At 72.2% G+C, this 55,041-nt stretch carries 53 protein-coding genes and 2 pseudogenes (1 of these 55 running past the window's edge); 13 read left to right on the forward strand and 42 right to left on the reverse strand.

What is annotated here, in order from left to right; all coding sequences use genetic code 11:
* A partial coding sequence (locus ACZ4VL_RS19130) for a TerD family protein (RefSeq protein ID WP_468201072.1) occupies window positions 1-797 on the reverse strand: 797 nt, incomplete at its 3' end.
* Between the two features lie 270 nt (window positions 798-1,067).
* On the opposite strand from ACZ4VL_RS19130, the gene ACZ4VL_RS19135 reads away from it, so the two are divergent.
* Entirely contained in the window at window positions 1,068-1,253 is a 186-nt protein-coding gene (locus tag ACZ4VL_RS19135; protein WP_360634216.1) for a hypothetical protein, read from the forward strand.
* A gap of 19 nt (window positions 1,254-1,272) precedes the next feature.
* A pseudogene (locus ACZ4VL_RS19140) lies at window positions 1,273-1,491 on the forward strand (GNAT family N-acetyltransferase); the annotation flags it as partial.
* A gap of 52 nt (window positions 1,492-1,543) precedes the next feature.
* Here the strand turns inward: ACZ4VL_RS19140 and ACZ4VL_RS19145 are convergent.
* The gene (locus ACZ4VL_RS19145) at window positions 1,544-2,347 is read right to left on the reverse strand and encodes a site-2 protease family protein (protein ID WP_468201075.1); all 804 of its coding nucleotides are present in this window, start codon (window positions 2,345-2,347) and stop codon (window positions 1,544-1,546) included.
* Between ACZ4VL_RS19145 and ACZ4VL_RS19150 the strand changes: the two genes are divergently transcribed.
* Entirely contained in the window at window positions 2,339-5,908 is a 3,570-nt protein-coding gene (locus ACZ4VL_RS19150) for an AfsR/SARP family transcriptional regulator (protein ID WP_468201077.1), read from the forward strand. The two genes, ACZ4VL_RS19145 and ACZ4VL_RS19150, sit on opposite strands and share 9 nt — an antisense overlap.
* A gap of 58 nt (window positions 5,909-5,966) precedes the next feature.
* Here ACZ4VL_RS19150 and ACZ4VL_RS19155 read toward each other — a convergent pair whose 3' ends face one another.
* From ACZ4VL_RS19155 to panB, 3 genes are all read right to left on the reverse strand, one after another.
* Window positions 5,967-6,818, reverse strand: a complete 852-nt coding sequence (locus tag ACZ4VL_RS19155; protein ID WP_468201080.1) for an ABC transporter permease — start codon at window positions 6,816-6,818, stop codon at window positions 5,967-5,969.
* Window positions 6,815-7,834, reverse strand: coding sequence for an ATP-binding cassette domain-containing protein (locus tag ACZ4VL_RS19160; protein WP_468201082.1), 1,020 nt, complete (start codon window positions 7,832-7,834; stop codon window positions 6,815-6,817). The genes ACZ4VL_RS19155 and ACZ4VL_RS19160 overlap by 4 nt, the downstream gene beginning before the upstream one ends.
* A gap of 190 nt (window positions 7,835-8,024) precedes the next feature.
* Window positions 8,025-8,885: a 3-methyl-2-oxobutanoate hydroxymethyltransferase gene (gene panB / locus ACZ4VL_RS19165; RefSeq protein WP_468201085.1), complete on the reverse strand. Its 861-nt coding sequence runs from the start codon at window positions 8,883-8,885 to the stop codon at window positions 8,025-8,027.
* Between the two features lie 315 nt (window positions 8,886-9,200).
* Between panB and ACZ4VL_RS19170 the strand changes: the two genes are divergently transcribed.
* Window positions 9,201-10,229 (forward strand): endonuclease/exonuclease/phosphatase family protein, encoded by a 1,029-nt coding sequence (locus tag ACZ4VL_RS19170; RefSeq protein WP_468201087.1) that lies wholly within the window; start codon window positions 9,201-9,203, stop codon window positions 10,227-10,229.
* A gap of 74 nt (window positions 10,230-10,303) precedes the next feature.
* On the opposite strand, the gene ACZ4VL_RS19175 is transcribed toward ACZ4VL_RS19170, so the two are convergent.
* The 3 genes from ACZ4VL_RS19175 to ACZ4VL_RS19185 all read right to left on the reverse strand — a co-directional run bounded on the left by ACZ4VL_RS19175 (window position 10,304) and on the right by ACZ4VL_RS19185 (window position 14,548).
* Entirely contained in the window at window positions 10,304-12,058 is a 1,755-nt protein-coding gene (locus tag ACZ4VL_RS19175; RefSeq protein WP_468201090.1) for an NAD+ synthase, read from the reverse strand.
* Window positions 12,059-12,155: 97 nt separating this feature from the next.
* On the reverse strand, window positions 12,156-13,529 hold the full coding sequence (locus tag ACZ4VL_RS19180) for a DUF4190 domain-containing protein (protein ID WP_468201093.1): 1,374 nt from the start codon (window positions 13,527-13,529) through the stop codon (window positions 12,156-12,158).
* A 143-nt stretch (window positions 13,530-13,672) separates the two neighbouring features.
* Window positions 13,673-14,548 carry a GyrI-like domain-containing protein gene (locus tag ACZ4VL_RS19185; RefSeq protein ID WP_468201095.1) on the reverse strand — a complete coding sequence of 292 codons (876 nt, stop codon included), beginning with the start codon at window positions 14,546-14,548 and terminating at the stop codon, window positions 13,673-13,675.
* Window positions 14,549-15,118: 570 nt separating this feature from the next.
* Here ACZ4VL_RS19185 and ACZ4VL_RS19190 point away from each other — a divergent pair.
* On the forward strand, window positions 15,119-15,733 hold the full coding sequence (locus ACZ4VL_RS19190) for a DUF998 domain-containing protein (protein ID WP_468201098.1): 615 nt from the start codon (window positions 15,119-15,121) through the stop codon (window positions 15,731-15,733).
* Window positions 15,730-16,656 carry an alpha/beta fold hydrolase gene (locus tag ACZ4VL_RS19195; RefSeq protein ID WP_468201101.1) on the forward strand — a complete coding sequence of 309 codons (927 nt, stop codon included), beginning with the start codon at window positions 15,730-15,732 and terminating at the stop codon, window positions 16,654-16,656. The genes ACZ4VL_RS19190 and ACZ4VL_RS19195 overlap by 4 nt, the downstream gene beginning before the upstream one ends.
* Here ACZ4VL_RS19195 and ACZ4VL_RS19200 read toward each other — a convergent pair.
* The 4 genes from ACZ4VL_RS19200 to ACZ4VL_RS19215 all read right to left on the reverse strand — a co-directional run bounded on the left by ACZ4VL_RS19200 (window position 16,641) and on the right by ACZ4VL_RS19215 (window position 19,086).
* Entirely contained in the window at window positions 16,641-17,060 is a 420-nt protein-coding gene (locus ACZ4VL_RS19200) for a CBS domain-containing protein (protein WP_361096856.1), read from the reverse strand. The two genes, ACZ4VL_RS19195 and ACZ4VL_RS19200, sit on opposite strands and share 16 nt — an antisense overlap.
* Window positions 17,061-17,190: 130 nt before the next feature.
* The gene (locus tag ACZ4VL_RS19205) at window positions 17,191-17,910 is read right to left on the reverse strand and encodes a DUF305 domain-containing protein (protein ID WP_468201103.1); all 720 of its coding nucleotides are present in this window, start codon (window positions 17,908-17,910) and stop codon (window positions 17,191-17,193) included.
* Window positions 17,907-18,572: a DUF3105 domain-containing protein gene (locus ACZ4VL_RS19210; RefSeq protein ID WP_468201105.1), complete on the reverse strand. Its 666-nt coding sequence runs from the start codon at window positions 18,570-18,572 to the stop codon at window positions 17,907-17,909. The genes ACZ4VL_RS19205 and ACZ4VL_RS19210 overlap by 4 nt, the downstream gene beginning before the upstream one ends.
* A 76-nt stretch (window positions 18,573-18,648) precedes the next feature.
* The gene (locus tag ACZ4VL_RS19215) at window positions 18,649-19,086 is read right to left on the reverse strand and encodes a hypothetical protein (RefSeq protein ID WP_468201107.1); all 438 of its coding nucleotides are present in this window, start codon (window positions 19,084-19,086) and stop codon (window positions 18,649-18,651) included.
* Window positions 19,087-19,257: 171 nt separating this feature from the next.
* Here ACZ4VL_RS19215 and ACZ4VL_RS19220 point away from each other — a divergent pair, with 171 nt between their 5' ends.
* Entirely contained in the window at window positions 19,258-20,619 is a 1,362-nt protein-coding gene (locus ACZ4VL_RS19220) for a glutamine synthetase family protein (RefSeq protein WP_179177751.1), read from the forward strand.
* 75 nt (window positions 20,620-20,694) lie between these two features.
* Here the strand turns inward: ACZ4VL_RS19220 and ACZ4VL_RS19225 are convergent, their stop codons facing one another.
* From ACZ4VL_RS19225 to ACZ4VL_RS19310, 18 genes are all read right to left on the reverse strand, one after another.
* The gene (locus ACZ4VL_RS19225; RefSeq protein ID WP_468201110.1) at window positions 20,695-21,960 is read right to left on the reverse strand and encodes a tyrosine-type recombinase/integrase; all 1,266 of its coding nucleotides are present in this window, start codon (window positions 21,958-21,960) and stop codon (window positions 20,695-20,697) included.
* Window positions 21,961-22,030: 70 nt separating this feature from the next.
* Complete coding sequence (locus ACZ4VL_RS19230) at window positions 22,031-22,234, reverse strand: helix-turn-helix transcriptional regulator (RefSeq protein WP_468201232.1); 204 nt, start codon at window positions 22,232-22,234, stop codon at window positions 22,031-22,033.
* A gap of 253 nt (window positions 22,235-22,487) precedes the next feature.
* On the reverse strand, window positions 22,488-23,624 hold the full coding sequence (locus tag ACZ4VL_RS19235) for a DUF3631 domain-containing protein (protein ID WP_468201112.1): 1,137 nt from the start codon (window positions 23,622-23,624) through the stop codon (window positions 22,488-22,490).
* The gene (locus ACZ4VL_RS19240; protein WP_468201115.1) at window positions 23,621-23,977 is read right to left on the reverse strand and encodes a hypothetical protein; all 357 of its coding nucleotides are present in this window, start codon (window positions 23,975-23,977) and stop codon (window positions 23,621-23,623) included. Before ACZ4VL_RS19240 ends, ACZ4VL_RS19235 begins: the two co-directional genes overlap by 4 nt.
* Window positions 23,974-24,894 carry a bifunctional DNA primase/polymerase gene (locus ACZ4VL_RS19245; RefSeq protein ID WP_468201118.1) on the reverse strand — a complete coding sequence of 307 codons (921 nt, stop codon included), beginning with the start codon at window positions 24,892-24,894 and terminating at the stop codon, window positions 23,974-23,976. Before ACZ4VL_RS19245 ends, ACZ4VL_RS19240 begins: the two co-directional genes overlap by 4 nt.
* A 91-nt stretch (window positions 24,895-24,985) precedes the next feature.
* A complete protein-coding gene (locus ACZ4VL_RS19250) occupies window positions 24,986-25,138 on the reverse strand; it encodes a hypothetical protein (protein WP_468201121.1) in 153 nt (50 codons plus the stop codon).
* A 76-nt stretch (window positions 25,139-25,214) separates the two neighbouring features.
* Entirely contained in the window at window positions 25,215-25,730 is a 516-nt protein-coding gene (locus ACZ4VL_RS19255; RefSeq protein ID WP_468201124.1) for a hypothetical protein, read from the reverse strand.
* 10 nt (window positions 25,731-25,740) lie between these two features.
* Window positions 25,741-25,929: a hypothetical protein gene (locus ACZ4VL_RS19260; protein WP_468201127.1), complete on the reverse strand. Its 189-nt coding sequence runs from the start codon at window positions 25,927-25,929 to the stop codon at window positions 25,741-25,743.
* A gap of 152 nt (window positions 25,930-26,081) precedes the next feature.
* Complete coding sequence (locus ACZ4VL_RS19265) at window positions 26,082-26,324, reverse strand: hypothetical protein (RefSeq protein ID WP_468201130.1); 243 nt, start codon at window positions 26,322-26,324, stop codon at window positions 26,082-26,084.
* Between the two features lie 165 nt (window positions 26,325-26,489).
* Window positions 26,490-28,559 carry a cell division protein FtsK gene (locus ACZ4VL_RS19270; protein WP_468201132.1) on the reverse strand — a complete coding sequence of 690 codons (2,070 nt, stop codon included), beginning with the start codon at window positions 28,557-28,559 and terminating at the stop codon, window positions 26,490-26,492.
* A gap of 88 nt (window positions 28,560-28,647) precedes the next feature.
* A complete protein-coding gene (locus ACZ4VL_RS19275; RefSeq protein WP_468201135.1) occupies window positions 28,648-28,860 on the reverse strand; it encodes a DUF6257 family protein in 213 nt (70 codons plus the stop codon).
* A 250-nt stretch (window positions 28,861-29,110) separates the two neighbouring features.
* Window positions 29,111-29,302, reverse strand: a complete 192-nt coding sequence (locus tag ACZ4VL_RS19280; RefSeq protein ID WP_468201137.1) for a hypothetical protein — start codon at window positions 29,300-29,302, stop codon at window positions 29,111-29,113.
* A 1-nt stretch (window position 29,303) separates the two neighbouring features.
* Window positions 29,304-29,687: a DUF6251 family protein gene (locus ACZ4VL_RS19285; RefSeq protein WP_468201140.1), complete on the reverse strand. Its 384-nt coding sequence runs from the start codon at window positions 29,685-29,687 to the stop codon at window positions 29,304-29,306.
* A 23-nt stretch (window positions 29,688-29,710) separates the two neighbouring features.
* A complete protein-coding gene (locus ACZ4VL_RS19290) occupies window positions 29,711-30,109 on the reverse strand; it encodes a DUF3307 domain-containing protein (protein ID WP_468201143.1) in 399 nt (132 codons plus the stop codon).
* Window positions 30,110-30,133: 24 nt separating this feature from the next.
* Window positions 30,134-30,478, reverse strand: coding sequence for an RRQRL motif-containing zinc-binding protein (locus ACZ4VL_RS19295; RefSeq protein ID WP_468201145.1), 345 nt, complete (start codon window positions 30,476-30,478; stop codon window positions 30,134-30,136).
* Window positions 30,475-31,308 (reverse strand): DUF2637 domain-containing protein, encoded by an 834-nt coding sequence (locus tag ACZ4VL_RS19300; RefSeq protein WP_468201146.1) that lies wholly within the window; start codon window positions 31,306-31,308, stop codon window positions 30,475-30,477. Before ACZ4VL_RS19300 ends, ACZ4VL_RS19295 begins: the two co-directional genes overlap by 4 nt.
* Window positions 31,305-31,475 carry a hypothetical protein gene (locus ACZ4VL_RS19305; protein WP_468201149.1) on the reverse strand — a complete coding sequence of 57 codons (171 nt, stop codon included), beginning with the start codon at window positions 31,473-31,475 and terminating at the stop codon, window positions 31,305-31,307. The genes ACZ4VL_RS19300 and ACZ4VL_RS19305 overlap by 4 nt, the downstream gene beginning before the upstream one ends.
* Window positions 31,472-31,741, reverse strand: a complete 270-nt coding sequence (locus ACZ4VL_RS19310) for a DUF6284 family protein (RefSeq protein WP_468201151.1) — start codon at window positions 31,739-31,741, stop codon at window positions 31,472-31,474. The genes ACZ4VL_RS19305 and ACZ4VL_RS19310 overlap by 4 nt, the downstream gene beginning before the upstream one ends.
* A gap of 592 nt (window positions 31,742-32,333) precedes the next feature.
* On the opposite strand from ACZ4VL_RS19310, the gene ACZ4VL_RS19315 reads away from it, so the two are divergent.
* Window positions 32,334-33,092: a helix-turn-helix domain-containing protein gene (locus ACZ4VL_RS19315; RefSeq protein ID WP_468201153.1), complete on the forward strand. Its 759-nt coding sequence runs from the start codon at window positions 32,334-32,336 to the stop codon at window positions 33,090-33,092.
* A gap of 2 nt (window positions 33,093-33,094) precedes the next feature.
* Window positions 33,095-33,568 carry an NUDIX domain-containing protein gene (locus ACZ4VL_RS19320; RefSeq protein ID WP_468201155.1) on the forward strand — a complete coding sequence of 158 codons (474 nt, stop codon included), beginning with the start codon at window positions 33,095-33,097 and terminating at the stop codon, window positions 33,566-33,568.
* On the opposite strand, the gene ACZ4VL_RS19325 is transcribed toward ACZ4VL_RS19320, so the two are convergent.
* Together ACZ4VL_RS19325 and ACZ4VL_RS19330 are read right to left on the reverse strand one after the other, a co-directional pair.
* Window positions 33,556-34,134 (reverse strand): HD domain-containing protein, encoded by a 579-nt coding sequence (locus ACZ4VL_RS19325; RefSeq protein WP_468201157.1) that lies wholly within the window; start codon window positions 34,132-34,134, stop codon window positions 33,556-33,558. The two genes, ACZ4VL_RS19320 and ACZ4VL_RS19325, sit on opposite strands and share 13 nt — an antisense overlap.
* A gap of 14 nt (window positions 34,135-34,148) precedes the next feature.
* Window positions 34,149-34,598 carry a GntR family transcriptional regulator gene (locus tag ACZ4VL_RS19330; protein ID WP_468201160.1) on the reverse strand — a complete coding sequence of 150 codons (450 nt, stop codon included), beginning with the start codon at window positions 34,596-34,598 and terminating at the stop codon, window positions 34,149-34,151.
* Window positions 34,599-34,789: 191 nt separating this feature from the next.
* On the opposite strand from ACZ4VL_RS19330, the pseudogene ACZ4VL_RS19335 reads away from it, so the two are divergent.
* Window positions 34,790-34,876 (forward strand): annotated as a pseudogene (locus tag ACZ4VL_RS19335) (glutamine synthetase); the annotation flags it as partial.
* Window positions 34,877-34,993: 117 nt separating this feature from the next.
* Here the strand turns inward: ACZ4VL_RS19335 and ACZ4VL_RS19340 are convergent.
* Window positions 34,994-36,193 carry a DNA sulfur modification protein DndB gene (locus ACZ4VL_RS19340; RefSeq protein ID WP_468201162.1) on the reverse strand — a complete coding sequence of 400 codons (1,200 nt, stop codon included), beginning with the start codon at window positions 36,191-36,193 and terminating at the stop codon, window positions 34,994-34,996.
* A gap of 379 nt (window positions 36,194-36,572) precedes the next feature.
* Between ACZ4VL_RS19340 and ACZ4VL_RS19345 the strand changes: the two genes are divergently transcribed.
* Window positions 36,573-37,220, forward strand: a complete 648-nt coding sequence (locus ACZ4VL_RS19345; protein ID WP_468201164.1) for a restriction endonuclease — start codon at window positions 36,573-36,575, stop codon at window positions 37,218-37,220.
* A 13-nt stretch (window positions 37,221-37,233) separates the two neighbouring features.
* Here ACZ4VL_RS19345 and ACZ4VL_RS19350 read toward each other — a convergent pair whose 3' ends face one another.
* Together ACZ4VL_RS19350 and ACZ4VL_RS19355 are read right to left on the reverse strand one after the other, a co-directional pair.
* A complete protein-coding gene (locus ACZ4VL_RS19350) occupies window positions 37,234-39,342 on the reverse strand; it encodes a PIG-L family deacetylase (protein ID WP_468201167.1) in 2,109 nt (702 codons plus the stop codon).
* 156 nt (window positions 39,343-39,498) lie between these two features.
* Window positions 39,499-42,621 carry a PIG-L family deacetylase gene (locus tag ACZ4VL_RS19355; RefSeq protein WP_468201170.1) on the reverse strand — a complete coding sequence of 1,041 codons (3,123 nt, stop codon included), beginning with the start codon at window positions 42,619-42,621 and terminating at the stop codon, window positions 39,499-39,501.
* Window positions 42,622-42,891: 270 nt separating this feature from the next.
* Between ACZ4VL_RS19355 and ACZ4VL_RS19360 the strand changes: the two genes are divergently transcribed.
* Window positions 42,892-45,990 (forward strand): bifunctional [glutamine synthetase] adenylyltransferase/[glutamine synthetase]-adenylyl-L-tyrosine phosphorylase, encoded by a 3,099-nt coding sequence (locus ACZ4VL_RS19360; RefSeq protein WP_468201173.1) that lies wholly within the window; start codon window positions 42,892-42,894, stop codon window positions 45,988-45,990.
* 221 nt (window positions 45,991-46,211) lie between these two features.
* Here ACZ4VL_RS19360 and ACZ4VL_RS19365 read toward each other — a convergent pair whose 3' ends face one another.
* The 7 genes from ACZ4VL_RS19365 to ACZ4VL_RS19395 all read right to left on the reverse strand — a co-directional run bounded on the left by ACZ4VL_RS19365 (window position 46,212) and on the right by ACZ4VL_RS19395 (window position 54,564).
* On the reverse strand, window positions 46,212-46,550 hold the full coding sequence (locus tag ACZ4VL_RS19365) for a hypothetical protein (RefSeq protein ID WP_468201176.1): 339 nt from the start codon (window positions 46,548-46,550) through the stop codon (window positions 46,212-46,214).
* A gap of 72 nt (window positions 46,551-46,622) precedes the next feature.
* Window positions 46,623-47,303: a hypothetical protein gene (locus ACZ4VL_RS19370; protein ID WP_468201178.1), complete on the reverse strand. Its 681-nt coding sequence runs from the start codon at window positions 47,301-47,303 to the stop codon at window positions 46,623-46,625.
* 107 nt (window positions 47,304-47,410) lie between these two features.
* Window positions 47,411-47,707 carry a hypothetical protein gene (locus ACZ4VL_RS19375; RefSeq protein WP_468201181.1) on the reverse strand — a complete coding sequence of 99 codons (297 nt, stop codon included), beginning with the start codon at window positions 47,705-47,707 and terminating at the stop codon, window positions 47,411-47,413.
* 23 nt (window positions 47,708-47,730) lie between these two features.
* Window positions 47,731-52,305, reverse strand: a complete 4,575-nt coding sequence (locus ACZ4VL_RS19380; RefSeq protein WP_468201183.1) for a putative T7SS-secreted protein — start codon at window positions 52,303-52,305, stop codon at window positions 47,731-47,733.
* The gene (locus tag ACZ4VL_RS19385) at window positions 52,305-52,943 is read right to left on the reverse strand and encodes a hypothetical protein (RefSeq protein ID WP_468201186.1); all 639 of its coding nucleotides are present in this window, start codon (window positions 52,941-52,943) and stop codon (window positions 52,305-52,307) included. The genes ACZ4VL_RS19380 and ACZ4VL_RS19385 overlap by 1 nt, the downstream gene beginning before the upstream one ends.
* The gene (locus ACZ4VL_RS19390) at window positions 52,940-53,482 is read right to left on the reverse strand and encodes a hypothetical protein (protein ID WP_468201189.1); all 543 of its coding nucleotides are present in this window, start codon (window positions 53,480-53,482) and stop codon (window positions 52,940-52,942) included. Before ACZ4VL_RS19390 ends, ACZ4VL_RS19385 begins: the two co-directional genes overlap by 4 nt.
* A 68-nt stretch (window positions 53,483-53,550) precedes the next feature.
* Complete coding sequence (locus ACZ4VL_RS19395; RefSeq protein WP_468201192.1) at window positions 53,551-54,564, reverse strand: hypothetical protein; 1,014 nt, start codon at window positions 54,562-54,564, stop codon at window positions 53,551-53,553.
* A 48-nt stretch (window positions 54,565-54,612) separates the two neighbouring features.
* On the opposite strand from ACZ4VL_RS19395, the gene ACZ4VL_RS19400 reads away from it, so the two are divergent.
* Window positions 54,613-55,041: the 5' portion of an SMI1/KNR4 family protein gene (locus ACZ4VL_RS19400; protein ID WP_468201195.1), read on the forward strand. It continues 165 nt past the right edge of the window; the window shows 429 of its 594 coding nt (coding positions 1-429); it begins with the start codon at window positions 54,613-54,615; its stop codon lies beyond the right edge, outside the window.

Consider the following 55,041-nt stretch of genomic DNA (forward strand, 5'->3'; position numbering starts at 1 on the left):
ACCTTGGAAGGGGTACCTTTCTTTTTTGTGTTCCGCCCCCCCCGTCCCACCGGGGGGACCGGGACGGTGGCGCCTGGTGCGCCCCCCGGGCCTCCCCCGGCGCCCGCACCCGATCCGGTGGATCCGCTGGGGGCTGAGGCCGCGGCGCCGTCTCCCGTTCCGGCGGCGGGCTGCACCGACCCGGTGGCCGGCCCGGCAGCGGCCGGTTCGGTCGGTCCCCGGTCCCCGTCCGCCGCTGCACCCGGTTCGGTCTCGTCGAGCACTTCGATGCCGAAGTCGGTGGCCAGACCCGCCAGGCCGCTCTCGTACCCCTGACCGACGGCCCGGAACTTCCATTCCTCGCCCCGCCGGTACAGCTCGCCGAAGATGAAGGCCGTCTCCGCGCCCGCGTCCTCGATGGAGAAGCCGACCAGCGGCTCGCCGGACCGGTCCGAGACGGTCATCCGCAGGTCGTCGAGGTCGCCGAAGCGGGCGCTGCCGTACTGGCTGGCGGTCACCACGATCCGGGCGACGTCCTCCGGGATCGCGGTGAGGTCGACGCTGATCCGGTCCTCGTCGCCGTTGCCCGTGGGTGTCTTCCCCAGCAGCTGCACACTGCCGTCGGCCGCGGCCGGGTTGTTGTAGAAGTAGAAGTCGTTCTCGCCGCGGACCTTGCCGTCCGCGCCCACGAGGAGGACGGAGACGTCGGCGTCACCCGAGCCCGACGCACTGCTCCAACCCAGGCTCACCACCACGGATCCGGCGTCCTCGCCGAGCGCGGTCAGGCTGACGTTGGCGCCCTTGGTGATCTCTTGCATGCGGTACCCCCACTCGCCCGGCCGGGGCGGCGGCGGACCGTGCAGGCCGGACTGGTCGTTCTGCTGCGGTGCTCGTGCTCGTGCGCGGGCCGTGCGGCACGCTTGCGGCGCACGATAGCGGCGCACCGTGCGCAAGATCAGCCGAACGGGAAAACGGGCCGCCGGACCGGGGCGGACGCCTCGGCCGGGTGCCTTTACGGGGGGACTGCGGGGCATGGGGGACACTGGAGGGGCTTGACACCCCTTTCGCTCGCCGAGGAGCCGTACCCCATGCCCCGCCTTGCCGTCTTCGCCACCGTTGTCTGCGTCCTGTCCGTGGCGGCGGCCGTGGTCGCCTTCGTCGAGGGCAGCTTCCTGGGGATCGTGTGGGTGCTGCTCGCCGGCCTCACGTCCAACATGGCCTGGTACTACGTGCGCAAGGACAAGGCCCGCAAGGCCTCCGGCTCCGCCGGCTAGTGCGGTACGGCAGGCGCGCGTGAGCTACCGCACCCCGGTCCTGCGGCTGGAGCCCCGGTCCGAGGGGGACGCGGGACTGCTGCGGGCCCTGAACGCGCCGGAGCTGGTGCCATACCTGGGCGGTCCGGAGACCGAGGAGCAGCTCGACCGGCGCCACCGGCGGTACGTCGACCTGAGCGCCGACCGCACGGGCCGGGGGCGCATGTTCCGGATCGTGCTGCTGCCCGAGGAGGGGGTCCCGACTGGCGGCTCGACCTGCGCGGGGACGCGGAGCCGGGCCGGTCGGCCCGCTAGTCGGCCTGGGGGACGGTGCAGAGGCCGTCCGTCTCCTGCCAGAAGCGGTACAGGCTGTGGCCGCAGTACGTCTCCACGTCCGAGACGCCCAGCCCGGCCAGTACGCCCTCGACCGCGCCGAAGAAAGCCGCGTTGACCGCCGGCACCCACAGCAGCGCGAACACGGCGATCAGGCCGAACGGCGCCAGCGGCGCCACCTCGCGGCGCACCCGGTACGACAGCCAGGGCTCGATGATGCCGTAGCCGTCCAGGCCCGGCACCGGCAGGAAGTTCAGGATCGCCGCGGAGACCTGGAGCAGCGCGAGGAAGGCCAGCGCGAAGCGGAAGGCGAGCGGGACGCCGTCGACGGCGCCCAGCCAGAACGGGGCGGTGCACACCGCCGCGAACGCCACGTTCGTCAGCGGGCCGGCGGCCGAGATCAGGCTGTGCTTCCAGCGGCCCTGCACCCGGTCCCGCTCGATGTACACCGCCCCGCCGGGCAGGCCCAGGCCGCCCAGGATCACGAAGATCACGGGCAGGACGATGCTCAGCAGCGCGTGCGTGTACTTGAGGGGGTTCAGCGTCAGGTAGCCCTTGGCGCCGACGGTCAGGTCGCCGCCGTGCAGGGCGGTGCGGGCGTGCGCGTACTCGTGCAGGCAGAGCGAGACGATCCACGCCGACGTGACGAAGAGGAAGACGGCCAGGCCCGCGCTCGCCGAGTAACCCGTCCACACCGCCCAGCCGGTGACGGCCATGACCGCCACGATGCCGAGGAAGACGGAACTGACCTGCCGGTCGCTGCGCGTGCTCTGATGACCCATGCGGCGAAACCTACCCGGGTAGGGGCCCGCCCGGGATACCGGTCCGGGGACAATGGGCCGGTGCGCTACGCGATTCTCGGCACCGCCCAGGCCATCCGCGGCGACGGCACCACCGTCGCCGTCGGCGGCGCGCGCCTGCGCGCCCTGCTCACCGCGCTCGCGCTGCGGCCGGGGCGGGTGGTGCCGGCCGACCTGCTCGTGGCCGAGGTGTGGGACGGCGGCCGGCCGGCCGACGCGTACGCCGCCCTCCAGGCGCTCGTCGCCCGGCTGCGCAGGGCCGTCGGCCACGAGGCCGTGCGGTCGGCGGGGGGCGGGTACCTGCTCGCCGCCGGGCGCGAGGACGTCGACCTGTACCGCTTCGAGCGGCTGGCCCGGTCCGCCGCGGACGCCGCGGACGCCGACCCCGCGCAGGCGGCCGCCCGGTACGACGAGGCCCTCGCCCTGTGGCGCGGCCCCGCGCTCGCCGACCTCCCCGACCCGGGGCCGGAGGCCGCGCGCTGGGAGGCCGTACGCAGGGACGCGCACCGCGGGCGGCTCGCCGCGGCCCTCGGCCTCGGCGAGGCGGCCCGCGTGCTGCCGGAGCTCGCCGCGCTGTGCGCGCAGCACCCGCTGGACGAGCCGCTGCAGGTGCTCCGGATCCGGGCGCTGCGGGACTGCGGGCGCGCGGCCGAGGCCCTGGCCGCCTACGAGGAGGTCCGGCAGGACCTCGCCGACCGGCTGGGCGCCGACCCGGGCCCCGCCCTGCGCACCCTGCACGCCGCCCTGCTGTCTCCGCCCGACGTCCGGCCCGATGTCCCGCACTCCTCTGCCGGGACCGCCGCGGCTGCCGCGCCCGTCGATGCCGATGCCGAGGCCCCCGGAGCCTCGTCCGTCGTCCCGCCCGCCGGTCCCACCGCGGGGCCCTCCCGGGGTCCCGGTGCCGGCTCCGCCCCGGTGCCCCCCGACGCGCCGGCGCCCCCCTCCCACCCGAACCACCCGAACCACCCGAACTACCAGGCCCACCCGCCGCAGCAGCACCACGCCGGGCCGGCCCGGGGCCGGGGGAACCTGCGGGCGCGGCTGACCACCTTCGTCGGGCGGGAGGACGACATCCGGGCCATCGGCGGGGACCTGGCGCAGGCGCGGCTGGTCACCCTGCTCGGGCCCGGCGGGGCCGGCAAGACCCGGCTGTCGCAGGAGGCCGCCGAGGCCCACGCCCCGGCGGACTGGCCCGACGGCGTGTGGCTCGCCGAGCTGGCCCCCGTGGACGACCCGGAGGACGTCGCCGAGGCCGTGCTCACCGCCCTCGGGGCCCGCGAGACCAAGCTGCGCGGCGCCTCCACCGAGGAACTGCGGGCGCTGACCGAACGCGCCGGCGACCACCCGCTGGACCGGCTCACCGAGCACTGCGCCCGGCTGCGGCTCCTGCTGATCCTGGACAACTGCGAGCACGTCGTCGGCGCCGCCGCCGAGCTCGCCGAGCGGCTCCTCACCCACTGCCCCGGCGTACGGATCCTGGCCACCAGCCGCGAACCGCTCGGCGTGCCCGGAGAGTTCCTGCGCCCCGTGGACCCGCTGCCCGACCCGGTGGCGCTGCGGCTGCTCGGCGACCGCGGCGCCGCCGCCCGGCCCGGCTTCACCACGGACGACGACCCCGAGGCGGCCGCCGAGATCTGCCGCCGCCTCGACGGGCTGCCGCTCGCCATCGAGCTGGCCGCGGCGCGGCTGCGGCTGCTCACGCCCCGCCAGATCGCCGACCGGCTCGACGACCGCTTCCGGCTGCTGACCAGCGGCGCCCGTACCGTCCTGCCCCGCCAGCAGACCCTGCGCGCGGTCGTCGACTGGTCCTGGGACCTGCTCGACGCCCCCGAGCGGACCGTCCTCGCCCGGCTGTCCGTCTTCGCCGGCGGCTGCGACCTGGCAGCCGCCGAGGCCGTCTGCGCCGACACCCCGCGGGACGGCGCCGACGTCGCGTTCCTCCTCGGCTCCCTCGTCGACAAGTCCCTCGTCACCGCCGCCCCCACCCCCGACGGCATGCGCTACCGGCTCCTGGAGACCGTGGCCGAGTACGCCGGCGAACGGCTGGACGAGGCCCCCGGCGACCGGACCGCCACCGAGCGGCGCCACCTCGTCCACTACCGGGAGCTCGCCCGCACCACCGAGCCGCTGCTCCGCGGCCACGGCCAGCGCGCCGCCGCCGAACGCCTCGCCACCGAGTACGAGAACGTCCGTACCGCCCTGCGCCGCGCCGTCGCCGCCCGCGACACCGACGAGGTGCTGTGCCTGGTGCACTCCCTCGTCTGGTACTGGCAGATGCACGACCTGCGCTCCGAGTCCCGGCACTGGGCGAACGCCGCCGGCGCCCTCGGCCCGGACCCCTTCCGCACCCCCGTCACCCCCGCGGAGCCCGTGTACGAGCGCCTCGTCGACACGCCCCCGCCGTACGGCGGGGAGCTGCTCACCGAGGCCTGGCGCGGCATCCGCCTGGCCCAGCTCGCCGCCCGCGACCACGAGAACGAGAGCTGGACGTCCCCGGAGGTCCGGCACCAGATCGAGGGGATCGTCGCCGCCTACCGGCCCGGTCTGCCGCAGACCTGTCACGTCCCCGGCTCGCTGTGGGTCTACGCCGCGATGCTCTCCGGGGACCCGGACCTGCTCCAGCGGGTCGTCGACGCCACCGTCGACACCGCCCGCGCCCTGGACTACCGCTGGGAGCTGGCGGGCGCCCTCCAGCTGCGCGCCAACATCCTGGCCAACCGCGCCTCCTGGGCCGGCGACGCCGCCCGCGACGCCGACGAGAGCCTCGGCCTGTTCACCGAACTGGGCGACGACTGGGGGTGCGCGGAGGCCCTGTCCGCGCGCGCCGAGTCCCACGAGAAGCGCGGCCGGTACGAGCTCGCCGCCGCGGACTTCCGCTCCGCCATCGAGTACGCCGAGCGGCTCGGCGCGTCCTCCCAGGTCACGGTCCTGCGCGTGCGGATGGCCGGGGTCCTGATCGAGAGCGGCCGGGCCGCCGAGGCCGAGGAACTGCTCACCGAGGTCCTGCGCACCCACCAGGCGTACGGCAACGAGGCCCTGCCGGCCGCCCGCATGTTCCTGGCCTCCTGCTACGGGCGCAGCGGCCGCATCCCGGAGGGCCGGGCGCAGCTCCAGCGGCTGCGCGAGGAGTTCGCCTTCGGCGCGTTCGCCATCTTCGACGGGTTCCTGCTCGGCACCCAGGCCTGGCTGGAGAACCAGGACGGCCGGCCCGAGGAGGCGCTGGTGCTGCTCCGGCAGGCCGTGCCCACCGCCGGGGAACCCCTCGCCCTGATGGTCGCCCCCCAACTGCCCGCCGTGTACCTGATGATGGCGGCCCGCTCCCGGGCGACCCTCGGCGGGCCCGCGCAGGCGTACGACGCGGCGCGGCTGCTCGGTGCGTACCGGGCCCTGCTGCCCACGGGGCACTTCCCGGTCAGCACCGAACGCGAGGACTTCGCCCTGGCCGAGGAGCTGTCCCGCGCGGTGCTCGGCGACGCCGCGTACGAGGCGGCGTACGCCGAGGGCGGCGGCCTCACCCTGGAGGAGGCCACCGCCCTCGTCTGACCCGGCCCCCGCGCGGGGCCCGTCCGGGACGCGATCCGGAGCGGACCGTCCGCCCGGATCAGGTCTTGTCGCGGAACTTGCGGACCGCGAGCGGCATCGTGACCACCGTGATGGCCAGCGACCAGCCGAGGACCATCCACACCGAGTGGGCGACGGGACCGCCGTTGATCAGGCCGCGTGCCGCGTCGGCCAGGTTGGACAGCGGGTTCCAGTCGGTGAAGGCCCGCAGCCAGTCCGGCATCGTCGACGGCGGGGCGAAGACCGAGCTGCCGAACTCGAGCGGCATGAGCACCAGCATCGCGATGCCCTGGACGGCCTGCGCGGTCGGCAGGGTGAGCCCGAGCAGCATGAAGATCCACATCAGCGAGGCGCCGAAGACGGCGGACAGGCCGACGGCCATGAGCAGGTGCAGCACCGAGGTCTTGATGGACAGACCCAGCAGGAAGCCCACGGCGAGCAGGATCGCGATGGCGACCATCATGCGACCGAGCTCGACGATGATCTTCGCGAGGAGTACGGACGACCGGGCGATCGGCATGGACCGGAAGCGGTCCATCACGCCCTTCTTGAAGTCGTCGTTGACGCCGCTGCCGACCCCCATGGCGATGTTCATGCCCATCATCGCCATCAGGCCGGGTATCACGTAGTTGACGTACACGTCCTGGTTGCCCTTGCCGGAGATCGCGCCGCCGAAGACGAACACGAACAGCAGCGCGAAGATGATCGGCATGAGGAGCACGTCGAACATCGACTCGGGGTCGGCCTTGATCTGCAGGACGTTGCGGCGCGACAGCGCGCCGATGTGCCGCAGGTTGGCCCGCAGGCCGATCCGGCCCTCGCCGGCCGGCACCGCGGCGGCGGCCGGCGCGGGCGCCGTGGCGGCGGGCTTCTTCGTGGTGACGGTGCTCATGCCGCGACCTCCTCGGTCCGCTGGGGCAGGTCGTGGTCGAGGGTGGGCTTCTGGCCCGTGATGGCGAGGAACACCTCGTCCAGGCTGGGCAGGTACGTGCCGATGTCCGCGATGGCGTACCCGCGGGCGGCCAGCAGGCCGACCACGGCCGTCAGCTGGTCGTCACTCAGGATCGGCACCAGCAGCACGCCCTCGTCCGGCACGGCCTGCGAACCGGCGACCCCGTCGAGTCCGGCCTCGGCCAGCGCGCGGGCCATGCCCGGCAGGTCGGCGGCGGACACGGGGCGGACCCGCAGCGTCCGCCCGCCGACGCGGGCCTTCAGCTCGTCGACCTCGCCCCTGGCGATGACCCGGCCCTTGTCGACGACCGTCAGCTCGTGGGCGAGCTGCTCGGCCTCCTCCATGTACTGGGTGGTGAGGAGGACGGTGGCGCCCTCGGCGACCATCCGCTGGACCTCGTCCCACACCTCGTTGCGGGTACGGGGGTCCAGGCCGGTGGTCGGCTCGTCCAGGTAGAGCACGGCCGGGCGGCCGATCATGGAGGCGGCCAGGTCGAGGCGGCGCCGCATGCCGCCGGAGTAGTGGGTCGCGGCCTTCTTCGCGGCCTCGGTGAGGGAGAACCGCTCCAGCAGCTCGTCGGCGCGGGACCGGGCGTCCTTGCGGGACAGGTCCAGCAGCCGGCCGATCATGTACAGGTTCTCCCAGCCGGACAGCTTCTCGTCGACCGAGGCGTACTGGCCGGTGAGGCCTATGGTGCGGCGCAGCTGCCGCGGCTGGCGGACCACGTCGTAGCCGGCGACCACGGCCGTGCCGGCGTCCGGCACGAGGAGGGTGGACAGGCAGCGCACCAGGGTGGTCTTGCCGGCGCCGTTGGGGCCGAGGACGCCGAGGACCGTGCCCTCGCGGACGTCCAGGTCGACCCCGTCGAGGGCCTTGGTCGAGCCGAAGTGCTTGACCAGTCCCCGTACCTCCACGGCGTTCCCGCCGTTCCGGGGATTCTTGTCGTTTCGCGTCATGTCCCCATGGGACCAGCCGTCACCGACAAAGCACCGACAGCCGACCGACAGCCCGCCGACGAGCGGGTGGCCGCACCGACAACCGGCCGACGGCGGCCCGCCGGCCCGGACGGGGCCGACGGGCCGCCGGTTCGGACGGCGCCGAGCCGAGGGGGTCAGGTGGCAGGGGCCGGGGCCCGGCGGGCGGGGATCAGTGGAAGGAGTGCTGCTCCTGCGGGAACGTTCCGCCGACCACGTCCTCGGCGAACGCCTTCGCCGCGTCCGTCATGGTCGCGCGCAGGTTCGCGTACTGCTTCACGAACTTCGGCATCTTGCCGCCGGTCAGGCCCATCATGTCGGTCCACACCAGCACCTGCGCGTCGCAGTCCGCGCCCGCGCCGATGCCGACCGTCGGGATGTGCAGCGACCGGGTGACCTCGGCGGCCAGCTCGGCCGGTACGAGTTCCAGCACCACCGCGAAGGCCCCCGCGTCCTGCGCCGCCTTCGCGTCGCGGAGCAGCTGGTGCGCGGCCTCGTCGCCGCGGCCCTGGACCCGGTAGCCCATGGCGTTGACGGACTGCGGGGTCAGGCCCAGGTGGGACATGACGGGGATGCCGGACTGCACGATCAGCTCGGTCTGGCGCAGCGAACGCTCGCCGCCCTCCAGCTTCACGGCGCCGACGCCGGCCTCCTTGACGAGCCGGGTGGCACTGCGCAGCGCCTGGACGGCGCCTTCCTGGTAGGAGCCGAACGGCAGGTCACCGACGACCATCGCGCGCCGGGTGCCGCGCACCACGGCCGCCGACAGCAGCGTCATCTCGTCCATCGTCACCGGCACGGTGTTCTCGTAGCCGAGGTGACAGTTGCCCATCGAGTCGCCGACGAGGACGACCGGGATGCCGGCCTCGTCGAAGACGGACGCGGTCATCGCGTCGTAGGCGGTGAGCATGGGCCACTTCTCGCCGCGCTCCTTGGCGAGCGTCAGGTCGCGGACGGTGATCCGCCGGGTGCCCGTGCCTCCGTACAGGGTGGGGGAGGCGGCTTCGCGGGCAGGCGAAACGGCATGCGTCATTGCAACTGCTCCTTGATGTCATCTCGAGGCGCCCTCACGGCGTCCCCGGACTCACCCCCATGGTGGCACCTGCCCCGCCGGCCGCGAAAGTGGAGGGGGCGACCGTCCGGTCACACTTCGCGGCGGCTCCGCGCCGGCTCCAGGAATCCTCTGGTTCCTGACCGAATGTGCGCGTTTCGTGACAACCGGAACCTGGGCCGTATGGCCGTTCGTCCTCCCGGACGTACGGCCGGAACAACGGCACGGAAGGCTGCGTCCATCGCCTAGGGTCATGGTGGGGGGACGGAGCGCGAGCACGGCAGCGAGGGCAGTGGCATGGCACAGGCGTACATGGCGGAGACGGGGCACGGCGGCTCGGAGCCCGAGCCCCGGGGATCCCGACTCCGGCACCGCCTGGCCGGGCTGCGGCACGACCCGGGGATCTGGCGGCGGGGGGTCGTGATCGCGGCGGTCGCCCTGCTGCTCGCACTCGTCATGATCTTCCACGCCGAGCTGCCCAACAGCGTGGGCAACCTGGGCAGCCTCACCGAGACGTTCCTGCCCTGGCTGGGGTTGTTCGTCCCGGCCCTGCTCGTCGCCGCGGTGGTCCGCAAGTCCGCGACCGCGCTGGTCGCGATACTGCTGACGGCCGTCGTGTGGGCGAACCTCTTCGGCGGCCTGGTCACCGACAAGTCGGGCTCCGGCGGCAACCTGGTGGTCGCCGCCCACAACGTCGACGCCGACAACCCCGACCCGCGCGGCACCGCCCGGTCGGTGGCCGGCGCCGGGGCCGACGTCCTGGCCCTGACCGAGCTCAAGGGCAGCGCCGTCCCCGTCTACGAGCAGGCGCTGGCGGCCACGTACAAGTACCACGCCGTGGAGGGGACCGTCGGCGTGTGGAGCAAGTACCCGCTCAGCTCCAGCCGGCCCGTCGACATCAGGCTGGGCTGGACCCGCGCCATGCGCACCACCGTCGACACCCCGCAGGGGCAGGTCGCCGTGTTCGTGGCCCACCTGCCGTCCGTCCGGGTCAAGCTGAACGCCGGCTTCACCGCCAACCAGCGCGACAAGAGCGCGGACGCGCTGGGCGGCGCGCTCGCCGCCGAGCCGCTGCGGAAGGTCATCCTGCTCGGTGACCTCAACGGCACGATGAACGACCGCTCCCTGTCCGAGGTCACCTCGCAGATGCGCTCCACCCAGGGCGCGGCGGGCGACGGCTTCGGCTTCAGCTGGCCGGCGCCGTTCCCGATGGCCCGGATCGACCAGATCATGGTCCGCGGGATGAAGCCGGAGGCCTCCTGGACCCTGCCGCAGACCGGCAGCGACCACCTGCCGGTCGCGGCCCGGGTGACCGTGACGAAGTAGCCGCTGCCGTTGCCCTCCCCGCGGGTGCCGGGTGCCGGGTGCCGGGTGCCGAGTGCCGAGTGCCGGTGTCCGCGTTAGCCGCGTTCGCGCCAGCCGTTCGTGATGGGGAGCCGGCGGTCCTTGCCGAAGCCCTTCGCGGAGATCTTCGTGCCGGGCGGGTACTGGCGGCGCTTGTACTCGGCGGTGTCCACCATCCGCAGGGTCCTGGCCACGAGCTCCCGGTCGAAGCCGGCGGCGACGATGGCCTCGATGCCCTGGTCGCGGTCCACGTACAGCGCCAGGATCGCGTCCAGCACCGGGTAGTCCGGCAGCGAGTCCGTGTCCACCTGGCCCGGCCGCAGTTCGGCGCTGGGCGGCTTCGCGATGGAGTTCTCCGGGATGGGCGGGGTCTCCCCGCGCTCGGCCGCGGCCCGGTTGCGGTAGCGGGCGAGCCGGAAGACGTCCGTCTTGTACACGTCCTTGATCGGGCCGTACGCGCCGACCGAGTCGCCGTACAGGGTGGAGTAGCCGACGGCCAGCTCCGACTTGTTGCCCGGGGCCAGGACGATGTGGCCCTCCTGGTTGGACACCGCCATCAGCATCGTGCCGCGCAGCCGGGACTGGAGGTTCTCCTCGGCCAGGCCGCTCAGCCCCAGCGACCCCATGTACGCGTCGAACATGGGCTCGATCGGCACGGTGCGGAAGTTCAGGCCGGTGCGGCGGGCCAGTTCGGCGGCATCGCCCTTGGAGTGCTCCGAGGAGTACTTGGAGGGCATCGAGATGCCGTACACGTTCTGCGCGCCGACCGCGTCGCAGGCGAGGGCGGCGACGAGCGCCGAGTCGATGCCGCCGGAGAGCCCGATCAGGACGGAGCGGAACCCGTTCTTCCTGACGTACGCGCGCAGGCCCACGACCAGCGCGTCGTACACCTCCTCGTCGTCGTCGAGGCGGTCGGCGTAACCACCGGGGACGGCCGGCTCGTACGGCTCGACCGGCTCCTCGGACAGGATCACGCGGTCGATCCGCAGCCCGTCGTCGACGGTGCCCTCCGGGGCGTCGGCCAGTGCCGCGGGCAGGTCGAGGTCGACCAGGACGCAGCCCTCGGAGAACTGCGGGGCGCGGGCGATCACGCGGCCGTCGGCGCCGACGACGATGGAGTCGCCGTCGAAGACGAGCTCGTCCTGGCCGCCGATCATCGCGAGGTAGGCCAGGGTGCAGCCCGCCTCCTGGGCCCGCTTCTGCACCAGCTCCAGGCGGACGTCGTCCTTCTCGCGCTCGTACGGGGAGGCGTTCACGGAGATCAGCAGGCCGGCCCCGGCGGAGCGGGTGGCGGGCACCCGGCCGCCGTCCTGCCACAGGTCCTCGCAGATCGCCAGGGCCACGTCGACGCCGCGGACGCGGATCACGGGCTGGGTGTCGCCGGGCACGAAGTAGCGGAACTCGTCGAACACGCCGTAGTTGGGAAGGTGGTGCTTGGCGAAGCGGAGCACCACCTCGCCGCGGTGCAGGACGGCGGCCGCGTTCTCCGGGGACCCGGCCGGCCGGCCCAGGCGCGGGGCGGCCCGCTCGGAGCGGTCGAGGTAGCCGACGACGACCGGCAGCTCTCCCAGGCCCTCGGCCGCCAGCCGTTCGGCGAGCCCGCCCAGGGCGGCGCGGGAGGCCTCGACGAAGGACGAGCGCAGGGCGAGGTCCTCGACGGGGTACCCGGTCAGCATCATCTCGGGGAACGCCACGAGGTGGGCGCCCTGCTCGGAGGCGTGCCGGGTCCAGTGGACGACGGAGTCGGCGTTGGCGGAGACGTTGCCGACGTGCGAGTCGATCTGATTCAGCGCGAGGCGTAGTTGAGGCACGGGGCCCAGTGTAATCGTCTTTCTGACGCGATGTCCTGGAAGCCCCGTGCCGCAAGGCATCCGGCGGCCTCGCAGCCGCCCCTCGGTTGCCGTCGGATCAGCCGATCGGGCCGGCGAACTTCGCGCTGGGCATCAGGATGCCGGGGGAGATCGAGGCGTTCAGGCTGGTGGTGCCCTCGGGCACCTCGTAGGTGATGATCCCGCTGGCGGACTGGCCGGGCAGGATGTCGCCGCGGATGAACTTGGGCATGTCGCCGCCGTCGAAGGCGAGCTTCGCGGTCATGCCCTTGTCGTCGCGGACCTCCGGCACGGCGTGGATGACGTTGTGGTTCTCGGCCGTGCCGTTGGTGATGGTCAGCGTGATCTGCACCGCGTTGCCGACGGTGGAGTACCTGTTCTTCGACACGTACTCCTTCGGCACGGACAGGCTGACCTTGATGCCGTTCGGGTACGTGTACGTCTCGCCGAACGGCAGCGGCGTGGTCATGCCGGGGCCCGTGGGCGGAGCGGAGCGCGACGGCTTCGGCAGGGGGAGCGTGGGGCGCGTAGACGGGTTCGGCGGCCAGGGCTCCTCGGCGCCCGGGCCGAGTTCGGGGTCTTCGAAGTGGATCTCGGCGGCCCGGTCGGCGAGGCGGTCGATCACGGTCTGGGTGATGAAGTACCCGCTGATGGAGGCGGCGATGCCGAGCACGCCGAGGACCGTGCCGACGACGGACATGGCCTTGCGGCCCGCGCCGGAGGAGGCTCGGGTGACGGCGCCGATACCGAGGCCGACGGCGGTCACGCCGAGGATGGCGCCGAGCCAGAAGACGAACGGGATCGGGCCGACGGGCAGCGATATCAGGCCGACGACGAGAGCGGCGACGGCCAGGCCGTTGGTGACGGGCGCGGGCTGGACCCCCCAGGGGCTGCCGGCTCCGGGCGCACCCCACGGCCCGGGCGCGCCGGGCGGTACGGCCCCGGCCGGCGGCACGGGCCCGCCGTAACCGGGCGCGGGGGAGGGCGCGGCGAAGCCGGGGTGGGCGGCGGGGGCCGGGGCCGGGGAGGGGGAGGGGGAGGGGGCGGATCCCGGAGCCGGGGTGGCCCACGGGTCGGCCTTCGCCGCGGCGGCGGCCGGGGCGGGCTCGGTGGCGGGGATGGCGGGGGTGGCGGCGGGCTCTGCCGGGGCCGGGGCCGGGGCCGGGGTCGGGGTCGGGGCAGGGGCGGGCGCCGGGGCCGGGGTCGGCGCAGGGTTCGGGGTCTTCGTGAGGGAGAGCGGGGGCGCTGCTTCGTCCGGCTCCGGCTGGTCGGGCGTCGGCGTCGGCGTCGGCGTCGGAGCGGTCCCGGCAGGGGCGTCCGCGGGCTCGTCCGGCGAGAGGGTGGGCGTCGGGGTCGCCTCCGGCTGGGGTACGGGCGTGCCCTCGGGCTCCGTGGGCGGGCCGGACGGGCCGGGCGGGTCGGACGGGCCGGGCGGGTTCGGAGGCGTGCTCATGCGGCGGGAACGTCCTCGTTCGATCGAAGCAGGCGGTCTGATGATCGGAAAGACTGCCACGGTGCTTCGTGCGTGACCAAAAGCTTTCGGTCCTGGCCTCCGCGGGGCGCGGAGGGCAGGACCGGTCGCCCTGTGGCCCCCCGTCAGGCCGAGGTCCGCTCCACGGGGATCCACAGTTCGGTCGTCACGTCCGCCCCGTCCACCGACCGCGGGGTGCGCAGGATCTCCGGCCCGGGCCGCAGCGCGTACGGGTTGGAGGGGAACCACTGCGTGTAGACGTCCCGCCACAGGGACTGCAGGGCCTGCGGGAACGGGCCGGTGTTCGCGAAGACGGCCCAGGCGCCGGCCGGGACGACCCGGACGTCGAGGTCCGCCGGGATCTCGGCGGACCCCGCGCCGGTGACCACCGCGAGGTGGTAGTCCAGCTCGACGCCCTCCTCGCGGCTGTCGCCCAGGTGCTCGGTCACCGAGACGATGCCGGCCGGCTCCTGGTCGGAGAGCCCGGTGATCCGCTCGGCCAGCTCCGGTCCGACCGCCTCGACGAACGAGACGATGGCCGGGTTCACCCCCTCGTGGACGAGCGGCACCCGCGCCCTCCGCCCGACGATCCGGAACTCCGCCTTCTCTACGATCCGGTACTGCATGGTCGTACTCCCTTCGACGACGAGGCGGAAGGACATCCGGGGCTGCGCGCGCAGGACCGCACCGGTACGCCGCGCCTCGCCCGGGCCGGTGCCGTGCACCGCGCGGAACGCCCGGCCGAAGGCCTCGGCGGACGTGTACCCGTGGCGTACGGCGATGTCGAGCAGGGTGCGCTCGCCGGCCAGCACCTCGGCGCCCGCGACGGTGAGCCGCCTGCGCCGGACGTACTCCGACAGCGGGATCCCCGCCAGTGCGGAGAACAGCCGCCGGAAGTGGTACTCCGACGTCATGGCGATCCGCGCCAGCTCGGCCGCGTCCACGTCGCCGTGGAGGTGGTCCTCGATGTGGTCCACGGCCCGGTTCAGCTGCTCCAGCATCCCGGCCTCCTTCCTCTGTGCGGTCCCCACCGTAGGAACGGGCCGCGGTGCCGGACCCGACATCCCGTGCCCGCTTCGGTCGGGTCCGGTGGCGTGGCGCGGTGGGGAGGGGTGTGGCCCGTCGCACTCGGGGGGCGAGGCAACGCGAGCGGCCGGGGGCACGTCATCCAAGGCGTGGGACCGACTCGGACGGCCGGGACGCCGCCGGGCGACTCGCGGGGCTGTGCGCGGAACGGGGCGCGCCCATCCCCGGAACCCTACCCCGGGTGGGTATCCGAACGGAGGGCCGGGACGGCCGTGTTAAGGATGATGGGGAACATGACCACGAAAGCCGCAAGGGTAAGGAAATCGGGGCGAAGCGGAACGGCGAAACGCGAGGGCCGCAGGGGCTCCGACGGCCCCGGGGAGGTCGGGGCCGGGGGCCCCCGCGGCGCCGGGGACACCAGGGACACCAGGGACGCCGGGACCTCCGGTGCACGCGGGGGACGCGGGAGGTTCGGGAGGCCGAGGGGGCCGCAGGCCATCGCCGTTCTGATCGGCCTGGCCGCCACCGCCTACACGGCCTGGGTCATGGAGGTCGTCCTCTCCACCGGCCTGAACCCCATCGAGACGTACGTCAGCGAGCTCGCCGCGCAGGACCAGCCGCTCGGCGGGCTCTTCCGGGCCACCGACTTCACCGCCGGCGTGCTCGCCTTCACCGGCGGCCTGCTGGCCCTCGTCCGGCTCCGCTGGTACGCCGACTCCCGCCGCGCCTGGGCCGTCCTCGGCTGGGCCGGGGTCACCCTCTTCGGCGCGGCCACTGCCGCCGACGCCTGGCTGCCGTTGAGCTGCACCCCCACCGTGGACCCGGAGTGCGCCGCCCTGGAGACCGCCGGGCTGGTTCCGGCGACCCATCAGGCCCATGCCGTCAGCAGCAGCCTCGCCATGACCGGCGCCCTCGTCGGGATCGTCGCCCTCACCGTCGCCGCCCGCCGTTACGGACGTTTCGCGCCGCTCGCCGAATACGGGCCCACCCTGGTCGTCCTGGAGCTCCTCGCCACCGCCTGGACCCTGACCGCCATCGCCCTGTTCACCGCCGGGCGCGGCACCTGGGCGCTGGGGGCCGGGCAGCGCATGCAGGTGCTGCTCGTGGCGCTCTGGCTGGGACTGCTGGCCTACTCCGTGCACCGGGAGCGCCGTACGTGACGGCCCCGGGCGTCCCGCCGCGCTTCGTCCGGTCGGCGGACGGGGTCCCGCTCCACGTGGTGGTGGAGGGGGTCCCGCTGCACGCCGTCGCCGAGGGCAGCGGGCCGCCCGTGGTGCTGAGCGCCGGGCTGGCCATGGCCTGGTTCGACTGGGACCCGGTCGCGGCGCTGCTCGCCGCCGCCGGCCGGACCGTGATCCGGTTCGACCGGCCCGGGCACGGCCTGAGCGGTCCCGCCGCCGCCCCGCCGACCGCCGCCGGGGAGGCCCACCGGATCGCCGGGCTGCTGGACGCGCTGGGCGGCCCGGGCGGGGTTCCGGTCACCGTGGTCGGGCACTCCATCGCCGCCTTCCACGCCGAGGCCTTCGCCCGCCTGTACCCGGAGCGCACCGCCGCCCTGGTCCTCGTCGACGGCAGCGTGGAGGAGCAGCCCCGTACGGTCCTGCCCGCCGGGCTGCGCACCGGTGCGGCCCGTGCGCTCGGCCGGGCCCTGACGGCCGCCGGCATCCCGGCCGCCGCGGGGCCCGCGGCCCGGTGGGCCGCCGTGCGCCTGTCCCGGACCGGCGGGGGCGACCCGGCCGCGCGGGACCTCGTACGCCGCTGCTACCGCACCGGCCGGGTGTGGCGCGGGATCCTGCTGGAGAACGCCCGCTACCCGGACATGGCCGCCGAGCTCCTCGCGCTGCGGACGAGCCGGCCGCTGACCGCCCCCGCCACGGTCCTCGCCGGGTACGACGGTTCGGGCTCGGCCGCGGCCCACAACTGGCTGGACCGCCAGCGGGGTCTGGCGGCCGCCCTCGGCGCCCGCTTCGAGACCGCCGCCCCCGCGGGCCACCTGGTCATGCTGGACCGCCCGGCCCTGACGGCGCGAGCGGTCCTGAGCGCATCCCCCGGCGCTGCGGCGCTTCCTCAGCGGCGGGCGTAGACCTTCTCGACGAACTCCGCGAGCTGTGTTTCCGGGAGGTGCTGGGCGAGGTCGGCTTCGCTGATCATGCCGACCAGGCGCTTGTTCTCGATGACGGGGAGCCGCTTGATCTGGTGGGACTCCATCTCGTCCAGGACGGCGGAGACGTCCGCGTCGGCGGCTATCCAGCGCGGGGTGCCCTCGCACAGGTCGCCGCAGGTGATCTTCGCCGGGTCGTGGCCCTTGGCCACGCACTTCACGACGATGTCGCGGTCGGTGATGATGCCGCAGAGCCGTTCGTCGGCGTCGCTGACGGGCAGCGCGCCCACGCCCAGCCGGCCCATGAGTTCGGCGGCCCGGTCCAGGGTCTCCGTGGCGGGGATCCACTGCGCTCCGGGGTGCATGATTTCTGCCGCGGTGGTCATAGGGGAACCTCCTGAGCATGCCGTTGCGGCGGCCGGGCGCGGTCGCGCCCGCCTCGTCGACGCCCTCGGGAGGCCGGTGGTGGGAGGGCCGGGGAAGGGCCCCCCCCCACCACCGTACGGGCGGGTTCCGTCACCCGCGCGGCGCAGCCCCGCGCTGTCGCAGCATGTCCGCCATCAGGGTGAGCTCCGACTGCTGGGCGTCGACCATGCCCTGGGCCAGCGCCCGCTCGGCCGGGGTCCGGCACTGGGTCGCGCAGCCCTGGGCCATGGCGACGCCGCCCTTGTGGTGGTCGGTCATCAGCTGGAGGTAGAGCACCTCCGCGTCCCGGCCCTGGGCGGCGCCGAGCGCGGCGAGCTCGTCCTTGGTCGCCATGCCGGGCATGAGCGCGCCCGGCTTGGCGGTGACGCCGCCCATCTCGTGCCCGGCGTGGCCGCTGCCGTCGCCGTGGCCGCCGCCGTGACCGCCCGCGCCGTCCCCGGTCGACATCCACGACATCGGCGGCTCGCCGGCCAGCACCTTCGGCAGGCCCCACAGGTCGAGCCAGCCCAGCAGCATGCCGCGCTGGTTGGCCTGGGTGTTGGCGATGTCGTAGGCGAGGCTGCGGACCGCCTCGTCCTGCGTGCGGTCGCGCACGACGAAGGACATCTCCACCGCCTGCTGGTGGTGCACCGCCATGTCCCGGGCGAAGCCCGCGTCCGGCGAGTACAGGGCGGGCGTCCGCTGCTCGCGCGCCGATCCGGCCCCGGAACCGGAGCCGGAGCTGCCGCTCGCGGCGGCGACCGTGGCCGCCACCGCGAACCCGAGCGCGAGCAGGACCGCCGTGCCCGCGGCCCAGTACGTACGCCTCACTTGCCGGCCAGCCCGTTGGTGCAGGCCGCGCCCGGCTCGGGCGTCTGCGGGCCCTGCACGTACTTGGTGAAGAACTGCTTCACCCGGGGGTCGGACGCGCTGTCCACGGCGACCTGCTTGCCCCACGCGCTCAGCACGATGGCGCCCGACTGCTCCTTGACCGGGCTCATCAGCGAGTACGGGGTCTTCGCCACCGTCTCGGCGAGCTTGTCGACCTCGGCCTGCGGGGCCTTGTCGTTGTACGTCACCCAGACCGCGCCGTGCTCCAGCGAGTGCACGGCGTTCACCTGCGGGACCGGCTCGTGGTAGACGTCGCCGTCGCAGTTCATCCAGCGGGGGCTGTGGTCGCCGCCGACCGGCGGGTTCATCGGGTAGGTCACCGGGGTCTCGACGTGGTTGCGGCCCAGCGACTTGGCCTCCCAGGTCTGCTCCTGGGCGATGGGGGCCGTACGGGCGGCTTCGAGTGCCGCGGCGTCGGCCTTCTCCTTGTTCTTCTGGTCGATCAGCACCCATGCGCCGAAGCCGACGAGGCCGGCGACGACGGCCACCGCGGCCGTGATCGCGATGGTCTTGTTGCGGCGCTCGCGGGCCTTTTCGGCCCGGCGCATCTCGGCTATGCGCGCCTGGGGGGAGTGCTGGTCGTTCCGGGTGGTGCCGGCCATGTGCCCTTGTCCTTTGCTGAGGGGGGTGGAGGTGTGGATCCGGTCGGGGGCGCGGGGTGGCAGCGCCCCGGACCGATCAGGTCCGCAACACCTGGAGGGCGTGGAGGTCGGGGGCCCGGGCGAGGGCGTCGTGCGGGCGGGCCCGCCCGGCGTCGGCGACGCGCGCGACGGGGGCCGCGACGGCCGCCGCCACCGGAACGGCGGGCGGCGGGGCGGGCAGGACGCCGGGCGTGACGTGGGAGAAGGGGGAGCAGCCCGGCAGGCCGTCGTGCGACGCGCAGACGGCGTGCGCGGGCGCGGGCGGATGCACGTGACCGGCGAGGACGGCCCCGGAAGGCGCCCCGGCCCCGGCGCCCGCGGCCCCGGCTCCGGCCGCGGTCACGGCGTGCGGCTCACCCGGGCGTACGCACAGCAGCAGCGCGCCGAGCAGTACGGAGAGGGCGACCGCGATGAGGGTACGGCGGGGCAGGTGACGCCCGATGCGCCCGTGCCGCGTGTGCTCCCGTCCCCCCATGGCCGCAGATGGTAGTGCTCATGACGGGTCCAAGGTCAGTGCGGGGTGCCACGACCTTTGCGGGGTGCGTAATGTGGCGGAAACCACGACTGGCGATACTGGGCCCGCCCCCTGTGCGCCCACCCCTGGGAGCGGTGGTGCACAAGCCGTCTGAACTGCGAGGATGAAGGCATGGACAAGCAGCAGGAATTCGTCCTCCGGACGCTGGAGGAGCGCGACATCCGCTTCGTGCGCCTGTGGTTCACCGACGTGCTGGGCTTCCTGAAGTCCGTGGCCGTCGCCCCGGCCGAGCTGGAACAGGCCTTCGACGAAGGCATCGGCTTCGACGGCTCGGCCATCGAGGGCTTCGCGCGGGTCTACGAGTCCGACATGATCGCCAAGCCGGACCCGGGAACCTTCCAGATACTGCCGTGGCGCGCCGAGGCCCCCGGCACCGCCCGCATGTTCTGCGACATCCTCATGCCGGACGGCTCCCCGTCCTTCGCCGACCCGCGCTTCGTCCTGAAGCGGATCCTGGCCAAGACCTCCGACCTGGGCTTCACCTTCTACACCCACCCGGAGATCGAGTTCTTCCTGCTGAAGGACAAGCCGCTGGACGGCTCCCGCCCCGTCCCGGCGGACAACTCCGGCTACTTCGACCACACCCCGCAGAACGTCGGCATGGACTTCCGCCGCCAGGCGATCACCATGCTCGAATCCATGGGCATCTCGGTCGAGTTCAGCCACCACGAGGGCGCCCCCGGCCAGCAGGAGATCGACCTGCGCTACGCCGACGCCCTGTCCACCGCCGACAACATCATGACCTTCCGCCTGGTCATGAAGCAGGTCGCCCTGGAGCAGGGCGTCCAGGCCACGTTCATGCCGAAGCCCTTCTCCGAGTACCCGGGCTCCGGCATGCACACCCACCTCTCCCTCTTCGAGGGCGACCGCAACGCCTTCTACGAGTCCGGCGCCGAGTACCAGCTCTCGAAGGTCGGCCGGTCCTTCATCGCGGGCCTGCTGCGCCACGCGGCGGAGACCTCGGCCGTCACCAACCAGTGGGTCAACTCGTACAAGCGGATCTGGGGCGGCTCCTCCCGCACCGCCGGCTCCGGCGGCGAAGCGCCCTCCTACATCTGCTGGGGCCACAACAACCGCTCGGCGCTGATCCGCGTCCCGATGTACAAGCCGGGCAAGATGGGCTCCTCCCGCATCGAGGTCCGCTCGATCGACTCGGGCGCCAACCCGTACCTCACGTACGCCGTCCTCCTGGCCGCCGGCCTGAAGGGCATCGAGGAGGGCTACGAACTCCCGGCCGGCGCCGACGACGACGTGTGGGCGCTGTCGGACGCGGAACGCCGCGCGATGGGCATCGAGCCCCTCCCGCAGAACCTCGGCGAGGCGATCTCCCTGATGGAGAAGAGCGAGCTGGTCGCCGAAACCCTCGGCGAACACGTCTTCGACTTCTTCCTGCGCAACAAGAAGCAGGAGTGGGAGGAATACCGCTCCGAGGTCACCGCCTTCGAACTCCGCAAGAACCTCCCGGTCCTGTAACCGCAGTTCAGCGGCAGTATCCCAGTCAGACGGCACTCCGGGCCGGCGGCAGTCAGCCGCCGGCCCGGACCCGTCTCACCCCTCCTGGGCCGTCTGTGGGCCGTCAGTCGTCGGATCGGCGGCCTTGTAGACCTCGTCCACGGCCCTCAGCGTGCGCTCGTGGCTGCTGGGCATCAGGTGTGTGTAGACCCGGAGCGTGAACCCGGGGTCGCCGTGTCCGAGGTAGGTGCTGAGCGCCTTGATGTTCTCCCCGGAGTCCAGCAGCACGGACGCGTAGAAGTGCCGCAGCGCGTGCATCCCATGCTCGCGCGCCGCCTGGTGGCGCTCGCCCGGCCGCGGCTCCGGGATGACCCCGGCCTGTACGAGGGCGAACTTCCACACACGGGTGTTGAAGTCGGTGCGCCGCACCGCGCCCCCGCCCGGGAGGGAGAACAGCAGCCGCTTGGTGACGAGCGGCCCGTCCGGCTTCAGCCAGGGGAGCGTCACGTCTACCGGCGGGAACTCCTCGCGGTGCTCCAGCAGCACCTGCGCGATGCGGCGGGGGAGCGGCACATCCCGTTCCTTCTCCCGCTTGGGCGGACCGAAGACGAGGTGCCCGTTTGCCACCTTCACCTGATTGGCCACCCGAAGCCATTCACCCCGGAAGTCATCTGGGTCGTCTGGCAGACCGAAGATTTCACCCTGCCTCAGCCCCAGGCCGCCTCCGGCATCGGCCATCGCCCGGTACCGCTTCGGCAGCGCGGCCCGGATGGCGAAGAGCCGTTCGGGCGTCCACGGCCTGACCCGCGGAGGGACCGGAGCGGGCGCCCGGACCGTACGGGCCTTGCACGGGTTCTTCGCCAGCAGCTCGTCGTCCACAGCGGCGGCGAGCACGGCGGATACGCTCGCGAAGATGACGCGCCGGTACGAGGAAACCGGCAGTACCTGCTCCAACTCGCTGAGCCAGTCGCGAATGTGCTCCGGCCGGAACGAGTCGAGCGGCCGTGTGCCGAGGTACGGGAACGCGTGCTTGCGGATCTGCACCTCGACCGACGTCCGAGTGGTCACGTCCGTCGTGAGCGACGCGAGCCACTTCTCTCCGTACTCCCGGAACGTGATCCGCCCGGCGGTCGGGTCGATGTACTGGCCCCGGGACATGTCCGCCTCGATGTGCGCCAACCACTTCTCGGCAAGGCGCTTCTGCCTGTCGGGGAAGCTCTTGGACTTCTCCGTCCCGTCCGGTCCGATGTACCGGGCGCGGTAGCGCATGCCGCTGCCGTAGCGGTCGGTTTTGACCCGGTAGGGCTTGCCGTCGGCTCCCTGCTCAGTCTTGAACCACCGGTCTTGGATGTGGCCTGCCACGTAGGGGCCTTTCTGAGGAAGCGCCGAGGGCGGGCCCGGGTGGGCCCGCCCTCGGCGGTGGTGTGGTTGGTTAGGCGGCTTGGCTGATGTCCTTGCGCTTCTGCTCGGCGATCCACGCGTGGACGTCGGCGGGGTCGTAGCGGGTGTGCTTGCCGACGCGAAATCCAGGGGGGCCGGTGCGCTTCTTGCGCCACTGGTAGACGGTTTCCACGGGCACATCGAGCAGTTCGGCGAGGGTCTCGGGCTTGAAGAAGCGGGGCGGTAGGGCGTTCAGGGTGGTCCCTCCGTTCGCAGCCGGGGCTGGTACCCCTCCGAGAAGTCCGCTACTGCCGCTACTCCGCTACCGCGCAGGTCAGGGGCATGTTTTTGGTAGCGGATCGGGTAGCGGTAGCGGATGACTCCGCCACCCCGGCCGGGCGGCCGGGGTGGCGTGGTAGCGGGTGTTTGCCGCTACCTGGGGTGGTTCCGCTACCTCCGGCAGGTGCCCTGACCTGCGAGGTAGCGGCGGTAGCGCTGGTAGCGCTCTTTCAGGGGAGGGGGGTGGGCGGCGGGCAGTACCGGGTCCAGGCGTCGGCGAGGTCGGCGGCGTAGTAGCCCTTGAGGACGGCGCCGCCCATCTTGATGTTCCGGGCGACCACGGGCCGACTGTCGGCGGTGGTGTACTCCCGGAGCATCTGGCCCAGCTGGCGGGCGTCGATGGACCGGCCGTTGATGTCCCCCCACGGCGCTTCGTCCAGGGCCCTGAGCTGCTCCAGGACGGCAGCGGTGGGCAGTCGGGGGATGTCCCCGAAGACGTGGTCCCGCAGGTCGGTGAGCAGGCGGACGCCCAGGCTGGCCTTGTCGTCGCTCTGTGCCGCGGTGACCAGTTCCACGCACGCCGCTCGCGCTCGCTCGGGCCAGTCCCCGCCGGCCGCGTCCGCGACGGCGAGGAGGGGTTCCCAGACGTCCGCGGGCCGGTCGGTGACCCCGTCCGGCATGACGGGGAAGGCGCCGCTGATGCGGTCGCGGATGGTGTCGGCCCACGCGGCGAGGCGGTCACGCAGGGCGTGGCCCTCGGTGGTGTGGAGGCGGGCGCGGAAGGGTTCGGCGTGCTCGTTGCGGGCCCGCCTCCGCATCCGGACGATGACCGACCGGGTCAGGATCGTGTCGGGCAGGGACCCGAGTCCGGCGACGGCGACGGCGCAGTACGAGGGGAACGGCACCACGGTCTGGTTGCCGCCGTCCCCGACGCACCGGTACATCACCCCGGAGCGGCGGTGTCCGGCGTTGATGAACCCGCGCAGTTCCTCGTTGTCCCCGGCTTTGGGGCCGAAGACGGTGTCGATCTCGTCGAAGAGGACGGTGGGGCGGCCGTCGCCCATGGAGACGGCGCGGAAGAGCGCGGCGGCGGACGCGTTGACGGCGACCATCGGCGCGGGAACGAGGGTTTCCACGATTTCCAGTGCGCGGGACTTCCCCGACCCGGGTTCCGGGGAGAGGAACGCCAGACGCGGGGTCGCGTCGAAGCAGTCCAGGAGGTGGGCGTGTGCGTCCCACAGGGCCACGGCGACGTAGGCGCCCTCGGTGGGGAAGACGTTGAACCGTCGGTGGAAGCGTTCGACGTCGTCCAGCAGCGCGGCGCCGTCGGTGGCCGTGGTGCCCTGCTCGGGGAGGGTGGCGGTCATGCGGCGTTCCTCGCTTCCTGGGTGGCCCTGAGCGGGCATGCGCTGCGGTGGTCGTTGTGGCGCTGGATGAGTGCGTGGATCTGGCGGGGGCCGTACGCGGTTTCGTCCCACCCGCACGTGCACACCGACCGGGCCGAGGGCACGGCCTGGTGCGGGGTGCGGATGTGCAGGATGGCGACGACGTACCGGCCGTCGCCCGGGTGTGGGTCAGGGCGAACAGCAGAAGGGACGCCCTGACGGGCGACGACCTTCGGCGCGCTACTACCGGCCAGAGCGGGGGCCGGTTCGGCGGGGCGGGTGCCGGTGGGGGTGTCGGGAGGGCTCTTAGCCGGGGGGTGTTCGCGGGCGGTCATGCCGTTGCCCGGGCGTGGGGGTTGTTGGCGATGGACCAGTTGAGGGCGCTGGTGATGGCGGAGCGGTATTCGTAGTGCTTCAGGCCGGCCGCTTCCGCCCCCCAGCTAAGAGCCTGCTCAACCTCCCCGCGGTCGAGGTCGCCAGACGCGATCAGCCGCCCCAGGGCCCGCGCGGCCCTGACGAGCGCCTTGTTCCGTCCGCCCTCGGCCGCCGATTCGACGTTGGCGGTCTCGTTGCGCAGGGCGGCCGCCGCGTAGGCGGCACGGCGCCCCGTAGCGGCTCCCGTGGTACGCGGGTGCAGGGGAACGGCCTTGATCCGGGGCGGGGCGGTCAGTCGGGTGTGCACCCAGCTGGGGAGTGGGGCGGGGGGCCGGTCGTCGGTGATCTCGTAGCACCCGGCGGGGACCGTACTGCCGGGGGCGACGACGTAGCCGCCCCAGGCTCGGGTGTCGATGTGCCGGCCGAGGATGTCTTGGGTGGAGCGCGGCCGGGTGCCCGCGGGGGCGGTGAAGTACAGGTGCAGCCCGCCGGACGGCGTGGCCACCGTGTGGGTGTCCGGGAGGGTTTCGCCCAGGGACGTGCACAGGCTGTGGAGGATCTCGCGACCGTGGAGCGTGTCCGGCGGGTCGGACGGCTTGGGGGCGTCCAGGTCGATGACGACCAGCTCGGCCGGGCCGGTGGCCAACCCCACGTTGAACGCTCCGGTCGCCCACGCGGCACGGATCCGGTCGGGGTCGGTGGTAGCGCGCTGTTCGGGCTTGGCGTGCCCGTCAGCGCAGTCGCCAGTGCCGGGGCAACGGGTCTCGCCGTGGAGGGCGGACACCTTGGAGCCAGGGCGGAGCGGGATCACGGGCCAGCCGCGCGCGGCGGTAGCTAATGCTGCGGTCAGCAGCGTGGACGGGGGGTGATAGGTCATGCTGGATATCTCCAGTTCTGTGATGAGTGCTGGATGAAGGCGGCCCCGGTCATTGGCGTGAAGGGGGCCGCCTTCGGCCTGCTTGGGCTGGCTACTGGTCGGCGGTGATGTCGGCCATGTCGTCGAACTGCAAGAGGAGCTGGCCGAGCTGGCGGCGCGTAATGTCGCGGCGGTAGGGCACGTCGAGGTCGACCCAGTCGAGCTCGACGGTGACTACCTCGGAGGCGGAGTCGTCCTCAAACACAGAAGCTCCTAGGGTTTGGGTCAGCGGTGGCGGATGGTGCCGGTGGGGCGGCCGAACAGGCCGGTCACGGGTGTTGCTACTGGTGGTTGATCCAGTGGGTGTATTCCTGGCGGACGTAGCCGCGGGGGTTCATGAACGCCTCGTCGCTGTCCGCGTCGTGTGGGCCGTCGCCGTAGATGTCCGGGGCCTTGGCGTCGAAGGTGCGGAATTGGTGGGCGGCTTCGATGGCGGCGACGAGGGCGTTGCCTTCGGCGCCGTGGCGGGTGTCGTCCAGGGCGATGCGGTCCAGCGCGGCGGCCTTGCGGAGCCAGAAGAGGCGGGCGTCGTCGGGGTTGGCGGACGTGAGGGCGTCGCGGACGTGGCGGGCGGTCCAGCCGATCTCGCTGATCACGGACGGGGCCTTGGCGTACGCCTCGTCCGGGGTCGGCCAGACGCCGGTGCCGTCGCTGTGGTCGGCGGTGATGTACAGCCGGGTGCGGTCGCCGCCGCGGGTGGCGTACTCGCGGGCGGTTCCGGTGGTGAAGGTCTGGCCGAGTGCGGTGGTGATGCGGTCGGTGTCGGCGGGGTCGCAGATGATCCGGATCTCGAACACGGGCGGTCCCTTACAGGTTGGGGATGGCGTGGACGATGGCGCGGGTGAGCTGGTTGATGGGTCCGGCGGCGCCGGTGGAGGCGAGGAAGAACCCGAACATGACCGCGGTGAAGGCGCTGCCGTAGCCGAGGGCACCGGAGCGCAGGAGCAAGACGAGGACGAGTCCGAGGATCAGGACGAGCGAGATGGTGATGGCCACGGCTGGTCTCCAGAGCGGGAGTTGGGCCCAGTAGGGTGTGATCGGTTCGCCTTTCGAGGCGGGTTTCGAGGGCCGGTGGCCGCGCCAGCCTGTCGTCGGCTAGACGAGGGGTCCGTCTTATGGCGGGCGGCCACCGGCTTTATGCGTGCCGCTTAGCGGGTGCCGGCGCGGTGGATGGTCCGGCTGTGGTTGAGCAGGCGGCGGCCGATGCGCAGGCGCTTGCCGCGGCCCTTGCAGCGGCGGCACAGCTTCGGCGGCTTCGGGCGGCCGGTGCGGGTGGTGGCGAGGATGGCGCCGGTGCCGGAGCACTTGCGGCAGTCCGCGAAGGGGCTGGTGGCGCAGAGCGCGGCGTAGGCGGCGAGGGCGATCAGGGCGAGGACGCTAGCGGTGAGCATGGGTGGTGTCCTCCCGTCCAAAGGGCGGTTTCCGGGGTGTCGTGCACGGTGTTGCTAGGTGCTAAGTGCCTGCTCAGGGGCTGGTTTGGCCGCTAGTGGGGGTGCTAGACCTAGCAGTGGCGGCCGCTAGGTCTAGCGGGCCCGCGCGGGGCGTTGCGGGGTGGTTCAGGCGGCGCGGTCGGCGTCGCGGCGGGCGATGGCGGCGACCAGGTCGGCGCGGTCGATGCCGCGGCGGTTCTTGCCCTCGCCGTCGTCGGTCTGGCCCCAGACCTGCCCGGTCTTGATGCCCCACGGCTTCAGGGCGGCGGTGACGTTCTCGCCCTTCCACCCGGCGTAGGTCTCGGGGCGGAGCTGGGTCAGTCGGGCGGCGATCCGCTCGCACCACACCGACTTCTCACCCGCGGGGATCACCTTCAGCACGTCCGCGAGGATGTCCGCCCCGGTTCCGGCTTCGGGGCCGGCGCCGGTGGCATGGCCGGTGACGTTGCCGTACTCCTCCCGCGCCTTCCTCGCCCGCGCCACGATCGCCTCAGCGGCGACCGCGTCCACGAACGCGGATGCCACGATCTTCGGGTCGTCGCCCTCGCCGGCCATCCAGCAGATGCCGCGGTCGGAGCGGGAGAACATCGTGGCCCGGTACCCCGCCTTGTACATCGACGTGCCCAGGATCATGTCGTTGGCGGGCTGGCCCATCACCTTCAGCGCGAACCGCAGCACGGCGTTCGCGGAGATGCCGGTCGGCAGGGACTTTGCGTCGGGCCGTTGGGTGCCGAACATGCCGACCATGCCGAGGGCGGGGCCGCGCTTGGTGATGTCGGTGCAGATGTCCTCGATCTCTTGGCCGTACTTCTCGTGCTCGAAGGGCACCTGGCACTCGTCCAGGCCGACGACGATCGGGTGCAGCCCGAGCGACTTGTCCGACGCGAGGTCGGGGGTGACCTTCGACTCCGGGCAGCGGGAGCGAGGCAGGTTCTTGATGACCTTCGCCCGGCGGCGGAGCTCGTCCTTGAGTTCGCGCAGGGACTGGACGACGTATTCGATGTCGTCGTCTTCCTCGCCGGCGCGGTAGCGGTGGCAGACCGGTTCGAGGGCGGAGAAGTCGCCGGTGCCCTTGAAGTCGAACGCGTGGATCTCGGCGCGGGGGTCGAGGGCGGCGATGAGGAGGAGCAGCCGCATGAGGAAGGTTTTGCCCATGCGGGGGATGGATCCGACGACGACCGCGGCGAACATGAGCGTGACGGTGACGTCGCGCATGCGCTGGTCGTTGCCGAACACCACCGGCTTGAACAGATCCACCGTCCCCGACTTGGCCAACGGCCAGGCCGGTTTCGACGTCTCGTTCATCGGCTTGTCCCCGACCCACAGGATCAGGCGCCCTTCGTGCTCCGTGGGGTCCGGGGAGGGCCAGACGCAGCCGACCTTGCGGCGCAGACCCGAGGCAAGCGGCTTGCGGGCCTCCATGATGTCCTCCGGCGTCACGCCGTACGGGAGGTCGAGGTCGGCGCGGTAGCCGGGCCCGTCGCGCACGATCTCGGAGGTGAAGCGCAGGCCGTTCATGTCTCCGCCCTTCTTGATGGCGGCGGAGATTTTGGCGTTGCCGATGCTGTCCAGGCCGCGCAGCACGATTGACCCGGTCAGCTTCTGCACCTCGGTCTTCAGCACGGCGGGGCCGATGACCTGCTCGTCGGGCTGCTGCCCGACCACGCCCAGCAGCAGCACCCCGCCGGCCGCGAACGCCCACAGGAACGCCGGGGCCAGGACGTACAGCCACAGGGCGAAGCCGATGCCGAACACGGCGGCGACCAGGGTGACCAGGCCGCGGAGCCTGACCCGGCCGGAGCGCATGCCGGCAAGCCGCATGTACTCATCCGCGTCCTCGTTGCGGACCGCGGCCGCCCGCAACGGCGCGGCCTCCCGGTCCCACACCCACCGGTTGGTGGTGGCGACGAACCGGCACGCGCCCCGCGGGGAGCGCACGGCCAGCCGCGCGGAGTACACCGGGAGCCGCACCCCGTGGTAGAGGGCGGCGTAGCCGAGGTTGGCGCCCGCGTGCCGGGCGGTGGCGAGGAAGTCACGCCGGTTGGTCAGCCAGGAGGCGAGGACCGGCTTGCGCTTCTCCACGGTGATCTTCGGGTCGGGCAGGTTGGGGTTGTCGACCATCTTCGGCACGACGGGCTCGTCGTCCAGGTCGGGGACGGCGTGGAGGTGGGTGCCCGGGGGGTGCTGATCGGTCATGCTGGGAGTCCTGTCTGCGTTGGCGGGCGGGGAAAGGCCGGGGCGGCCGCGCGTTCTTTGGCGAGAGGGGCGGCCGCCCCGGGCGGAACTACTTCCTGCGCTTGCCGTGCCGCTTTGCGGCGGCGGCCTCGCGTTCCTCCTGCTCGGTCCGCTCGCGGGCGCGGTCGATGATCCGGTCGACCTTGCGTTCCAGGTCGCCCTGGTAGACGGTCTGCGAGGCGATCCCGCGCTTGGCCATGCGGGCGGTGTACCAGGCGATCTGCGTGATCTCGCCCGCGGTGAACTTCGGGTCCTTCGCCATTACTGGGTTCCTTCCAGGGCTGGGACTAGCGGCGGGCGTAGGGGTTGAGGGGCATGCCGCACTTCGGGTTGGGGCACTTGCGGGGGTTGGGCTTGGGGACGGGGCGGCGGCAGCTCGGGCAGCAGGAGTAGGTGTGCTGGACCACTGAGGGCTCCTCGGGGTGTGGGTGCGGCGCGGGACTGTCCCGGCTCCCCTCACCACCCGGCACGGTGGCCGGGTGGATCGGGCAGTCGTCAGTCCTGCACTTCGGTCAACGGGTCTTCTTGAGTTCGTGGGCGTGGCAAAGGACCGGGGCGATCAGTAGGCCGATACCGGCGACGGTCCACCGGCCGGCCGTGAGTGGCCCGGGCGGGACCGCATCCACGATCCGGCCCGTACGGCCCACGGCCCGCGGGTCGTCCTCACACGCCACGATGAGCACCCGGTCTCCGGCGGCGAACACGTCATCGCCCCCTTCGTCGGGCGGCCCTGCGTACGTTCTTCGCGGCCTGCGTGCCCTCGGGGCCGCCGACGGCCTTGACGGCCGTGTGGACTCCCCAGCCCAGGACCAGGGCGAGGAAGGCGAGGAACGCGATGTTCGCGGCCATGGCGGTCAGGGCGCCGATAAGGAGCGGGCCGAAGTACACCCCGGCCGCGACCGCACCGGCGCCGACCCCAGAGCCGAGCGCAACGCGCTGCATGGTGCGGTCGGGCGGGGCCTGGTGGATGTGCTGGTGGACGATCTGCGGGCCGGTGTAGGCGGCCGGAAGGTGGTCGGCGTAGACGTGGGTGCCGTCCGGGAGCTGGACCACGCTGGCCGGGTGGACGGGTTCGGGGATGTGGTTCACGATCAGTCTCCCCTTTCTCGGGGTCAGAGAGTCAGGGCCAGGGCGAGCGCGGCGAGGGTGAGGGCGAGGATGTGGGCGGTCTGGTCGACGTGGGCGGCGCCGCCGTGCGCGGCCCATCCGGTCTGGCGGGCCAGCCGCATCCACGCGGCGACCGGCCAGCGGCGGTCGATGAACGCGTGCGTGGCACCGATCCACGCCAGTGCGGCCGCGACGGGCAGTAGCGGAAGATGCCACCCCAGCCCCACACCGCCGACCGTGAAGAGGACTCCGCAGGTCAGTACGTGGGTGGCGGCGTGGGTGAGGTTGGCGGTCCAGCCCGCGCGGCCGCAGGCGGCCTTGTGGGCGGCCTGGTGGTCGGTCTGGAACGGGTAGTCGGCCAGCAGATGCCCGACGTAGAGCAGGAAGGCGATCTCAGCGAACATGGGGTCAGCCCCTTCCCGGGCAGGTCAGACCGCAGACGAGTGGGCGTCGTCGGGGTAGGCGCAGGGCACGCACATCCCGAGCGAGGCCGGGATGACGTAGCCCGCGTCCCGCCAGCAGGCCGGGCAGGTGCGGCGGGCGGCATTCGCCCGCTCCAGCGCCTCCCGCTTGGCGGGGGTCATGGGCCGGACCGGCAGGGCGAGGTCGACGCGGTAGAGGTAGGCGACGAGCGGGCCGCGCCGGTAGCGCGGACGCTGCACCTCCGCCGCGACCGGCTGACCACCCGGCCGCAGACCCGCGGCCCGTAACTGCCGGCGCGTGGCCAGACCCTCAGGGGCAAGCCGCCAGACGTAGACGGGGATGGCGGTCATGCGACGCTCACCGCCTCAGCGGCGGCGTTCGCTTGCCGCTCGCCCCGCAAGGCGTCACGGAGCATCCGGCCATTCGCCGGCGACGTCCGCAGGGTCTTACGGAGCCGATCCGCGGTCAGTTCATCGGGCGACCACGACTCCGTCAGCGACCGTGCCTCGGCGAGAAGTTCGTCCGCCGTACGACGGGTGCGAGTCGACCGGGCCGACTCAGGAAGTCGACCGGTCGCCCGGCGAGGACGGGGCCGATCGGCAGCCACCACGACCGGCCGCACCGGCACCGGATCGAGGGCCGGAGTCGACTCGTCGGCCGCCGGGAGGCCGGCCGGGGTGGCCTCTTCGCTCGCCGACTCGCCCAGGTCAGCTATGGACCGTTCCGTGTTGGTCTGTGTCGTTTTCTCCGCATCCGATCGGGTGCGCGGGCGGTGGTGGAGGACCTTGCCGACCAGATCCGATCCGAAGTAGATCGACCCGACCGGGAGCGACGCGGCAAGCAACACGAGCGCCCAGTTGACCGGAGCGAGTTCCGCGAGTCGGGTCCACTGACCCGATCGGCCGTGCAGACCGTGCACGTAGTTCAGCACCAGCGACGCGGCCGTGTATGAGGCCAGCACCCGCAGCGCGAACCGGCGGTCATCACCGGTCAGTACAAGCGCGGCCACCAGAGCCAGAGCCATCAGGCCATCGACGACGAACGGGTACAGCGTCGCGGCCGTGGGGTCGGCGCCGATCGTCGTCGCGACGTCCCGCAGTGCGTTCCACGACACCCGGAACGCCATCCCGACCACACCGACGAGCGCGGCAACGAGAGCGATTCGCGCCCGGCGGCTCACCGGTCCGCCTCGCCATCGGTGTTGCGGGAGCCGTGACCGCTGTCGAGGTCGCCGTACTCCCAGATGAACGACGGACCCATCCCGTCGTCGTCCGCCCGCTCCTCCGGGGCGGCGGGCGGCGGGGACGGGTTCTCGGGGCGGGTGAACAGGCGCCGGAGGAACCTCACGCCCCCACCCCCGGCACCCGAGCACCGGCCGTACGGGCGGCGAGGTCGCGGCGGGCGGCCAGCAGGCGCCGGCGGGCCCGGCGCAGCCGCCGCTCGTCCAGCTCCGTCGGCGTTCGGTCCAGCAGGGCGATCCGCACGTCGAGGAGGTCGACCTCGGCGGAGATGACCGGCATCTCCGCCTCGATCGCGTCCAGCTCCGCGTCCGTCGGCTCCAGGTCTGGCGGCAGCGCGGTAACGGGCTTCTGACGTGCAACGATGAACTTCATTGGGTCTTGCTCCTCTCACACAGGAACGGGACCGAACAGCAGCCCCGGCGTTGGCCCGCCGGGGCTGCACGTCGTTGTGAAGCAGGAAGAACTCCAGCTCCCCCACCCCGCCCGTACGAGCGCCAAAGGCACTGGACGGGCAGGGGAGGCAACCGGTCGCAGCTGCGAGCGCTGCGAAACGGTCGAGCAAGTACGCGGTGTCTCCTTTGGGAGCGCGCTCCCGTTGAGGCGTATGGAGACGTGACCTTTCGGTCTAAGCCCTCCGGAACTGACAAGGGATCCGGGACCCTCCCCCCGACCACCGCGGGGCTCCTGGTCGTGCGTGGCGCCTTGCCCCGTAAGCCCTTTCGGGCAAGCGGGGGCTAAGGCTCCGCTCCGTGTTCCTTGCGGAACCGATGCGATACCTCTATTACAGGTATCGCATCGAGTTTCGTCAAGCAGGACCGCGGAGGTTCTTCGCTTTCGCGCCGGGACTTGCTGGCGCACAATCAGAATCACGCCAGGTCAGGGGCGTTGTTTACCCCGTGCATGGACAGGTCGGGGCCTTCTGGCTACGGTCAAGAGCTCCCAAGACGTCCCACCGGGGGTGCAGATGTCCAACGAGCGCTTACGGTCCGCCCTGCTCGCCAAGGGGATGACCATCCAGCAACTCGCCGAGGCCATCGAGGTCAACGTGAAGACCGTCGAACGCTGGATCACGCAAGGGAAAGTCCCGTACCGGCGTCACCAGTACGCTGTAGCAGCCAAGCTCGGCGTCGGGGTGACGACGTTGTGGGATGACGACCGGGTGGTCGACGCATCCACCGACCTAAGCAAGGCCGAGATCGTGACGGTCTACCCGTACCGGCACATGGTGCCGCCGGGGCTCTGGCGCGAGATGTACAACCGTGCGAAGACGCGCGTTGACGTGCTGGTCTACGCGGGACTTTGGCTGTCGGAGGACCCGCTGTTTCTTCAGCTCCTGAAGAACAAAGTGTCGGAGAACGCGCAGGTTCGGCTCTTGCTCGGGGATCCCGCCTGTGATGCCGTCCGGCAGCGCGGTATCGACGAGGGGCACCAGATCATGGACGGCAAGATCCGGAATGCCCTGATGAACTACCGGCCGCTGCTCGCCAGCCACCCTGACATCGGGATGCGGCTGCATGACGCGACGCTGTACAACTCCCTGTTCCGCGCCGACGACGAGATGCTCGTGAACACCCACGTGTACGGGATCGGGGCCTACTTGGCGCCGGTGCTTCACCTGCGCCGACTTCCAGGGGGCGGCCTCTTCGACACGTACGCGAATAGCATCGAACAGACCTGGGGGCGGGCGCGCCAGGTGACCGATCACGACTTCACGGGAGCATGAACATGGGACGTATCGACTACCTTCACGACCCCGAAGCACCGCCCGCCAATAGTGTCGTCCCCTCCGTCGTGGCCTTCGTGCAGAACGACGCCGGACAGGTGCTGATGATCCAGCGCTCTGACAACGGGCGTTGGGCCCTTCCGGGGGGTGGGCACGACGTGGGTGAGTCCATCAGCGACACCGTCGTGCGAGAGGTCTGGGAGGAGACCGGCATCAAGGCCGAGATCCTCGACCTGTCCGGCATCTACACGGACCCGGGTCACGTGATGCTCTACGACGATGGCGAGGCACGGCAGCAGTTCAGTATCTGCTTCCGCGCGCGGCCGGTCGGCGGGGAGATCCGTACGAGCAGCGAGACGACCCAGGTCCGCTGGGTGAACCCAACGGACCTGGCAGACCTCGACATTCACTCCACGATGCGGCTCAGGATCGAGCACGCCTTGGACGTGACCCGCAGCGTGCCCTACATCGGCTGAGCTACGCCGGCCCTCGCCGCGGAGACCCTGGTGAGCACACGAACCGTGCACAGCAGGATCTCCGGCTCGGCGCGCCGGATGAACTTCCCGATCAGGCTGTCGGACCCGTATCGTCCGGCGATCTCGTTCACGCGGTCCACGGGGTTCGTGGGCGTGCCGTCCGGCGTGGTGTTCATGTCGCAGAAGCAGAGCGCGTCAGCCAGGTGCTCCGCCTCCCGCGGGAACTCCGCCTCCAGTTCCTCCCGCAGGCCCCGGGCTTCCGCCTCCATCCAGGCGCAGGAGTGGTGCGCGACGAGGCGTACAACGCGCTCGTCGGCGCCAACGTCACGGAGGTAGCGTGCACCGTCGAGCGGGTGGAACCCGGTCTTGGCCAGGTCGGGGGCGTAGCCGATGTCATGCAGAACGGCTGCGGCCTCCAGCAGCTCGGCATCCGGGCCCAGGATCTCCGCGATGGCGCGCGCCCGCTCGGCGACCCCGAGACAGTGCTTCCAGCGGCGTGGGAGCGGCTCAGCCAGCAGCGACTCCGCGAGCGGATAGGCCCATTCGGTGAGCGTGGCGGTGGTCAAGACTTCAAGTCCTCCTACTGGGAAGGCAGGGCCCGCACAGACCGGCGCTTACCCTGCCCCCCTTCGGTGAGCAGGCCGGCGGCTTCCAACTGAGCCAGGGCCTTACTGATGGTCGGGCGTGACACCTTGAAGCGGGCGCTCAGCTCTCCTTCGCTGAGAAAGGCTGCCCCAACATCCAGCTTCTCCACCGTGATGAGTTCCGCGATCCTCTCGGCCAACGGTCGGCGGTCCATCGACTCCCCTGCGCGTACGACTCGCCAACGGGAGCCAGGCGCAGGCTCGGCTACTCCGTCTTGCTGGAGCGCCCGGAAGGCTCGGAGTGCCACACCGCGGGAGACCCCGTGTTCCTTCATGACTTCCGCCAGCGACGGCAGCTCGGTCATGAGTGGGTCCACGGCGATCCGCGCCTTGATGCTGTCGGCGATCTTCAAGAAGGTCCCGCGAGGGCTGGGCTGGTCCGACACTCGATCTCCTTCTCCGCTTCGCTTCAGCTCCAAGCCTCGCATGACTGTCCTGGCACTTGCTCCGGCTGGGCCGTCTGTGGGCCGTCGGAGGGCGGCCCACGGGGACCAGCGACGACCAACGACGACCGGTGTCGTGGCCGTCCGACCTGGGCGGGCGCCGGTCGGCCGAGGTCCCTGAGGTGCGGCCTCAGTTCCTGCGCAACAAGAAGCAGGAGTGGGAGGAATACCGCTCGGAGGTCACCGCCTTCGAACTCCGCAAGAACCTCCCGGTCCTCTGAGCGTAGTCGGGGACGTCGGCTGTACGCCGGAACTCCTGTGGGGCCCGTGGCCATCGGTCGCGGGCCCCACAGCGTCCGACTCGGTGGCAGGGGTGGCCGACAGGGCCGCCGCCCGCCTCAGTTCTGTCGGATCTTCGCGGCCAGCTTCTCCGCGGCACCCTCCCAGGCGTCGCGGCCGGTCAGGGCCTTCGCCTTGGCCACCAGATTGCCGCCCTCGTACAGGGGCGGCTCGACGAGCGTGCCGTGGAACGTGCTTCCGGCTCGGGTGAAGTCGATGTCCGCGGCCGCCTCCATCGCCTCCTTGATGGTCAGGTCGGTGCCGTGAGTGACCTCGCGCACCGCCGCCGCCAGCGCGTACAGCACGTTGGCGCTGGTCAGCCAGGTGGTCTCGCGCAGCTTGACGACACCGCTGGGGACCGACAGGGCGCTGGCAACGTCGGGCAGCGTGCCGAAACCGGTCCAGAAGTCGATCATCCTCTGGAGTGCGTGCTCGTGCCCGGTGGTGGCGATCTCGACTGCGACGGCCTCGTCCCACGTCCGGGACGAGCGGGCGCCCGTTCCCACGAGGAGCGTTCCCGTCGCGTACCGCAGCGTCTTGAACCCCGTCAGCTTCGGCGAGAGTTTGCCGGGGGAGTCGGTGAGGAACTCGACCCGCTTGCCCCCCTCGAAGACCGGCACCCGGCCGCCCCTCAGCACGTCCTCCAACAGGATCTTGTTGATCGCCTGACGGCGATCCATCGACTGTGCGATCGAGGCGTTGAGCGGCTTGGCGTTCTGCTGCAGGTCGGTGAAGTCCTGCGCCCTACGCGCTTGGTCATCGTCCAGCACCACGATCACGGGCTGGCCGTTGGCCTGCAGCCGTTCGAGCACCTCGTCGCCGTGCCGGTGGGCCTCGATGACGTCGCCGTAGGCGGAGGTACGGTGGCCGCCGTCCCCCACCTTGGCCTTCGCCCCGGGCTGCACGTACAGCGTCCCCATGCTGATGGGGGCTTCGGGGTCGTCCGCCACGAACTTGGCTTCGTCGGGGCGGTAGTACACGAGGACCGAGTTGAGGACGTAGTCCTCGGTCTCCTCGATGTACTTGGCGATGGCCTGCCGGTGGCTCTTGTCCTCCTTGCGGTTGGTCCCGGTCCCCTGCAGCGGGTCCCAGTTCTCGCGCTCGCCGACGGTCCCGACGTAGGTGACCGGGCTCATCACGGTGGTCACCATCTGCCGGCTCCCCATCTTGTAACCGATGGCCGGGTAGGCGACGCGGCCGTACGGAATCTTCGGCCGCGACGGTGCTGCTGAGCTGCTGGCCTCGGAGGAGTCTTCCATGTTGGTTCCTTCACGCGTGGACGTCGATTACGTCCGGTGACGGCGAAGCTACGGGGAGATCCGTCACGTAGTGCGTCGTTTCTCCTCGGTAGGTCCGGCTTCTACGCAGGACGATGTACGCGTCCCCGCTCGCCGGCCGCGGGCCGTCGGGGTGTTCCGGGCGGCGGTGTCAGTGGCCGGCCCTATGCTCCGGCTGACGGGGTGCGGTATGGGCGGTATGGAGGGCGGCGGTGTGGGGCGGGGGCGGCCGGAGTATCCGGAGCGGGTGGTCGGGGGGTGGAAGCTGGGCTTGGTCATCGTGGGGGCGCTCGGGGTGCCCGTGCTCCACAACTGGGCTGCGGGGCTGCCGTTGGCCTCGGCGGCGCCGGGGAGCGGGTTCATGCGGATCCAGGATGTGTCCGCCTCGCTCACCTCGGGTTTGCTGCTGGCCCTCCCCTTCGTGGTCGGTGCCCGGATCCTCCACCGACGGCGGCTGCGGCGGTACGAGGCGGAGGTCCGCAGGCTGGAGCGCGAGAACCGGGACATGCGGCTGCGCCTGGTCCTGGAGGAGGCCCGGCGCAGGGCGGCCTGGCGGGCCGGGCTCGGATCCGACCGTGCGGAGAGGCGGGCGGGATACAGCCCCTCCGTCGAGGACATCGACGGCGCGACTCCGGCCGAGTTCGAGGACGTCGTGCGCCGGCTGCTCGAACGGGACGGCCTCCGGGCGCAGGTCATCGGTGGGCGGGGGGACCAGGCGGTCGACGTGCTGGCGGTGGACGCCGCCGACCGGGTGATCGCGGTGCAGTGCAAGCACACCACCCGGGGCCGCAAGGTCGGTTCCGACGTGCTGTACCAGATCAACGGCACGGCCGTGCCGGTCTACGAGGCCGGCGCGGCCATCGTCGTCACCAACGGGTCGTTCACGCGGGACGCCGTCAAGTGGGGAGAGCTGCACGGGATACGTCTGATCGACCGCGAAGCCCTCGCCAGGTGGTCGGCGGAGGCCGACCACCTGTACCAGGTCGTCGAGCTGCTGCCGCCGCTCTGAAGCGGTGGTCCCGCTACTGCGCGGGCGGTACCGCGTGGTGCCAGGTGGGGTGGGGGGGTTTGGGGTTGGGGGGTGGGGTGGTGGTGATGTGGAGGGTTGCGTCCAGGCCCAGGACGGCTGTGGTCGTTGCGCCCGTCTGTTCGAGGATGCCCGAGGGGGCGCCGGCGTAGAGCATCTTCGATTCCGCCCAGGCCGGGGGGCCGCCCAGGCCCGTCGTGCCGACCGTGCCCTGGTCCGCCCGGCCCGACAGGAGGCGGCCCGCCACGCCGACCGCGCCGTAGCCCGCCCGGCCGCCCACCTCCGACACGCTGGAGACGTGGGGCTTCGCCCCGGCTGCCGGGCCCGCCGTGACCAGGGCCGTGCGGACCACGCCCGAGTCCGGGCGGCGGAAGTACAGGCGGATCCCCGCGCCCTCCGGGGCCACCGTGAGCGGGACCGTGGTCGCCGGCAGGCCCGTCGGGAAGGGGCCTTCCAGCGGCGCGTCCGGGGCGGGCCGGATCCAGGCCAGGACCGTCTTGCCGGTGGTGGCGTACACGTGGAGCCGCCCGGCGGCGTCGGTCGCCGTCGCCGGGTCGCTCTGCAGGTCCTCGCCGCCCAGGTTCCGCCACGGGCCGAAGGTGCCGTCGGGCTGCTGCTCGCGGGCGCGCAGGGTGCGCCGGGAGTCGCGTACGTACGCGGTGAGGCGCCCGTCCGGGGAGGCCGAGGCCGCCGGGGTGCTGATCGCGGAGGTGCCTTCCTCGTCGGCGGTCTCGGGGGTGCCCAGTGACTGCCACGGGCCGAACGGGCCGTCGGGCGCGGACTGGACGGCGTACACGGCCTCGCGCCGGTAGTCGGGGTGCAGGGTGGTGCGGGTGGTCAGGACCGCTATGCGGCCGTCCGGCAGGCGGGCGGTGCTGACGCCCGGGTCGATGCCGGCGCCGGGGAGCAGGTCCGGGCCGGACCACTGGCCGGGGGCGGCGCCCTGCCGGGTCCATACGGCCAGCCGGCCGTCGAGGGTGGCGAAGGCCCAGAGCCGGCCCGGGGTGCCGGCGGTCAGCCAGGAGGCGTTGTCGCCGCGGGCGTAGCGCAGGGACTGGGCCCAGTTGCGGCCGGTGGGGCTGCCCGCGACCTTGCGGTCGCCGCAGCCGGAGGGGCTGCCGCAGTGGTTCTCGCGGTCCTGCCAGGCGTACGTCTTCAGGAACCCGATCTTCGTCTCGGCGGTCTGCGGGTCCAGGGAGTGCGGCAGGGTGCCGTTGTGGTAGCCGAGGTAGCTCTGCACGGTGAACCGCGGGCGGTCCGTGACCCGTTCGGCGTACGCGGCGGTGGCGGCCTGCACGAAGCGGGCCCCGTACATGTGGTCCTGGTGGTCGGTGTACTTGCCGGTGTCGGGGTAGCGGCCGGGGGTCGGGTCCTGCATGCGTATCGTCGTCGGCCGGTACCGGGCCAGGATGCCGGCTATCGCCTGCACCGTCTGGTCCTTGGTGTACGCGTACGGCTGCTTGACCGGGCTCGCGGAGGACAGCTGGGCGCCGAGCGCGGGTATCTTCCCGTTCCACAGGCCGCGCAGGCTGTCCGGGTTCTCGGCGGTGGGGTTGCGGGCCTCGCGCAGCTGCAGCCAGACGAGGTTGACCTCGGGCTTGGCGATGAGGACGTCGAGCTCGGCGGAGCCGCCGCCCTCGGTGGGTATCGCGGTGCGCTTCCACGCGCTGGTGCGGTCGCCGGTGACCATCTGGGCGTAGGCGGCGCGGATGCCGTTCTGCCGGGCCTCCGCGTAGTGGGCGCGGTCGGCGGGCTGGTCCGGGTCCCAGGCGGCACCGCCGCGGGCCTCGTTGCGGCCGTCGGCCTCGCCGGAGGTCAGGTAGACGGTGGTGAGCGTGGTGCCGGTGCCGGTGCCGGTGCCGGTGGTGGTGAGGGTGCGGCTGAGGTCCGGGTTCATGAAGAACAGGTCGTCGTCCGGGTGGGCGACTACCTGGACGATCGAGCCGCTCGTGACGCTCGCCGGCAGGGCCGTGCCCGGACCGCCCTCCTGGATGGCCTCGGCCGACGTCTGCTCGCCGGTGGCGATGGCGAGCACGCCCGTCGCACCGACGGTGAGCACCGGGAGCAGGGCCGCGAGGAGGAAGCGGCGACGGGCAAGGGGCATCGGCTGGCCTGGCCTTCGGGTCGTTCCGGACGGGAAAAACCGCTGAACAGTCAGAGAGAGTCCAAAACGAGCGACTTGGTTCGCCGCAGCCGCCGATTTCGTCCTACGAATCCAGCTTTCCGGAAGGGGGTGATGGGCGTCGTCCGTGGTGGTTCGTCATGGTCTGGTGGGGCGCGGGTCGACCGGCTGCCACGGCGTCAGGTACGCGTTCCCGCTCGTCCCGGCCTTCGCCTCCCCGCCGACCGAGGAGGTCACGTACAGCCGCGCGTCCAGCCCGACGACGGCCAGGCTGACCGTGTCCCTGCCGGTCAGCGTGCCGGTCTGCACCGCGGCCGGGGCGCCGACGAACATCAGCGGCGATCGCGCCCACGGCCGGCCCCGGCCCAGGTCGGAGCCCAGCTGCCCGCCGGCCGCGCGGCCCGCCAGGACGTGTCCGCTCGCCGCGACCGCGCCGAAGCCCTGGAGCCCGCCGAGGTCCGTGACGCCGCCCGCCTTCAGGACGGCGGCGGCCGTGCTGCCGCTGCCGCCGGCCTTGTCCTCGGCGGTGACCAGGACGGTGCGGACGTCGCCCGAGCCCGGCTTGCGGAACCACATGCGTACGCCGCCCTCGCGCCCGTCCACCGTCAGCGGCAGCGTGGTGTCAGGCAGTCCCGTCGGCGTCGCCGGCCCCAGCGGGGCGCCCGGCTTCGGCTGCACCCAGCCGGTCACCGACCTGGTCGTCGCCGCGAACACCATGCGCCGGCCGGCGGCATCGGTCGCGGTGGCCGGGGTGCCGTGCAGGTCGGTGCCGCCGTGCTGCTCCCACGGGCCCCAGGTGCCGTCCGCGCGCTGCGCGCGCCCGCGCAGGGTGTTCGCGCCGTCGCGTACGTACGCGGCGAGCCGGCCGGTGCCGTCGGCCGAGACGGCCGGGGCGCTGATGTCGGAGGTCCAGGTGTCGTCGGCGGTCTCGGGGGTGCCGAGGGACTGCCAGTCGCCGAACTCCTCCGCCCCCGGACGCTTCTGGACCGCGTACACGACCTCGCGCCGGTAGTCCGCGGGGCGGGCGCCGAAGGAGGTGCGGGTGGTGAAGACCGCGATCCGGCCGTCCTGCAGGGCGACGGCCGACACGCCCGGGTCCATGCCGGTGCCGGGGAGGAGGCGCGGGCCGGTCCAGGGGCCGAGCGGCCCGGCCCGGTGCCAGACGGCGACCTGGCCGTCGAGCGCCTTGAAGGCCCACAGGCCGTGCTCCTTGTCGGAGGCCAGCCAGGACGTGCCGGAGCCGCGGGCGTAGTTGATGGACGAGGTCCAGTTGTTGCCCTCGGGGCGGTCGGCGACCTTGAGGTCGCCGCAGCCGGCGGTGCTGCCGCAGTGGTTCTGCCGGTCGACCCAGGCGTATATGCCCATGATGTCCAGCTTCTCCTTGGCCTCGTCGGCGGCCAGGTTGCCGGGCAGGGAGCCGTTGAAGTAGCCGACGTAGTTCTGCACCGCGAAGTGCGGACGGTCCGTGGCGGGCACGTCCTTCGCGTACGCGGCGAGGGCGGCCTGCAGGAAGCGGGCGCCGTAGAAGTGGTCCTGGTGGTCGGTGTACTTCTTCGTGTCCGGGTACCGGCCGGGGGTCGGGTCCTGGGCGCGGACGGTCGTCGGCCCGTACTGCCCCAGCAGGCCGGCGAGGGTCTGCACCAGCTGGTCCTTGGTGTACGAGAACCGCTGCTTGACCGGGCTGCCGGAGGCCAGCACCGGCTCCAGGCGGGCCGCCTTGCCGTCCCACAGGCCGCGCAGGCTCTCGGGCACGGCGTCGTAGACGGTGCCGGCCTCGCGGAGCTGCAGCCAGACGAGGTTGACCTCGGGCCGGGCGACGAGCACGTCGACCTCGGCGTGGCCGCCGCCCTTGGTGGGGACGGAGGTGCGCTTCCACGCGCTGGTGCGGTCGCCGGTGGCCATCTGGGCGTAGGCGGCGCGGATGCCGTTCTGGCGGGCTTCGGCGTAGGCCGGCTTGTCGGGCGGGGTGGTGGCCCGCTTGGCGGCGCCGGCGTTGATGCCGTCGGCTTCGCCGGAGGTGAGGTAGACGGTGGTGAGGCGGTGGCCGGCGGCGAGGGAGTACCGCAGGTCGGGGTTCATGAAGTACAGGTCGTCGTCGGGGTGGGCGACGACCTGGACGACCTGGCCGCCGGCGTCGGCGCCGGGGGCGGCAGCCGCTGCTCCGGTTCCGGGTCCGGTTCTGGCTCCGGATCCGGAGCCGGTCCCGGTCGAGGGGAGTGCGGGAGATCCGGCCGGGCGCTTGGACTGCGCTGCGGGCCCGGTTCCGGGAGCGGTTCCGGATGCGGGCGTGGCCGCGGATATGGATGCGGAGGCGGATGCCGATCCGGGGGCGGTGGGGAGACCGGCCCGGACTCCGGCGAGGGCGTCGGAGCCGCGCAGCACGAACATGCCGGTGGCGGCGAGGGCCGCGAAGCCCCCGACGAGCTTGACAACCCGCCGCCCGCGGAGGCGGGGGGCGGGGCCTGCCCCGGGGCCGTTCGCCGTACGGGCCCGGCGCGCGGTGCGGCGTCCGGCGCCGGCCCCGGGTCCGTTGGGGGTGGTGGCGTCCGTACGGGCCCGGCGGCGCGCCCGGCTGCCGCGGTCGGCCGTGGCTTCGGCTGCGGTTCTGGCTCCGGCTCGGGCTTCGGTCTTGGCCGCGCGTTTGCGGCGGGTGGCGCGGCGTCCGGTGTCCTCTGCCCGGTCGGGGTCGGCGGCCGGGTCGGGGCCGGGGGCCGGGTCGGGGCCGGGGGCGGTGGGGCCGCCCGTGCGGGGGTGGGGGACGAACGGAGCCCCGGTCTGCTCCTGTCGTGCCGGGTCGGCGGCGGGTATGTCGAAGCCGGCCTGTGCGTCGGGTCCTTGCCCGGGCCGGGGCGACGCGTGTGCGGGGGCCTCGGAGGGCCAAGTGGCCGCGGGGGACGGGCCGGTGGCGGGGCCGCCGGTCCATCCGGGCGCGGGGGAGGGCATGCCGTGACCCGGGGACCAGGCCCCGCCCTCCCACGCCCACGCCTGCGCCGCCTCCGCCGGGCCGGGGTGCCCGCCGGGGTACGGCTGCTCCTGCACCGGTACGCCGGGGCCGGGCTTGGGTATGTGGCCGTGCTGGGGGCCGTAGCCTTCGTAGCCCCCGTAGCCGGGGTGGGGCTGCTCGTGGCCCGGCCCGTGAACCTGGCCCTGCGGGTCGTGGGCCGTGACGGGGTACCAGGCGGGGTCGTGGCCCGCGGTGGTGTAAGCCTGGCCGGCGTCAGGCCGCGGTGCAGGAACCGGGCCGGGGTGTCCGTCGGGCATGTGGGTCCTCACGGCCGGTCGGTCGGCGGGCAGGCGCAGCCCCCGGCGGGGAGGGTGGGCAGCCGAAGGTGGTCAGTCTTCAGGACAGAAAGTCAGATAAAAATCTGACAATACGAGAATCGGCGTCAGGATATGCAACGTTGCGCCACAACCGGCGCACCCACCCGCTCCCCGGTGAGTCGAACGCCTGCTCCGGATAGGCTCCCTCCAAGGCCCGCGAGGGCCGAAGCGGTGAGCGACGTACGGACGCGGGACGCGGGAGGCGACCAGATGACGGTCCCGGGACGCAGGAGCAGTACCTTCACGAGGCTGCTGCGCAGCGGTTTCACCGACCCCTCGGCCGCGGCCCGGCTGCTGGAGTCCGACGCGCTGGCCCCCGTGAACACCGACCCGGTGCTCCTCGACGCCCTCGGTGGCACCGCCGACCCCGACCTCGCCCTCCGCGGCCTCGCCCGCCTCGCCGAGGCGCAGCCCGCCGGGGAACGGCCCGGCCTCCTCGACACCCTCACCAGCTCCAAGCCCCTGCGCGACCGCCTCCTCGGCGTCCTCGGCGCCTCGGAGGCCCTCGCCGACCACCTCGCCCGCCACCCCCGCGACTGGCACGCCCTCATCACCTACGAGGCCGCCGACCTGCACCCCGGTCTCGCCGAGTTCGAACAGGGCCTGGCCGAGGCGCACGACCCCGTCGCGCTGCGCGTCGCGTACCGCCGCTGCCTGCTCTCCATCGCCGCCCGCGACGTCTGCGGCACCATCGACGTCGCCCAGACCGCCGCCGAGCTGGCCGACCTCGCCACGGCCACCCTCCGCGCCGCCCTGCGCATCGCGAGCGCGGCCGCCCCGGAGGACGCGGCGCGGTGCCGCCTCGCCGTCATCGCCATGGGCAAGTGCGGCGGCAACGAGCTGAACTACGTCTCCGACGTGGACGTCATCTTCGTCGCGGAAGCCGCCGCCGGAACGAACGCGAACGGCGGGAACGGCGGGAACGGCGGGAACGGCGGACCGAACGGAGCCGACGGGACCGGCGGAGCCAACGGGACCGGCGGAGCCAACGGCAATGCCTACACCAGCGACGAGCCCAAGGCGCTCCAGGCCGCCACCCGCCTCGCCTCCCACCTCATGCGCATCTGCTCCGAGACCACCGTCGAGGGCAGCATCTGGCCCGTCGACGCGAACCTCCGCCCCGAGGGCCGCAACGGCCCCCTCGTCCGCACCCTCTCCTCCCACCTCGCCTACTACCAACGCTGGGCCAAGACCTGGGAGTTCCAGGCCCTCCTCAAGGCCCGTGCCGTCGCCGGCGACCAGGAGCTCGGCGCGGCGTACATCGACGCCATAAACCCCCTCGTCTGGCAGGCCGCCGAACGCGAGAACTTCGTCGCCGACGTCCAGCAGATGCGCCGCCGCGTCGTCGACAACATCCCCGTCTCCCACGTCGACCGTGAGCTGAAGCTCGGCCCCGGCGGCCTGCGCGACGTCGAGTTCGCCGTGCAGCTGCTCCAGCTCGTCCACGGCCGCAGCGACGCCACCCTGCGCTCCGGCACCACCCTCGACGCCCTGCACGCCCTCGCCGCCGGCGGCTACGTCGGGCGGGCCGACGCCGCCCAGCTGAACGACGCGTACCGCTTCCTGCGCGCCATGGAGCACCGCATCCAGCTCCACCGGCTGCGCCGCACCCACCTCGTCCCCGAGGACGAGGCCGACCTGCGCCGCCTCGGCCGCTCCCTCGGCCTGCGCACCGAACCCGTCGTCGAGCTCAACAAGGCCTGGCGCCGCCACGCCACCGTGGTCCGCCGCCTGCACGAGAAGCTCTTCTACCGCCCGCTCCTCGACGCCGTCGCCCAGCTCGCCCCCGGCGAGACCCGGCTCTCGCCGCGCGCCGCCGGCCAGCGCCTCGAAGCCCTCGGGTACGCCGACCCGGTCGCCGCCCTGCGCCACCTGGAGGCCCTCGCCTCCGGCGTCACCCGCAAGGCCGCCATCCAGCGCACCCTGCTGCCGGTCATGCTGGGCTGGTTCGCGGACTCCGCCGACCCGGACGCCGGCCTGCTGGGCTTCCGCAAGGTCTCCGACGCCCTCGGCAAGACCCCCTGGTACCTGCGCCTGCTGCGCGACGAGGGCGCCGCCGCCGAGAACCTGGCCCGCGTCCTGTCCGCCGGCCGCCTCGCCCCCGACCTGCTGATGCGCGCCCCCGAGGCCGTCGCCCTGCTCGGCGACCCAGAGGGCCTCCAGCCGCGTACGCGCGAAGCCCTGGAGCAGGAGGTGCTCGCCGCCGTCGGCCGCGCCGACAGCGCCGAGGCCGCCGTCACCGCCGCCCGCGGGGTCCGCCGGCGCGAACTCTTCCGTACCGCCGCCGCCGACATCATCGCGTCGTACGGTACGGAGGACAGTCCCGCCGAAACGGACCACGGGGCCCTCGTCGACCGGGTCGGCCGCGCCGTGTCCGACCTCACCGCCGCCACCGTCGCCGGAGCCCTGCGCGCCGCCGTCCGCGACCAGTGGGGCGACACCCTGCCCACCCGGTTCGCCGTCATCGGCGTCGGCCGGTTCGGCGGCCACGAGCTCGGCTACGGCTCCGACGCCGACGTCCTGTTCGTCCACGAACCCCGCGAGGGCGTCGACGAACAGGAAGCCGCGAAGGCCGCCCAGACCGTCATCGCCGAGATGCGCCGCCTCCTCCAACTCCCCACCGCGGACCCGCCGCTGCTCATCGACGCCGACCTGCGCCCCGAAGGCCGCTCCGGCCCCCTCGTCCGCACCCTCGCCTCCTACGCCGCGTACTATCGCCGCTGGTCGCTGACCTGGGAGAGCCAGGCCCTGCTGCGCGCCGCACCCGTCGCCGGCGACCCCGACCTCGGCCGCCGCTTCATCGAACTGATCGACCCGCTGCGCTACCCCGCCGACGGCCTCGGCGACGACGCCATCCGCGAGATCCGCCGCCTCAAGGCCCGCATGGAGTCGGAACGCCTCCCGCGCGGCGCCGACCCGACCCTCCACACGAAGCTGGGCCGCGGCGGCCTCAGCGACGTCGAGTGGACCGTCCAGCTGCTCCAGATGCGGCACGCCCGGGACGTACCGGCCCTGCGCACCACCCGCACCCGCGAGGCCCTGGCCGCCGCGGAGGAGGCCGGCCTGATCCCCGCCGAGGAGGCGCAGGTCCTGGACGAGGCCTGGGTCCTGGCCACCCGCGTCCGCAACGCGGTGATGCTGGTCCGCGGCCGCGCCGGGGACACCTTCCCGACGGAGGCCCGCGAACTGGCCGCGGTCGGCCGCTACCTCGGCTACGCGGAGGGCACGGTCGGCGAAATGCTGGACGACTACCGCCGCACCACCCGCCGCGCCCGCGCCATCGTCGACGACCTCTTCTACGCCGGCTGAGCCCGCCCCGGAGAACCCATTCGGCGGGCCGGCCGGGCCTGCCCCTGAGGTGCTTGCTGCTCGGCGAGGGCGCGCACATGCATGTCGCGCAGACAACATCCACCCGCCCTGCAGGTGATTCCTCAATAGGCGCTTGCCGTGAGTCGGAAGTTTGTCAGCGCGGCCGCATAGTCGTCCGAGACCCCATCGGGAGGCAGGACATCCAGGTGACGGCGTGCCAGTTATTCGGCTGCGGAAAGCACGGTCCGGGCGAGTACCGCCGGACTGACGAGCGCGACCGGTCCGGATCGAGCTGCGACGCTGATCCCCTTTTTCGTCAGCCTGAATGTCAGTGCGAAAGAAGTGTCGGCGCCCGTGAAGGATGCCGTTTTGTTGTGTCTTTTGAGCAGCCCATCGAGGCAGTCCATCAGCTGGGCCACCGAGATGTAGATCATCATGCCTTGATCGGGTGCCTGCCCTGCCGACCCGGCCTCACCCACCCCTCCCCGCCAGAGCATGTCCCCGAGATCGAAGCCGCTGGGCTCTCCCTGGTCGCGGCGTACGCTGAACTCAACGACCACGGACCAAGCCTCCTTCTTGCAGGGAAGAGCGTGCTGAAACCGGGACCGCCTCAGGCTCCAGTCGAAGTAGAACTAGTGATCGGGAGCGCTGACGAGTAGTTCTTTGCGACGGATGCGCCCGGCGCCATGGCCGACGAGGGTTACCTTGGCGAGGGGGGCTAGTCTCCTGGTCTCCGGCCGGGGCGGGTACCAGTGGAGCGCGGTCAGGCGAACCTCGACGTCGGGCGCGTCTACGGCTCGGAACACCATGCCGACCCGCGCCTCGCCCGTGAAGCTCTCCACGACGCACACCAGCTCGTCGGCTGAACCCTTAGCGAGCTGGCGTACGTACAGCCGCGTTGCGGTCGGCGGTGCGGGCTGTGAGGCGATCGCCTGGATGATGAGTTCGATGTCCTGGGAGGCGGCGGCGCAGAACTCCTGGTCGCTCTCGCTGATGGCTATCCTGAGATCGCCGTACCCCATTCCGTCCGGTCCGGCTTCGTCGACCAGCCTCGACGGAACAATTATCGAGTTCCTCCGCTCCCCGAAGAACCAGGGGATATTTTGCGGCGCATCTCGCACCGCAGAGGTGAACATCTCCTTCAACTCCGGGTGTGGCTCGCTGAAACGCCAACCTAGCGAAGGCACCTGCATGAGGCCGGTGATGCCGGTTTCGCTGGTCGACCTGATCCAAGCCACGGGCGCGAATTGCTCAAGCGCGGCCCTGGCCCGCTGGAAGCGCGACAACGGTTCTGCCATGCCGGTCACCGCCACTTCGCGTTCCTGCGCATCTCTCTCAGTGCATTCAAATCAGCTTAGCTTCCAGGAAGCTGTCATTTAGACAAGAATTCAGTGAGGCGTTGAGGAATGGACACGGCACCTCAGTGTTCCTTTTTCGTGAATTCTTCTAGGGTTCGAACCAAGGCCGCTATAGCGATTCGCTCCTCTTCCGCCGATCGCTCTGCATGAAAATCCCACTTTTTACTTTCATGGGGGAAAGCCATGCGGAGGACGATTCCTGCCCATCCAAGGCTGCCATCCAGTGCGAGCTGATCGGCCAACCAGCCCCGGTACCTGGCCAGATCGCCGTACTGGTCAGCCGCCGAAAATCCATATAGAAACGCCACATAGCTGGAGAACTGCCCATCCAGGCCGAACATTCCAGGTCTGACCTGCATGTGTGGGATGATTTCTGCGAGCCTCAATCGAGTGGCCTCCAATGAAGTATGTCAAGATAGTCAGGACTCCATAGCGCGTCGTATTCGGCCTTCGGTAGGCCATGTCGACCCGTGAATCCGTCGTATATCCTATCGCCGTAGACGACAACGTCGTGATGGAACCAAGTGGGATCTGTTCCGCGGTAAGGGCCCATAGCATAGGATTCGGCGAGCGGATGGGGAATTGCGTTGCTGATTCTGTACCGCACTCCGCCGCCCAGTTGTTCCTGGATTTTTATTGCCACATCTTCACATCCATTCCAGTTCTTGGGGTCCGCGATGTCAAGAGGTGTCCATTCCTCACCCAGGTCCGGACAGCCATCAGGGGCGAGGCCGAGGGGGTCGGACCAGGTGTGGGGGTTGTGGGTGTAGGTGGCGGGGTTGGGGGCGGGGGTGAGGCCCAGGGGGTCCGGGGTGAGGTAGCGGGCGGTTTCGGGGTCGTAGGTGCGGAAGTAGTTGTGGTGGAGGCCGGATTCGGGGTCGTAGTACTGGCCGGGGAAGCGGAGCGGCGTGTAGGCCGTCGCGTCGCGGTTCCAGGTTGTGGTGCCCCACAGGGTGCTGCGGGTGTGCCACGCCGTGCTGCCGTCCTCCGCGAGGAGGTGGGTGGGGGTTCCGACCAGGTCCGTGACGATCGCGAAGAAGCGGTCGTCGATCTCCGACTGGTCGATGTGTTCCGTCTGGGTGACGGGGTGGAGGCCCTGGTGGGTCCAGGTCAGGGTGACGTGGCCGGTCGTTTCCTCGCAGAGGGTGGTTCCGTCCCAGGTGAACAGGGTTTCCTCGGCCACCTCGCCGGTGGGCGACAGACGCTGCTTGGCGGTGCGGCGGCCCAGCGGGTCGTAGCGGTAGCGCCAGCGGGTGCCGTCCGGGGTGACCACCCCGACCAGTTGGTTTTCCGAGCTCCACTCGTAGCGCCAGGTGTCCGGCTTGCGGGAGAGGCGGGTTTTTTGGCGGAGGGTGACGCGGCCCAGGGCGTCGTGTTCGTAGCGGATCGAGCCGGCGCGGGTGATGCGGGTGCCCGCGTAGGTGCGGTCGCCCTGGGCTTCCGATCCGGGGTGGTCGGTCGGCCAGGAGGCACTGGTCTGGTTGCCGGCCTCGTCGTAGGCGTACCGCTCGGACCAGGAGGCCGCATCCACGGCCGTGACGCGGGCGGCCGCGTCGAGGGTGAAGGTGCGCGGGCCGGTGAGGGAGTCGTCGATGCCCGTCAGGTAGCCGTCGGCGCGGTAGCTGTAGCCGCGCCGTTGGAGGGTGCGGCTGTCCTGGCCGCGGACTGATTGGGCGGTGCGGCGGCCCATGGCGTCGTACTCGTGAGTGAGGGAGAGGGACTGGCCCAGGTTTCGAGTCAGCTCTTGGCCGGCTGCGTCCCGCTCGAAGGTCAGGGTGCGGCCGGCGGTGGTGAGGGAGGTGCGTCGGCCTGCTGCGTCGTACGTCCAGTGGGACTCGTTGCCCGTGGGTGTCGTGCGGCTGGTGCGGCGGCCCAGGGGGTCGTGGCCGTAGGTGAGCGTGCGTCCGTTCACCGTCTCCGAGAGGAGCCTGCCCGTGCCGTCCCGGAGCCAGGTGACGGTGGCGTCGGGTGAGGACGCTTCGGCGAGGGCGTCGAAGGCGTCGTATGCGTACGTGGTGATCAGGCCTGCGGCGTCCTTGCGGACCGTTTGGCCGAGGGCGTTGTGTTCGTAGGTGGTCGTCGCGCCCGAGGCGTTGGTGCTCGACGTGAGGTGGCCGGCCGCGTCGTACGCGTACGTGAGCGTGCGTGTGTCGAAGTCCGATTCGGAGGCGAGGCGACCGGCCGGGTCGTAGGTGTAGCTCCAGGTGAGGCCCTGGGGGTTGGTGACAGCTGTGAGGCGGAGCTGTGTGTCGTGGTCGAAGGTGTGGCGGGTGCCGTCGGGGCCGGTGCGGGCGGTGAGGAGGTCGAAGTCGCCGTACTCGGAGACCGTGACGCCGCCGATCGGGTCCGTGTGGGTCAGGCAGTTGCCTTCGCCGTCGTAGGTCCAGGATTCCTCGGTGCCGTCGGGGTGCTCGCGGTGCAGGAGGCGGCCTTCGACGCTCCACGTGAGGCGTGTGGTGCGGCCCAGCGGGTCGGTGACGGCGGTCGGGCGGCCGAACGCGTCGTGTTCGTAGGCGGTCGTCCCGCCCAGAGGGTCCGTTGCCGAGGTGACCCGGCCGGCCGGGTCACAGCGGACCGTGGTGGTGTTGCCCAGCGCGTCCGTCACCGAGGACAGGTGGCCCCGGATGTCGTAGGTGAAGCGTGTCGTGGCGCCGGACGGGTCGGTCACCGAAGTTCGGTTGCCGTGTTCGTCGTACGTCTGGTGGGTGACCGTGCCGTCGGGGTGGGCCAGCAGGCTGGGGAGGCCCAGTGCGTTGTACTCGGCCCGGGTCCGACGGCCGTCCGGGCGGGTCACGGTGGTGAGGCGGCCGTCCTCGTCGTAGTCGAGGCGGGTCGTGTGGCCCAGGGGGTCCGTGCGGGAGAGCAGGCGGTTGCGGCGGTCGTGTGCGAAGTGGGTGGTGGCGCCTGTGGGGTCGATCTCCGCGGTGATCTGGGTGCGGTCGTTGACCAGGAACTGTGTGCGGTGGCCGAGGGAGTCGGTGAGGGTGGTGCGGCCCGGCTCGTAGGCGAAGCGGACGTTCAGGTGGCCGTTGGTGCCGGACTGCGCGGTGCAGCGGTGCTCGTCGTCGTAGACGTAGTCGAAGTGGCGGTCGTTGGTGTCGGTCCAGGAGGTGATCCGGCCCAGGTCGTCGTAGCCGAAGCGGAGGGGGCGGCCGGAGGAGTTGGTGACCTCGGTGAGGTGGCCGTCGGTGTAGCCGTAGCTGAGGACCTGGGTGCCGTCGCCGAGTGCGAGGCCGGTTATTCGGCCGTCCGAGGTCGTCAGGCGGACCTCGTAGCCGCCGCTGTGGGAGACGGTGGTGGGGGCGCCCGTCTCGTCGTACGCGTACGCGATCCAGGCGCCGTTGCGGTCGTCGACCTGCATCAGCAGACCGTCGGGCGTGAAGTGGCGGACGCGGCCCGTGTCCGGGTCGGTGATCGTGTAGCCGCCGTCCGTCTGCTGTTCCAGCGGCCAGTGCCGGCCCAGGTGGGGGAGGACGGGCGCACCGGGTGAGGGGTGCGGGTAGCCGAGGAGGCTGCCGTCCTCGCTGACGAGGACGATGCCCTCGTCGTCGAATTCCAGGCGCTGGTCGAGGGTGGAGGACCAGGTGGGGCCGAACCAGCGACCCAGGCGGTACGCCGACTCGAAGGTGCGGCTGAGTACGAGGGGCAGGGAGCCGGGGAGGACGAGGTCGGTCTGCGGGAGGATCATCCGGCCCGTGGCGACGTCGACAGGGTCCGTTCGACAGGTCTTGCAGTCCCCTTCGCGGGACGTCCCGTGCGGGTCCTTGCGCAGCTCGTCGCCCGCGGACGGCGTGCCCGGCTCCTTCGGGCCCCGCGGCGCTTTCGGGTGCTTGGCCAGGTCTTCTGCGATGCGGGCTCCGGTGCGGGGCAGGCCCGCGCCTTTCGCGCCGAGGAACTCCGGTAGGAGGCGGCCGCCGAACTCGGACCCGTCTGCCAGGAAGGAGTCGATCAGCGGCCCGGGTATGCGTTCGGGGTGGGAAGCGCTGGAGACGAGGCCCGCCAGCGTCATGTTGACGTGCTCGGAGTGCTCCGCGGGGTGGGTCAGGTTGTACGGGTCGAGGGGGTTCAGACCCCGGGCGAAGTTGACGGTGCCGGCTGAGCCCTTGACCGCGCCGCCGAAGACGTGCGTCAGCTCGACGGCCTGTGCGCCCTCGTGGTCCATGGCGTCCGCCAGGGCCCGCTGCGCGGCGGAGGGCTTCGCCGGGGCGTGTTCGAGTGCTGCGTCGAGGGCCGTCTGTGCCGTTCGGGCGACGTCGTCGCGCTGGCTGCGGGCCGACTTCAGGATCTCTTCGGCGCGGTCCCGACTGGCCTTGCCCACGTCGCCGGGGTCGGTCGGCCGCGGTCCGGCGTCACCGCCGGACGCCGCGGCCGCCTCGTACGTGGTGAGGGCCTTGTCGTGGGCGGCCTTGGCGTCCGCGGTGGCCTTCTTGCCCTGCCGGTACGCCTCGACGGCCAGCTGCGCCTGGACCTGCGCCCATTCGACGGTCTCCGCGTATACGGACAGGGCCTGGGCGGCGGATTCGCAGGCGGATGCGGCGCGGAGCCAGTCGCCGGGGTGCAGGGCGAACTTCTCGCGGAACGCGTCGGCCGCCGCGCCCTTCCAGTGCTCGGTGTCCAGGGCGCGCATGCCCTCGCCGACGCCTTCGAACGCCGACTGGAAGTCCTTCAGGTGCAGCGCGGACTCGCGGATCGCGGTCGGCGAGCCGTGGACGAGTTCGTTCGCCTGCTCGGTCTCGCCGAGGTCCTGCTCGCGCACGGTGGCGCCCATGCCGGAGGCGAAGCCGTCGCCCCAGTCCTCCACCTTGTCGGCCGCGTCGTGGGCGCCGACGTAGTCGAGTGCGTCGCCGATGCCGTCGGTGGCCTTGTCGACGCCCTCCCCGACCGACTTCATGGCGGAGTCCCAGCCGTGCTCCGCTTTCTCCAGGCCCTTGTTGACCAGGCTGCCCCAGTCCGTCATCAGCGCTCGCCCTCCGGCTGCTGGGCCGGCCGGGGAGCCGGGCCGACCATGCCCTCGACGAAGGCGTCCTGCTCGTCGCCCAGTCCGACCGCGTCGACGACCTGGTTGGACAGCAGGACGTCGGAGGTGTTCGCGTCGCGGATCGCCTTCTTCCAGGCCTCCTTGCTGTTCTCGGCGGCGCGTGCGGAGGACTCGGGGCTGTAGTCCGCGTCCCGGATCTGCGTGTAGGGGTTGTCGGACAGGACCTCGCCCCAGCCCTTCTTCGTGATCTCGTCCTCCGAGGCGTACGGGTTGCCCATCCCGGCGTTCACCGCGATCTTGAAGGCGCCCTGGACGTACTGGTCCTGCTCGTGGATCAGGCCGGCTGACAGGCCGACGTTCGCCGCGAAGGCGTTGCCCTGCTGGACGAGGGTCCGCACCCCCCACTCCCAGCGCTCGCAGAACGTCTTCAGGGTGGTCGTCAGGCCCTCGTGGCCCGTCTGTACACCCGACAGGGCCAGCTTCGAGAAGCCGCGGCCCATGCTCGCGTCGCCGACCATGCCGAGCTCCTTCAGCTCGGACAGGGTGTCAGTGATGCCCTTGGCTATCTGGCCCAGCGCCTGCTTCGAGACGTCGAGGTCCTTGTCGTCCCCGCTCACGCCGCACGCTCCCCGTCCAGCGCCACCGCATCGGGAACGATCCCGCGCACCGGTGGGAGCACCGCCCCGTCCGGGCCGGCGGCGTTCAACGCCACGCCGCACGGGAATTCCAGCGCCGGCAGCACCTCGTCCAGCAGCCGGGCCCCGCCGATGCGCCGGTACGGCCACTCCCGGCCGGCCTCGTCGCGCTCCACGGCGAACCGGTGCAGGGCCTCCTCGTCGGAGAAGGCGCAGATCCAGTCCAGACCGCCGACCTGCGCCGTCCACAGTCCGCCCTCGTCGTCCAACGGCACCAGAACGACGCCGTCCCGGAAGTCCTCCAGGCGCTGCACCGCTGCCGCCCGCGCCATCTCGTACGGATCAACGGCGCGCGACGGTACGCGCGTTGCCGCCTCGGCGCGCAGCGCGCCCCATTCCTCGTCGAACCCCACCCCGAAGCCCTTCAGCCAGCCCGCCGGACCGCGCACCCGCAGCCGTTCGCAATCGAACGTGAGCCTGCATGATGTGCTGGTAGGGGTCAGGTTTTGCTGTTCCGACACGCACAGAATGAGACAGGCGTGCGGATTCGGTTCTGGCCCGGACCGAGGCGTTCAGGGTGCAGTCCGCGTCAGCGGGTGGGGTCGGTCACTTGGGTGAGGAGGGCGGCGGACTCCTGCGGGGTGAGGGTGCGCTCGTACACGAGCTCGCCGGTCATTCCGGGGAAGAAGCGGCCTGCGGGCCAGCTCCTGCTGTACGGGGGCGGGTCGAGGACCACGATGCGTACGCCGTCCACGGTGGGGATGTCCGCCGGGTTGCCCTCGTTCCATATCCACTCGCCGTCGGCGCCGACCAGGTTGAAGGAGCCGGTGGTCGGCATCATGCCGGCCCGGTCGCGGCAGCAGGCGACCGCCTCCGCCGACGGCGCCTCGCCGGCCACGAGTCCCCGGCCGATCAGGGCGTCGGCGAGGAGCGTGTGGAGCTGGAAGTTGTCGCCGATGCCGGAGATGCGCAGCGCGAAGCCGGCGCCGGTGCTGCGGTCGAGCGCGACGAGCGGCTCGTCGTCGAGGACGGCGAGGGCGTACGCGAGGCACTTGAACGGCTCGCCGGACAGCTCCGCGGTCCGGGCGACGGCTGCCCGCAACTGCTCACGGACGGGGAGCTCGCGGCGCACCTGCGGCGAGTTGAGCAGCGCCACGCAGGCCATCTCGAACTGCGGCAGCGCCTGCCAGGCCATGACGGGCTCGTAGCCGATCCGTTCGAAGTCGGCGTCCTCCAGGCCCTCGCCCTCGTGGTCGGGCAGCTCGCCGCGGCCGGCGGCCGCCCACCGCTCGCAGAAGACGGCGGCCTTCTCGAAGGCGTCCAGGGCGCCCGCGAACACGCCGGGCGCACAGGCCAGCGGGTCGGCTCCGCGTTCGACGCAGGCCCCCGTCATCACGGCCACCACCGCCCGCGGCCCGGGCGGCACCTCCCCGATCAGGGCGGAGAACCGAGGCCCCGCCGTCTGCAGCTCGGCGTCCGTCGCCTGGCCGAAACCTTGCGTCAGCTGCGCGAACGCACGCTCCGCCGTGTCCGCGTCCTGGGCCCTTACAGCCGCTTCGAAGCCCCCGACGGCGGCCGAAAACCGCTCATGCTCGAATATCATCCGCGCACCCTAGCCGACGCCTCCGACAACCCCGTCTAGGGTGGCCGCGTGCACCGTCCTTCACCGCTCCCGCCCCCGCCCCCGCCACCGTTGACCGAGGGCGAGGTGGCCGAGGCCGAGCGGGAGCTCGGGGTTCGCTTTCCGGCCGAGTACCGCGCGTACCTGGTCGGCGTCAGCGCCGGTGGGCACGTGGCCCGCCTCGAACGGGGTGCGGAGGGCTGGTGGTGGGCCGGGAACGATCAGAGCCGGCCCGATCTGCTGCCGCTGCCCTTCCCGCACCCCGACTCGTACGCGGCCGCGGAGGCCGAGTTGGACGCGCGGGAGCCCCGGTGGGAGGACTTCCCCGACGAGCCGTCGGCCGCGGCCGCCTGGGGTGCCTGGGACGCGGAGTACGAGGAGTTCCAGGACCGGAAGACGGCCGGCGCCGTGGTCCTCCGGGAGCACGGCCACGGCTTCGCCACGCTGCTCGCGCTGTCC

Source organism: Streptomyces sp. NPDC029014, assembly GCF_055564695.1.

Excerpts from the sequence above, each read along its gene's own strand:
- ACZ4VL_RS19295 (WP_468201145.1), bottom strand. The coding sequence starts at position 30,478 with ATGACCGCCATCCCCGTCTACGTCTGGCGGCTTGCCCCTGAGGGTCTG.
- ACZ4VL_RS19350 (WP_468201167.1), bottom strand. The coding sequence starts at position 39,342 with ATGCCCCTTGCCCGTCGCCGCTTCCTCCTCGCGGCCCTGCTCCCGGTG.
- ACZ4VL_RS19345 (WP_468201164.1), top strand. The coding sequence starts at position 36,573 with ATGCGGATCCAGGATGTGTCCGCCTCGCTCACCTCGGGTTTGCTGCTG.
- ACZ4VL_RS19340 (WP_468201162.1), bottom strand. The coding sequence starts at position 36,193 with ATGGAAGACTCCTCCGAGGCCAGCAGCTCAGCAGCACCGTCGCGGCCG.
- ACZ4VL_RS19210 (WP_468201105.1), bottom strand. The coding sequence starts at position 18,572 with ATGGCCGGCACCACCCGGAACGACCAGCACTCCCCCCAGGCGCGCATA.
- ACZ4VL_RS19380 (WP_468201183.1), bottom strand. The coding sequence starts at position 52,305 with ATGACGGACTGGGGCAGCCTGGTCAACAAGGGCCTGGAGAAAGCGGAG.
- ACZ4VL_RS19135 (WP_360634216.1), top strand. The coding sequence starts at position 1,068 with ATGCCCCGCCTTGCCGTCTTCGCCACCGTTGTCTGCGTCCTGTCCGTG.
- ACZ4VL_RS19220 (WP_179177751.1), top strand. The coding sequence starts at position 19,258 with ATGGACAAGCAGCAGGAATTCGTCCTCCGGACGCTGGAGGAGCGCGAC.
- ACZ4VL_RS19160 (WP_468201082.1), bottom strand. The coding sequence starts at position 7,834 with ATGACGCGAAACGACAAGAATCCCCGGAACGGCGGGAACGCCGTGGAG.
- ACZ4VL_RS19185 (WP_468201095.1), bottom strand. The coding sequence starts at position 14,548 with ATGCTGGAGCAGCTGAACCGGGCCGTGGACCACATCGAGGACCACCTC.
- ACZ4VL_RS19235 (WP_468201112.1), bottom strand. The coding sequence starts at position 23,624 with ATGACCGCCACCCTCCCCGAGCAGGGCACCACGGCCACCGACGGCGCC.
- panB (WP_468201085.1), bottom strand. The coding sequence starts at position 8,885 with ATGACGCATGCCGTTTCGCCTGCCCGCGAAGCCGCCTCCCCCACCCTG.
- ACZ4VL_RS19145 (WP_468201075.1), bottom strand. The coding sequence starts at position 2,347 with ATGGGTCATCAGAGCACGCGCAGCGACCGGCAGGTCAGTTCCGTCTTC.
- ACZ4VL_RS19320 (WP_468201155.1), top strand. The coding sequence starts at position 33,095 with ATGGGACGTATCGACTACCTTCACGACCCCGAAGCACCGCCCGCCAAT.
- ACZ4VL_RS19200 (WP_361096856.1), bottom strand. The coding sequence starts at position 17,060 with ATGACCACCGCGGCAGAAATCATGCACCCCGGAGCGCAGTGGATCCCC.
- ACZ4VL_RS19275 (WP_468201135.1), bottom strand. The coding sequence starts at position 28,860 with ATGGCGAAGGACCCGAAGTTCACCGCGGGCGAGATCACGCAGATCGCC.
- ACZ4VL_RS19290 (WP_468201143.1), bottom strand. The coding sequence starts at position 30,109 with ATGTTCGCTGAGATCGCCTTCCTGCTCTACGTCGGGCATCTGCTGGCC.
- ACZ4VL_RS19155 (WP_468201080.1), bottom strand. The coding sequence starts at position 6,818 with ATGAGCACCGTCACCACGAAGAAGCCCGCCGCCACGGCGCCCGCGCCG.
- ACZ4VL_RS19190 (WP_468201098.1), top strand. The coding sequence starts at position 15,119 with ATGGAGGTCGTCCTCTCCACCGGCCTGAACCCCATCGAGACGTACGTC.
- ACZ4VL_RS19215 (WP_468201107.1), bottom strand. The coding sequence starts at position 19,086 with ATGGGGGGACGGGAGCACACGCGGCACGGGCGCATCGGGCGTCACCTG.
- ACZ4VL_RS19170 (WP_468201087.1), top strand. The coding sequence starts at position 9,201 with ATGGCACAGGCGTACATGGCGGAGACGGGGCACGGCGGCTCGGAGCCC.
- ACZ4VL_RS19360 (WP_468201173.1), top strand. The coding sequence starts at position 42,892 with ATGACGGTCCCGGGACGCAGGAGCAGTACCTTCACGAGGCTGCTGCGC.
- ACZ4VL_RS19355 (WP_468201170.1), bottom strand. The coding sequence starts at position 42,621 with ATGCCCGACGGACACCCCGGCCCGGTTCCTGCACCGCGGCCTGACGCC.
- ACZ4VL_RS19240 (WP_468201115.1), bottom strand. The coding sequence starts at position 23,977 with ATGACCGCCCGCGAACACCCCCCGGCTAAGAGCCCTCCCGACACCCCC.
- ACZ4VL_RS19265 (WP_468201130.1), bottom strand. The coding sequence starts at position 26,324 with ATGCTCACCGCTAGCGTCCTCGCCCTGATCGCCCTCGCCGCCTACGCC.
- ACZ4VL_RS19150 (WP_468201077.1), top strand. The coding sequence starts at position 2,339 with ATGACCCATGCGGCGAAACCTACCCGGGTAGGGGCCCGCCCGGGATAC.
- ACZ4VL_RS19375 (WP_468201181.1), bottom strand. The coding sequence starts at position 47,707 with ATGCAGGTCAGACCTGGAATGTTCGGCCTGGATGGGCAGTTCTCCAGC.
- ACZ4VL_RS19245 (WP_468201118.1), bottom strand. The coding sequence starts at position 24,894 with ATGACCTATCACCCCCCGTCCACGCTGCTGACCGCAGCATTAGCTACC.
- ACZ4VL_RS19310 (WP_468201151.1), bottom strand. The coding sequence starts at position 31,741 with ATGAAGTTCATCGTTGCACGTCAGAAGCCCGTTACCGCGCTGCCGCCA.
- ACZ4VL_RS19270 (WP_468201132.1), bottom strand. The coding sequence starts at position 28,559 with ATGACCGATCAGCACCCCCCGGGCACCCACCTCCACGCCGTCCCCGAC.
- ACZ4VL_RS19315 (WP_468201153.1), top strand. The coding sequence starts at position 32,334 with ATGTCCAACGAGCGCTTACGGTCCGCCCTGCTCGCCAAGGGGATGACC.
- ACZ4VL_RS19180 (WP_468201093.1), bottom strand. The coding sequence starts at position 13,529 with ATGAGCACGCCTCCGAACCCGCCCGGCCCGTCCGACCCGCCCGGCCCG.
- ACZ4VL_RS19395 (WP_468201192.1), bottom strand. The coding sequence starts at position 54,564 with ATGATATTCGAGCATGAGCGGTTTTCGGCCGCCGTCGGGGGCTTCGAA.